At 66.7% G+C, this 56,773-nt stretch carries 55 protein-coding genes and 2 tRNA genes (1 of these 57 running past the window's edge); 18 read left to right on the top strand and 39 right to left on the bottom strand.

Translation table 11 applies throughout. From position 1 onward, the window contains the following. Both ACPXCG_RS10105 and thiL read right to left on the bottom strand, forming a co-directional pair. Positions 1-50 carry the 5' portion of a gamma carbonic anhydrase family protein gene (locus tag ACPXCG_RS10105; protein ID WP_425791601.1) on the bottom strand. 472 nt of this gene lie to the left of the window's left edge, so only the first 50 of its 522 coding nucleotides appear in the window; its start codon is at positions 48-50; its stop codon lies off the left edge, out of view. A gap of 48 nt (positions 51-98) precedes the next feature. Then, a complete protein-coding gene (gene thiL, locus ACPXCG_RS10100) occupies positions 99-1,124 on the bottom strand; it encodes a thiamine-phosphate kinase (RefSeq protein WP_425791599.1) in 1,026 nt (341 codons plus the stop codon). 173 nt (positions 1,125-1,297) lie between these two features. Between thiL and ACPXCG_RS10095 the strand changes: the two genes are divergently transcribed. After that, positions 1,298-1,543, top strand: a complete 246-nt coding sequence (locus ACPXCG_RS10095) for an Lrp/AsnC ligand binding domain-containing protein (RefSeq protein WP_425791597.1) — start codon at positions 1,298-1,300, stop codon at positions 1,541-1,543. Positions 1,544-1,603: 60 nt separating this feature from the next. Further along, on the top strand, positions 1,604-2,203 hold the full coding sequence (locus ACPXCG_RS10090; RefSeq protein ID WP_425792096.1) for a DUF3515 domain-containing protein: 600 nt from the start codon (positions 1,604-1,606) through the stop codon (positions 2,201-2,203). Between the two features lie 29 nt (positions 2,204-2,232). Here the strand turns inward: ACPXCG_RS10090 and ACPXCG_RS10085 are convergent, their stop codons facing one another. After that, a complete protein-coding gene (locus ACPXCG_RS10085; protein WP_425792095.1) occupies positions 2,233-3,237 on the bottom strand; it encodes an NAD(P)H-dependent glycerol-3-phosphate dehydrogenase in 1,005 nt (334 codons plus the stop codon). A gap of 124 nt (positions 3,238-3,361) precedes the next feature. On the opposite strand from ACPXCG_RS10085, the gene cofC reads away from it, so the two are divergent. The 3 genes from cofC to ACPXCG_RS10070 all read left to right on the top strand — a co-directional run bounded on the left by cofC (position 3,362) and on the right by ACPXCG_RS10070 (position 7,318). Further along, positions 3,362-4,102 carry a 2-phospho-L-lactate guanylyltransferase gene (gene cofC / locus ACPXCG_RS10080; RefSeq protein WP_425791595.1) on the top strand — a complete coding sequence of 247 codons (741 nt, stop codon included), beginning with the start codon at positions 3,362-3,364 and terminating at the stop codon, positions 4,100-4,102. 68 nt (positions 4,103-4,170) lie between these two features. Beyond that, a complete protein-coding gene (locus ACPXCG_RS10075) occupies positions 4,171-6,357 on the top strand; it encodes an RNA degradosome polyphosphate kinase (RefSeq protein WP_425791593.1) in 2,187 nt (728 codons plus the stop codon). Between the two features lie 37 nt (positions 6,358-6,394). Beyond that, on the top strand, positions 6,395-7,318 hold the full coding sequence (locus tag ACPXCG_RS10070; RefSeq protein WP_425791591.1) for an NUDIX hydrolase: 924 nt from the start codon (positions 6,395-6,397) through the stop codon (positions 7,316-7,318). A 68-nt stretch (positions 7,319-7,386) separates the two neighbouring features. Here the strand turns inward: ACPXCG_RS10070 and ACPXCG_RS10065 are convergent, their stop codons facing one another. The 3 genes from ACPXCG_RS10065 to leuC form a co-directional block, all read right to left on the bottom strand. Next, complete coding sequence (locus ACPXCG_RS10065) at positions 7,387-7,983, bottom strand: HU family DNA-binding protein (protein WP_425791590.1); 597 nt, start codon at positions 7,981-7,983, stop codon at positions 7,387-7,389. Positions 7,984-8,147: 164 nt separating this feature from the next. After that, positions 8,148-8,741, bottom strand: a complete 594-nt coding sequence (gene leuD / locus ACPXCG_RS10060; protein ID WP_267629433.1) for a 3-isopropylmalate dehydratase small subunit — start codon at positions 8,739-8,741, stop codon at positions 8,148-8,150. 33 nt (positions 8,742-8,774) lie between these two features. Continuing rightward, complete coding sequence (leuC, locus tag ACPXCG_RS10055) at positions 8,775-10,211, bottom strand: 3-isopropylmalate dehydratase large subunit (RefSeq protein WP_425791587.1); 1,437 nt, start codon at positions 10,209-10,211, stop codon at positions 8,775-8,777. 93 nt (positions 10,212-10,304) lie between these two features. On the opposite strand from leuC, the gene ACPXCG_RS10050 reads away from it, so the two are divergent. Both ACPXCG_RS10050 and ACPXCG_RS10045 read left to right on the top strand, forming a co-directional pair. Then, positions 10,305-11,039, top strand: a complete 735-nt coding sequence (locus ACPXCG_RS10050; RefSeq protein WP_425791585.1) for an IclR family transcriptional regulator — start codon at positions 10,305-10,307, stop codon at positions 11,037-11,039. 70 nt (positions 11,040-11,109) lie between these two features. Next, complete coding sequence (locus ACPXCG_RS10045; protein ID WP_425791583.1) at positions 11,110-11,607, top strand: PPOX class F420-dependent oxidoreductase; 498 nt, start codon at positions 11,110-11,112, stop codon at positions 11,605-11,607. Positions 11,608-11,971: 364 nt separating this feature from the next. On the opposite strand, the gene ACPXCG_RS10040 is transcribed toward ACPXCG_RS10045, so the two are convergent. The 5 genes from ACPXCG_RS10040 to ACPXCG_RS10020 form a co-directional block, all read right to left on the bottom strand. Then, positions 11,972-12,044, bottom strand: a tRNA-Glu gene (locus ACPXCG_RS10040). A gap of 82 nt (positions 12,045-12,126) precedes the next feature. Next, positions 12,127-12,198, bottom strand: a tRNA-Gln gene (locus ACPXCG_RS10035). A gap of 109 nt (positions 12,199-12,307) precedes the next feature. After that, entirely contained in the window at positions 12,308-13,783 is a 1,476-nt protein-coding gene (gltX, locus tag ACPXCG_RS10030) for a glutamate--tRNA ligase (RefSeq protein ID WP_425791581.1), read from the bottom strand. Positions 13,784-13,845: 62 nt separating this feature from the next. After that, on the bottom strand, positions 13,846-14,667 hold the full coding sequence (locus tag ACPXCG_RS10025; protein ID WP_425791579.1) for an alpha/beta fold hydrolase: 822 nt from the start codon (positions 14,665-14,667) through the stop codon (positions 13,846-13,848). Continuing rightward, a complete protein-coding gene (locus ACPXCG_RS10020; RefSeq protein WP_425791577.1) occupies positions 14,664-15,437 on the bottom strand; it encodes a fumarylacetoacetate hydrolase family protein in 774 nt (257 codons plus the stop codon). The genes ACPXCG_RS10025 and ACPXCG_RS10020 overlap by 4 nt, the downstream gene beginning before the upstream one ends. Before the next feature lie 215 nt (positions 15,438-15,652). Here ACPXCG_RS10020 and ACPXCG_RS10015 point away from each other — a divergent pair, with 215 nt between their 5' ends. Continuing rightward, positions 15,653-16,786 (top strand): MFS transporter, encoded by a 1,134-nt coding sequence (locus ACPXCG_RS10015; RefSeq protein ID WP_425791575.1) that lies wholly within the window; start codon positions 15,653-15,655, stop codon positions 16,784-16,786. Here ACPXCG_RS10015 and ACPXCG_RS10010 read toward each other — a convergent pair. The 4 genes from ACPXCG_RS10010 to serA form a co-directional block, all read right to left on the bottom strand. Beyond that, positions 16,734-17,768: a DUF1648 domain-containing protein gene (locus ACPXCG_RS10010; RefSeq protein ID WP_425791573.1), complete on the bottom strand. Its 1,035-nt coding sequence runs from the start codon at positions 17,766-17,768 to the stop codon at positions 16,734-16,736. The two genes, ACPXCG_RS10015 and ACPXCG_RS10010, sit on opposite strands and share 53 nt — an antisense overlap. Further along, positions 17,765-18,118, bottom strand: coding sequence for a GntR family transcriptional regulator (locus ACPXCG_RS10005; RefSeq protein ID WP_425791571.1), 354 nt, complete (start codon positions 18,116-18,118; stop codon positions 17,765-17,767). Before ACPXCG_RS10005 ends, ACPXCG_RS10010 begins: the two co-directional genes overlap by 4 nt. Before the next feature lie 104 nt (positions 18,119-18,222). Further along, positions 18,223-19,233: a 3-isopropylmalate dehydrogenase gene (locus ACPXCG_RS10000; protein ID WP_425791570.1), complete on the bottom strand. Its 1,011-nt coding sequence runs from the start codon at positions 19,231-19,233 to the stop codon at positions 18,223-18,225. Continuing rightward, positions 19,230-20,825 (bottom strand): phosphoglycerate dehydrogenase, encoded by a 1,596-nt coding sequence (gene serA, locus ACPXCG_RS09995; RefSeq protein ID WP_425791568.1) that lies wholly within the window; start codon positions 20,823-20,825, stop codon positions 19,230-19,232. The genes ACPXCG_RS10000 and serA overlap by 4 nt, the downstream gene beginning before the upstream one ends. Before the next feature lie 312 nt (positions 20,826-21,137). Between serA and ACPXCG_RS09990 the strand changes: the two genes are divergently transcribed. Beyond that, positions 21,138-21,803 (top strand): serine protease, encoded by a 666-nt coding sequence (locus ACPXCG_RS09990; protein ID WP_425791566.1) that lies wholly within the window; start codon positions 21,138-21,140, stop codon positions 21,801-21,803. A gap of 83 nt (positions 21,804-21,886) precedes the next feature. Here ACPXCG_RS09990 and ACPXCG_RS09985 read toward each other — a convergent pair whose 3' ends face one another. The 7 genes from ACPXCG_RS09985 to ACPXCG_RS09955 all read right to left on the bottom strand — a co-directional run bounded on the left by ACPXCG_RS09985 (position 21,887) and on the right by ACPXCG_RS09955 (position 28,378). Then, positions 21,887-22,288, bottom strand: coding sequence for a hypothetical protein (locus ACPXCG_RS09985; protein WP_425791564.1), 402 nt, complete (start codon positions 22,286-22,288; stop codon positions 21,887-21,889). Beyond that, positions 22,269-22,766: a hypothetical protein gene (locus tag ACPXCG_RS09980; protein WP_425791562.1), complete on the bottom strand. Its 498-nt coding sequence runs from the start codon at positions 22,764-22,766 to the stop codon at positions 22,269-22,271. Before ACPXCG_RS09980 ends, ACPXCG_RS09985 begins: the two co-directional genes overlap by 20 nt. 308 nt (positions 22,767-23,074) lie before the next feature. Further along, positions 23,075-24,367 (bottom strand): hypothetical protein, encoded by a 1,293-nt coding sequence (locus ACPXCG_RS09975; protein WP_425791560.1) that lies wholly within the window; start codon positions 24,365-24,367, stop codon positions 23,075-23,077. After that, positions 24,364-24,666, bottom strand: coding sequence for a hypothetical protein (locus tag ACPXCG_RS09970; RefSeq protein ID WP_425791558.1), 303 nt, complete (start codon positions 24,664-24,666; stop codon positions 24,364-24,366). Before ACPXCG_RS09970 ends, ACPXCG_RS09975 begins: the two co-directional genes overlap by 4 nt. Before the next feature lie 149 nt (positions 24,667-24,815). Then, entirely contained in the window at positions 24,816-25,829 is a 1,014-nt protein-coding gene (gene ilvC / locus ACPXCG_RS09965; protein WP_425791556.1) for a ketol-acid reductoisomerase, read from the bottom strand. Between the two features lie 90 nt (positions 25,830-25,919). After that, positions 25,920-26,423, bottom strand: a complete 504-nt coding sequence (gene ilvN / locus ACPXCG_RS09960) for an acetolactate synthase small subunit (RefSeq protein WP_425791554.1) — start codon at positions 26,421-26,423, stop codon at positions 25,920-25,922. After that, a complete protein-coding gene (locus ACPXCG_RS09955) occupies positions 26,420-28,378 on the bottom strand; it encodes an acetolactate synthase large subunit (RefSeq protein ID WP_425791552.1) in 1,959 nt (652 codons plus the stop codon). Before ACPXCG_RS09955 ends, ilvN begins: the two co-directional genes overlap by 4 nt. A 273-nt stretch (positions 28,379-28,651) precedes the next feature. Between ACPXCG_RS09955 and ACPXCG_RS09950 the strand changes: the two genes are divergently transcribed. Further along, positions 28,652-29,092, top strand: coding sequence for a PH domain-containing protein (locus ACPXCG_RS09950; protein ID WP_425791550.1), 441 nt, complete (start codon positions 28,652-28,654; stop codon positions 29,090-29,092). Positions 29,093-29,276: 184 nt separating this feature from the next. Then, positions 29,277-31,121, top strand: coding sequence for a dihydroxy-acid dehydratase (ilvD, locus tag ACPXCG_RS09945; RefSeq protein WP_425791548.1), 1,845 nt, complete (start codon positions 29,277-29,279; stop codon positions 31,119-31,121). Positions 31,122-31,165: 44 nt separating this feature from the next. Here the strand turns inward: ilvD and ACPXCG_RS09940 are convergent, their stop codons facing one another. After that, the gene (locus ACPXCG_RS09940) at positions 31,166-32,275 is read right to left on the bottom strand and encodes a DoxX family protein (RefSeq protein ID WP_425791546.1); all 1,110 of its coding nucleotides are present in this window, start codon (positions 32,273-32,275) and stop codon (positions 31,166-31,168) included. 106 nt (positions 32,276-32,381) lie between these two features. Here ACPXCG_RS09940 and ACPXCG_RS09935 point away from each other — a divergent pair, with 106 nt between their 5' ends. Continuing rightward, a complete protein-coding gene (locus ACPXCG_RS09935; RefSeq protein WP_425792094.1) occupies positions 32,382-33,536 on the top strand; it encodes a PQQ-dependent sugar dehydrogenase in 1,155 nt (384 codons plus the stop codon). Positions 33,537-33,606: 70 nt separating this feature from the next. Here ACPXCG_RS09935 and gatB read toward each other — a convergent pair whose 3' ends face one another. Next, on the bottom strand, positions 33,607-35,109 hold the full coding sequence (gene gatB / locus ACPXCG_RS09930; protein ID WP_425791544.1) for an Asp-tRNA(Asn)/Glu-tRNA(Gln) amidotransferase subunit GatB: 1,503 nt from the start codon (positions 35,107-35,109) through the stop codon (positions 33,607-33,609). Between the two features lie 143 nt (positions 35,110-35,252). Between gatB and ACPXCG_RS09925 the strand changes: the two genes are divergently transcribed. Continuing rightward, a complete protein-coding gene (locus ACPXCG_RS09925; RefSeq protein ID WP_425791542.1) occupies positions 35,253-35,510 on the top strand; it encodes a PspC domain-containing protein in 258 nt (85 codons plus the stop codon). Between the two features lie 4 nt (positions 35,511-35,514). Here ACPXCG_RS09925 and ACPXCG_RS09920 read toward each other — a convergent pair whose 3' ends face one another. The 3 genes from ACPXCG_RS09920 to ACPXCG_RS09910 all read right to left on the bottom strand — a co-directional run bounded on the left by ACPXCG_RS09920 (position 35,515) and on the right by ACPXCG_RS09910 (position 38,603). Then, complete coding sequence (locus ACPXCG_RS09920) at positions 35,515-36,549, bottom strand: 6-phosphofructokinase (protein ID WP_425791540.1); 1,035 nt, start codon at positions 36,547-36,549, stop codon at positions 35,515-35,517. A 118-nt stretch (positions 36,550-36,667) separates the two neighbouring features. Further along, positions 36,668-37,330, bottom strand: coding sequence for a response regulator (locus ACPXCG_RS09915; protein WP_425791538.1), 663 nt, complete (start codon positions 37,328-37,330; stop codon positions 36,668-36,670). Positions 37,331-37,340: 10 nt separating this feature from the next. Next, positions 37,341-38,603: a sensor histidine kinase gene (locus tag ACPXCG_RS09910; protein ID WP_425791536.1), complete on the bottom strand. Its 1,263-nt coding sequence runs from the start codon at positions 38,601-38,603 to the stop codon at positions 37,341-37,343. A gap of 181 nt (positions 38,604-38,784) precedes the next feature. Between ACPXCG_RS09910 and ACPXCG_RS09905 the strand changes: the two genes are divergently transcribed. Both ACPXCG_RS09905 and ACPXCG_RS09900 read left to right on the top strand, forming a co-directional pair. After that, entirely contained in the window at positions 38,785-39,450 is a 666-nt protein-coding gene (locus tag ACPXCG_RS09905) for a hypothetical protein (protein ID WP_425791535.1), read from the top strand. A gap of 167 nt (positions 39,451-39,617) precedes the next feature. Further along, the gene (locus ACPXCG_RS09900) at positions 39,618-40,685 is read left to right on the top strand and encodes an alpha/beta-hydrolase family protein (RefSeq protein WP_425791533.1); all 1,068 of its coding nucleotides are present in this window, start codon (positions 39,618-39,620) and stop codon (positions 40,683-40,685) included. A gap of 6 nt (positions 40,686-40,691) precedes the next feature. Here ACPXCG_RS09900 and gatA read toward each other — a convergent pair whose 3' ends face one another. Together gatA and gatC are read right to left on the bottom strand one after the other, a co-directional pair. Then, positions 40,692-42,182, bottom strand: coding sequence for an Asp-tRNA(Asn)/Glu-tRNA(Gln) amidotransferase subunit GatA (gene gatA, locus ACPXCG_RS09895; protein ID WP_425791531.1), 1,491 nt, complete (start codon positions 42,180-42,182; stop codon positions 40,692-40,694). After that, the gene (gene gatC / locus ACPXCG_RS09890; protein ID WP_425791529.1) at positions 42,179-42,493 is read right to left on the bottom strand and encodes an Asp-tRNA(Asn)/Glu-tRNA(Gln) amidotransferase subunit GatC; all 315 of its coding nucleotides are present in this window, start codon (positions 42,491-42,493) and stop codon (positions 42,179-42,181) included. The genes gatA and gatC overlap by 4 nt, the downstream gene beginning before the upstream one ends. Before the next feature lie 280 nt (positions 42,494-42,773). Between gatC and ACPXCG_RS09885 the strand changes: the two genes are divergently transcribed. Next, entirely contained in the window at positions 42,774-43,442 is a 669-nt protein-coding gene (locus ACPXCG_RS09885; RefSeq protein ID WP_425791527.1) for an amino acid-binding protein, read from the top strand. Between the two features lie 37 nt (positions 43,443-43,479). Here ACPXCG_RS09885 and ligA read toward each other — a convergent pair whose 3' ends face one another. Then, positions 43,480-45,555 carry an NAD-dependent DNA ligase LigA gene (gene ligA / locus ACPXCG_RS09880; protein WP_425791525.1) on the bottom strand — a complete coding sequence of 692 codons (2,076 nt, stop codon included), beginning with the start codon at positions 45,553-45,555 and terminating at the stop codon, positions 43,480-43,482. Positions 45,556-45,617: 62 nt separating this feature from the next. Between ligA and ACPXCG_RS09875 the strand changes: the two genes are divergently transcribed. Next, on the top strand, positions 45,618-46,007 hold the full coding sequence (locus tag ACPXCG_RS09875; RefSeq protein WP_425791523.1) for an MmcQ/YjbR family DNA-binding protein: 390 nt from the start codon (positions 45,618-45,620) through the stop codon (positions 46,005-46,007). A gap of 132 nt (positions 46,008-46,139) precedes the next feature. Beyond that, positions 46,140-47,429, top strand: coding sequence for an MFS transporter (locus ACPXCG_RS09870; protein WP_425791521.1), 1,290 nt, complete (start codon positions 46,140-46,142; stop codon positions 47,427-47,429). A 9-nt stretch (positions 47,430-47,438) separates the two neighbouring features. Here ACPXCG_RS09870 and ACPXCG_RS09865 read toward each other — a convergent pair whose 3' ends face one another. The 9 genes from ACPXCG_RS09865 to sfnG all read right to left on the bottom strand — a co-directional run bounded on the left by ACPXCG_RS09865 (position 47,439) and on the right by sfnG (position 56,546). Further along, the gene (locus ACPXCG_RS09865) at positions 47,439-48,461 is read right to left on the bottom strand and encodes a vitamin-B12 independent methionine synthase (RefSeq protein ID WP_425791519.1); all 1,023 of its coding nucleotides are present in this window, start codon (positions 48,459-48,461) and stop codon (positions 47,439-47,441) included. A 10-nt stretch (positions 48,462-48,471) separates the two neighbouring features. Then, positions 48,472-49,617 carry a tRNA 2-thiouridine(34) synthase MnmA gene (gene mnmA, locus ACPXCG_RS09860; protein WP_425791517.1) on the bottom strand — a complete coding sequence of 382 codons (1,146 nt, stop codon included), beginning with the start codon at positions 49,615-49,617 and terminating at the stop codon, positions 48,472-48,474. After that, positions 49,617-50,819 (bottom strand): cysteine desulfurase family protein, encoded by a 1,203-nt coding sequence (locus tag ACPXCG_RS09855; protein ID WP_425791515.1) that lies wholly within the window; start codon positions 50,817-50,819, stop codon positions 49,617-49,619. Before ACPXCG_RS09855 ends, mnmA begins: the two co-directional genes overlap by 1 nt. A gap of 143 nt (positions 50,820-50,962) precedes the next feature. After that, positions 50,963-51,448 carry a DUF4334 domain-containing protein gene (locus tag ACPXCG_RS09850; RefSeq protein WP_425791513.1) on the bottom strand — a complete coding sequence of 162 codons (486 nt, stop codon included), beginning with the start codon at positions 51,446-51,448 and terminating at the stop codon, positions 50,963-50,965. 106 nt (positions 51,449-51,554) lie between these two features. Beyond that, positions 51,555-52,436, bottom strand: a complete 882-nt coding sequence (locus ACPXCG_RS09845; RefSeq protein WP_425791511.1) for a lysophospholipid acyltransferase family protein — start codon at positions 52,434-52,436, stop codon at positions 51,555-51,557. Continuing rightward, on the bottom strand, positions 52,433-53,254 hold the full coding sequence (locus tag ACPXCG_RS09840; RefSeq protein ID WP_425791509.1) for a GNAT family N-acetyltransferase: 822 nt from the start codon (positions 53,252-53,254) through the stop codon (positions 52,433-52,435). Before ACPXCG_RS09840 ends, ACPXCG_RS09845 begins: the two co-directional genes overlap by 4 nt. Positions 53,255-53,421: 167 nt before the next feature. Then, a complete protein-coding gene (locus ACPXCG_RS09835; protein WP_425791507.1) occupies positions 53,422-54,378 on the bottom strand; it encodes an electron transfer flavoprotein subunit alpha/FixB family protein in 957 nt (318 codons plus the stop codon). A gap of 56 nt (positions 54,379-54,434) precedes the next feature. After that, positions 54,435-55,220 (bottom strand): electron transfer flavoprotein subunit beta/FixA family protein, encoded by a 786-nt coding sequence (locus ACPXCG_RS09830; RefSeq protein WP_425791505.1) that lies wholly within the window; start codon positions 55,218-55,220, stop codon positions 54,435-54,437. Positions 55,221-55,421: 201 nt separating this feature from the next. Further along, positions 55,422-56,546: a dimethylsulfone monooxygenase SfnG gene (gene sfnG / locus ACPXCG_RS09825; RefSeq protein WP_425791503.1), complete on the bottom strand. Its 1,125-nt coding sequence runs from the start codon at positions 56,544-56,546 to the stop codon at positions 55,422-55,424. Between the last annotated feature and the right edge of the window lie 227 nt (positions 56,547-56,773).

Here is a 56,773-nt window from a genome sequence, read left to right as displayed (position 1 = left end):
ACGTCATCACCGATGATGGGTTCGCGGTCGCCGAGAGCGTAGATAGCCATGCATCGAATCTAAACATCCGACCCGGCCGGGGCGTCGTCAGGCGTCCGTCAATCCCCGAACGACTGCCACCCGTGCAGTCCGCTCACCACGCGATCATCCACCCGCACCCCGCTTCCCTCGCCGACGTCGCCGATCCGGGTCCAGCCGGGCGGCAGCTCGCCCGGGGGGAAGGCGGCCAGCAGTTCGTGGTCCTCGCCGCCCGTCAGTTTCCACTCCTGCGGGTCCACGCCGAGCACGGTCGCCGCACCGTGCACCGCTGCGTCCGTGGGGATCCGGTCGGTCTGTACGGCCAGCGCGACCCCGGCCGCAGTCGCCATGGTGATCAGTTCCTCGATCAGGCCGTCGGAGATGTCGGTCATCGCATGTGCCCCGGCCCGGGCGGCCGCCGGCCCCTGCGTCAGATCGGGCGACGGCAGCCGGTGCGCGGCCAGCAGCGTCGGGAACTCGTCGAGATGACCGGCGTAGCCACGGGTGTCGGCGTCGATCAGCAGGGCCAGGCCGGCGGCACTGGCACCCAGCGCATGGCCGGTCACCGCGAGCACATCGCCGGCTCGGGCTCCACCGACGACGATCGGTACGGCGCCGTCGAGGGCGCCCACCGCGGTGACGCCGAGTACCACCTGATCGGCCGCCACCAGGTCGCCCCCGAGTACTCGTCCCCCGATGCGGTGAGCGGTCTCGACGATCCCCGCGTTGAGATCGAGAACGGTCCCGACCGTGGTGTCGGGAGGACAGCCGATGGACACGACGATCCCGGTGGTGCGGCCGCCCATGGCGGCGATGTCGGCGGCGCTCTGGATCACCGCTCGAGCGCCGATCGTGCGCGCATCCGACCAGTCGAACCGGAAATGTCGTCCCTGGACTGCGGTGTCGGTGCTGATCACTGTGGGACCGGCGGTGTCGATCACGGCGGCGTCGTCGCCGGAGCCGATGACGATGTCCTGGCCGGCCCGCGGGCGGACCGGGTCGTCGGCGAGAGCTGCGCGGGTGAGTTCGGTGATCAAACGCCGTTCCCCGACCTCACCGACGGTGCGGGACCTATCCACCGGGTCCTCGGCACTTCCGACGGTCACGACATCTCCTCGGTCTCTGAGTCGCGCTTGGACGGGGTTGTCAGCGACAATATGGCGACAGTGTATTGGCTCGCCGGTACGTCACTGCGCCGTGCGGTCGTTCGCGACTCACGACGTCGGGGGCCGGCTCGGGTCGAACAGCGCGACCCCGGCCGGGTCGCGTCGACGAGAGGATGGGCGTGGTTCAGGCATACATACTGATCCAGACCGAGGTCGGACGAGCCGCGCTTGCCGCGGCGACGATTGCGGAGATCTCCGGTGTCGCCTCGTCCGAGGAGGTCAGCGGACCGTACGACGTCATCGTCCGAGTCGACGCGGCCGACGCCACGCACCTCACCGACGACGTCGTCCCGCAGATCCAGAAGGTCGACGGCATCACCCGCACCCTGACCTGCCCGGTCGTCCAGAGCCCGCGCTGAGCCCGGGTTGCCGAACGCCGGCGCCTGCGAACGGGACCGACACGACCGCGCACTAGGGTGTTGGACGTGACCGAGGAGAGCGAACCCGACGGTGCACCCGACGGTGCACCCGACGAGGGGGAGGACACAGGGGCCGACGATGTCGACACTCGTCACGGCACCGGTCCTCGTCTGAGTCCGGCGTTGATCGCGACGCTGGTCGCCATCCCCGTCATGGTCCTCATCGGTTTCATCACGTTCGCCGCGCTGCGCCCCGACGACACCACGCCCATCGAGTCCTATGCGACCGGGGAATCGTCCTCGGCCGACTGCGGGAAGCTGATCGCGGCGCTACCGCAGACGTTCGACGGGTTCGGCGACAAACAGGTCGACGGCACCACCGTGAAATGGCGTGCCGACGGTGACGGGGATGCGGTGACCTTGCGGTGCGGTATATCCCGCCCGTCCGAGCTGTCCCCGACGAGCAACCTGCAGGTGATCAATCCGGTGCAGTGGTTCATCACCGACACCGTCGAGGGCTCGGGTCAGGCCTACGTCTGCGTCGATCATCGTCCCTACGTGGCGATGTGGATTCCGGCCAATGCCGGGAACGGTCCGATCACGGATGTCTCCGCAGTGATCGAACAAACCCTGCCGCGTGGCCCGCTCGACTTCGGCTGAGCCGGAACCAGATCGAACCCGATCGAAACTCAGTCGTAGATCTCCGGTTTGGTGCTGCGGCCGAGCAGCGAGCTGATCGCGTCGGCAACCGACAGCCCACCGTGACAGACCTGATGGACGGCATCGGTCAGCGGCATCTCGACGTCGAACTTGTCGGCGAGGGCGCGCACCGACGTACACGACTTGACGCCCTCGGCCACCTGGCCGTGGGTGGCCTCCTGCGCTTCGGCGAGTGACAGACCCTCACCGAGCCGGGCGCCGAAGGTCCGGTTGCGCGACAACGGGGATGAACACGTGGCGACCAGATCGCCGATCCCGGCCAGGCCGGCAAGCGTCTCGATCTGTGCACCCACGGCGACCCCCAGACGGATGGTCTCCGCGAGGCCGCGGGTGATGATCGTCGCCAGGGTGTTCTGTCCGAATCCCACTCCACTCGCCATCCCGCAGGCCAGCGCGATGACGTTCTTCACCGCCCCGCCGATCTCGCAGCCGACCACATCGGTGTTCGTGTAGGGCCGGAAGTACCCGGTGTTGAAGGAATGTTGCAGATCCCGTGCACGCTGTTCGTCGGTGCACGCGATCACCGTGGCCGCGGGCTGGCCCTCGGCCACCTCGCGGGCCAGATTGGGCCCCGACAACACCGCCACCTGCCCCGCCGGAACACCCGAGACCTCGGCGATCACCTCGCTCATCCGTAGCAGGGTGCTCGTCTCGACCCCCTTTGCGAGCGAGACGTAGGTGGTCTCCGGGGTCACCTGCGGCAGCCATTCCGTCAGGTTCGCGCGCAGCGACTGGGACGGCACCGCGCACACCACCACGTCGGCTCCCGCCAGGGCGTCGGGGATCGAACTCGTCGCGAACAGCTGGTCGGGCAACGTGATGCCCGGGAGGTAGTCGGCATTCGTGTGATCGGTGTTGATCCGATCGGCCAGTTCCGGGCGCCGAGCCCAGATGGTCGTGTCCGTACCCGCATCGACCAGCACCTTCGCCGTCGCCGTCCCCCACGACCCGGCACCCATCACCACCGCACGCACGACCACTCCTTTGCCGACCACCACTGCCGTCCCCAGCGTAGTGCGTGGGACGCCGTGCCCGACGACGAATCCTTTGTGGGGTGCACGTGACCGCCCCGGCCCGCGGGTCGGCATCATGGAGTCCATGGACACGCCATCGCATCCGGATCCGGGCGGTCGTGGCCTGGGTGATGTCGTCGCGGTGATGGCGGTCAAACGCCTCGAGCAGGCCAAGACACGTCTGGCCGCGAGCCGGGAGCCCGGCCACGGGCCGCTGCACCGTGCTCTCGTACTGGCGATGATGGTCGACACCGTCGAGGCCGTCGAGGCCGCGGGCATCGGGCGCGTCATCGTGATCAGCCCCGACGATGCCGTGTTGGCCGCGGCGGGCACCGCAGGCGCCGTCGGGGTTCGCGAACCGTCCGACTCCGCATCGAGCGGGGTGACACGGCTGAATCTCGCGTTCGCGCATGCCGCCGCGGTGGCGCGTGATCGATGGCCGACGGCCTGGCGGGTGATGTTCATCCAGGCCGACCTACCCGCGGCCGGTGCCCGGAGCCTCCGGGAGGTGATCGCCGGTGCCGCGGCACACCCGCACGCCGTGCTCACCGATCGCGACGGCAGTGGCACCACCATCCTCATGCGCGACACGTCAGTGGCCGGGCCACCCCGCTTCGGTCCGGATTCCGCTGCGGCACATCGGAAGGCAGGTGCGGTCGAGATCGACCCACACCATGAGCGCTGGCCCGACCTGCGTACCGACGTCGACACTGCCGAGGATCTGGAGGTCGCGCGATCACTCGGTCTGGGCCCGCACACCCTGGCGGCGCTGGAGGACCGGGAGTTCTCCACCGACGACACCGTTCCGGTGGGCAACGGCAACTGACCTGTGCGGCGGACCGTCGGCCACCGGCCAGACGTGTCAGGGCACGGCCGATGCGTCATGATTGAACGGTGAGCCCCGCCGACGACATCGCCACCCAACCGATCACGTCCATCCCCGGTGCGCCCCCGGCCGCGACGTTGCTTCCCGACGAGTCCGCGGACCTGCCCGAAGACCGCTATCTCAATCGCGAACTGAGCTGGCTCGACTTCAACTCGCGAGTGCTCGCGCTGGCCGAGGACGTCTCGATGCCATTGCTCGAACGCGCGAAGTTCCTCGCGATCTTCTCCTCCAATCTCGACGAATTCTTCATGGTGCGCGTCGCCGGACTCAAGCGTCGCGACGAGACCGGACTCTCCGTGCGTTCCGCCGACGGTCTGTCACCACGCGAACAGTTGCTGCGGATCGCCGGTCGCACACAGACCATCGCCGACCGGCATGCCCGGGTCTTCCTCGACTCGGTTCGTCCGAATCTGGCGGAAAACGACATCCACGTCGTCACCTGGGCGGAACTGAACGACGACGAGAAGGCTCGTCTGGTCGATCATTTCCACGAGGACGTGTTCCCGGTCCTCACCCCGCTGGCGGTCGACCCGGCGCATCCGTTCCCCTACATCAGCGGGTTGTCGCTCAATCTGGCGGTCACGGTGAAGGACCGAGCCGAGGGCGGCGAGCACTTCGCGCGTGTCAAGGTGCCCGACAACGTCAATCGCTTCGTCCGCGTCGATCGGCTGATGCGGCGGGGTTCCGGCTCATCGAAGGACTCCGACCAGCGGGCCATGTTCTTGCCGTTGGAGACGTTGATCGCGGCCAACCTCGAGCACCTCTTCCCCGGCATGGAAATCGTTGAACACCATGTCTTCCGGATCACCCGCAACGCCGACTTCGAGGTCGAAGAGGACCGCGACGAAGACCTGCTGCAGGCACTCGAACGCGAACTCGCACGCCGGCGCTTCGGTTCTCCCGTGCGACTCGAGGTGGCCGATGACATGAGCGAGCACATGCTCGAACTCCTGTTGCGCGAACTCGACGTGAATCCCGCAGATGTCATCCAGGCACCCGGTCTCCTCGACCTGTCCTGCCTGTTCGAGATCCACGGGCTCGATCGTCCGCATCTCAAGGACCGCCCCTTCGTCCCCGCCACCCATCCGGCCTTCGGCGAGCGCGAGACGCCCAAGAGCGTGTTCTCGACGTTGCGCGAGGGCGACGTGCTCGTGCACCACCCGTACGACTCCTTCTCCACGAGCGTCCAACGATTCATCGAACAGGCCGCCGCAGACCCACAGGTGCTCGCGATCAAGCAGACCCTGTATCGCACGTCTGGTGATTCACCGATCGTCAACGCGCTGATCGATGCCGCCGAGGCAGGCAAACAGGTCGTCGCACTGGTGGAGATCAAGGCGCGCTTCGACGAGCAGGCGAACATCAAGTGGGCCAGACAGCTCGAGCAGGCGGGTGTGCATGTGGTCTACGGCCTCGTCGGGTTGAAGACACATTGCAAGACGTGTCTCGTGGTGCGCCGCGAGGGATCGGTGATTCGTCGCTATTGCCACATCGGTACCGGCAATTACAACCCGAAGACCGCGCGACTGTACGAGGACGTGGGCTTGTTCACCGCGGCACCGGACATCGGCGCCGACCTGACCGACCTGTTCAACACCCTCACCGGTTACTCACGAAAGATGGAGTACCGCAACATCCTGGTGGCCCCGCACGGCATCCGGTCCGGGATCATCGCCCGGATCGACAGCGAGATCGAACGCCATCGGCAGGGTGACACCCGTGCGCTGATCCAGCTCAAGGCAAATGCGCTCGTCGACGAGCAGGTGATCGACGCCCTGTATCGGGCTTCGCAGAGCGGTGTCCCGGTCGAGATCGTGGTGCGCGGCATCTGTGCGCTCCGTCCCGGAATGGTCGGGATCAGCGACAACATAGTGGTGCGCTCGATTCTGGGGCAATTCCTGGAACATTCGCGAATCCTGTATTTCGGCGCCCAGAACGAATACTGGATCGGCAGTGCCGACATGATGCACCGCAATCTCGATCGTCGTGTCGAGGTGATGGTCCAGGTCCGCGACGAGCGCCTGACCTCCGAGCTCGGCGACATGTTCGCCTCCGCACTCGACCCGCGCACGCGGTGTTGGGTGCTGCAGTCCGACGGGAGTTGGGTCGCCTCACCGGCCGAAGGAGAAGAGGTGCGCGACCACCAGCGTCAGATGATCCGACGCAATCGTCGCCGGACGGACCCGAATCCGTAACCGTTCTCGCAACATCGAACCTCTAGGATTCGTGTCGATGTCGAAGACAACGAAGACGGTCTGGGCTGCCGGCGGCGTCCTGTGGCGCCCGACTCGAGACGGGCAGGTCGAGGTCGCACTGGTCCACCGACCCGACTATGACGACTGGACCCTGCCGAAGGGAAAGATCGACGCAGGCGAGACCTTGATCGCGACCGCTGCGCGCGAGATCCGCGAGGAGACAGGACAGCAGGCCCGGCTGGGGCGGCATCTGCGCGACGTCGGATACGTGCTGCCGAACGGCAACCGCAAGCGCGTCCGGTACTGGGCAGCACGGGCCCTCGGCGGCGAGTTCGAACCCAGTCACGAGGTCGACGACCTCCGCTGGCTCGACATGGCCACCGCCACCGAAAAATTGAGCTATCGACTGGATCGGGCGATTCTCACCGAATTCGACAGGCTCCCCGCCGACGTCCACACGCTGCTGCTCGTCCGTCACGCGCGGGCCGGGCGGAGGTCCCGCTACAAAGGCGACGACCGCCTGCGCCCATTGGATTCCACCGGCCGCCACGAGGCCCGCGAACTGGCCGGCCTGCTCGAGATCTTCGGTGCCGAGCGACTACATGCGGCCGATCGGGTCCGGTGCGAGCAGACCCTCGCACCACTGGCGCACAATCTCGGGGTCGTGACCGTCCCCGAACCTGCGCTGTCCGAAGAGGCCTACATCGCCGACCCGCAGCAGGCTCACCACCGCATCCGCGAGATCGCATGGGACACCTCGGCCATCCACACGGTCTGCAGTCAGGGCAAGGTCATCCCGCCGATGATGCGATGGTGGTCTGATCGGGATGGCATCACCCTGCCGCCCAAACGCAATCGCAAAGCCAGTGTCTGGGTGCTCTCGACCCGTCAGGGGCAGCTACTCGCCGCCGACCACATCGACAGTCCGCTGCCGCACACCGACATCGACGTCGAATCCTGACCCGGACACACATCAGCCCCCGACGGGGGAAGAACGTCGGAGGCTGATGTGGGGTGACTCGGGACGCCTCAGCGTCGCGTGGCCTTCTTGGCCGGAGCCTTCTTGGCTGCGGCCTTCTTCGCCGGAGCCTTCTTCGCCGGAGCCTTCTTGGCCGGAGCCTTCTTGGCTGCGGTCTTCTTGGCGGGCGCCGCCTTCTTGGCCGGAGCCTTCTTGGCTGCGGTCTTCTTGGCAGGCGCCGCCTTCTTCGCCGGAGCCGCCTTCTTGGCCGGAGCCTTCTTGGCCGCGGTCTTCTTGGCCGGGGTGGCCTTCTTTGCCGCGGTCTTCTTCGCCGGGGTAGCCGCGGCAACGCTGCCACGCTTCACCGCCGGGCCGGACGAGGCGAGCTTCTGCTTGCCCGCGACGACTGCCTTGAACTGCGCTCCCGGTCGGAACGCGGGAACCGAAGTGGCACGCACCTTCACGGTCTCCCCGGTGCGCGGGTTGCGGGCGACGCGTGGGGCGCGCCTCCGCTTCTCGAACACGCCGAAGCCGGTGATGGTGACACTCTCACCCTTGTTCACCGCGCGCACGATCGTGTCGACGACAAGCTCGACAGCGGCAGTCGCAGTCTTGCGATCCGCATCCAGCTTCTTGGTCAGCTCATCGATGAGCTCTGCCTTGTTCATTGAAAACCTCCGCAAGCTGATCTGACCCATCTGTAAAGTCAGCTATCTCCACACGGTAAACGTCCAATTCGAAAACGTCCATCTTCCACGCCAATTAACCAGGCATGTTGCGAAATCGAAAGCAGCAATCGCTTTCCGCGGAGGCGGTTTACAGGCCGCGAATTTCAGCTGTCGAGCGTGACCGGCTTGAAGCGAGGGCGCGACGTCTCGAACTCAGAAATCGCTTCTACCTGGCGTAATGTCAGTCCGATGTCGTCCAGGCCCTCCATGAGACGCCACCTCGTGTAGTCATCAATTGCCAACGGCACCACAAGGTCTGCTGCGGTGATCGTCCGATCGGCAAGACTGACCGTCAGTTCCAGGCCCGGCTGCTCCTCGAGTCGTTTCCACAGCAGTTCGACGTCCGACTGCTCCACCTGAGCGGCGACCAGGCCGGCCTTTCCGGCGTTGCCGCGGAAGATGTCTGCGAACCGCGACGAGATCACGACCCGAAAGCCGAAGTCCGACAGCGCCCAGACCGCATGCTCGCGAGACGATCCGGTACCGAAATCGGGACCGGCTACCAGAATCGAGCCGCGGCTCCACGGCTCGTTGTTGAGGATGAAGTCCGGGTCAGCGCGCCACCCGGCGAAGAGACCGTCCTCAAAACCTGTGCGGGTCACCCGCTTCAGGTAGACGGCCGGGATGATCTGGTCGGTGTCGACATTACTGCGGCGCAGCGGCACACCGATCCCGGTGTGAGTGATGATGGGGTCCATGGTCCAAATTCCGATCTGAGGAGTGGGCGACGGTCAGGCGAGATCCGCGGGAGCAGAGAGCGTGCCGCGAATGGCTGTGGCTGCGGCCACGGCCGGTGAGACCAGGTGAGTTCGACCACCCTTACCCTGCCGCCCTTCGAAGTTGCGATTCGATGTCGATGCGCATCGCTCCCCGGGAGAGAGCTGATCCGGGTTCATGCCCAGGCACATCGAGCATCCGGCCTGCCGCCAGTCGGCGCCGGCGGCGGTGAAGATCTCACCGAGACCTTCGTCTTCGGCCTGGGCGCGCACGCGCATCGATCCCGGGACGATGAGCATCCGCATACCGTCGGCGACCGTGCGACCCTTGAGGACATCGGCCACCGCACGCAGATCCTCGATGCGGCCGTTGGTGCACGACCCGACGAACACGGTGTCGACCTTCACGTCCCGCAAGGGCATTCCCGGCGTCAGATCCATGTACTCGAGCGCGCGACGTGCCGCGCTCGCGGCGTTCTCGTCGGCGATTTCGGCCGGGTCCGGCACACGCGCGGCCAGCGGAAGACCCTGCCCGGGGTTGGTCCCCCAGGTGACGAACGGCGTCAATTGCGTGGCATCGATGTGGACTTCGGCGTCGAATTCGGCGCCGGTGTCGGTGCGCAGACTGTCCCAGTACGCGACTGCGTCATCCCATTCGGAACCGGTCGGCGCGTTGGGCCTGCCCTTCAAGAAGTCGTAGGTCACCTGGTCCGGCGCGATCATGCCGGCACGTGCACCCGCCTCGATCGACATGTTGCAGATCGTCATTCGCGATTCCATCGAGAGCTTCTCGATCGCCGATCCCCGGTACTCGAGGACGTAGCCCTGGCCACCACCGGTGCCGATCTCCGCGATGACGGCGAGGATCAGGTCCTTGCTCGTCACCCCTGGTGGCAATTCGCCGTCGACGGTGATCGCCATCGTGCGGAAGGGGCGCAGCGAAAGTGTCTGGGTGGCCAGCACGTGCTCGACCTCGGAGGTACCGATTCCCATTGCCAGCGCGCCGAATGCGCCGTGGGTCGAGGTATGGCTGTCTCCGCACACCACGGTCATCCCGGGCTGCGTCAGGCCGAGCTGCGGGCCCACGACGTGCACGATGCCCTGTTCCGCGTCGCCCATCGGATGCAGACGGATGCCGAACTCTTCACAGTTGCGGCGCAACGTCTCCACCTGGGTGCGCGAGACCTCGTCGGCGATCGGCTTGAAGATGTCGACCGTCGGGACATTGTGGTCTTCGGTGGCGATGGTCAGGTCGGGCCGACGGACCGGACGGTCCGCGAGACGGAGGCCCTCGAACGCCTGCGGACTGGTCACCTCGTGGACGAGGTGGAGGTCGATGTAGATGAGGTCGGGATTGCGATTCCCGGACGCGTCTTCTTCGCCGCGCACGACGACGTGGTCGTCCCACACTTTCTCGGCGAGAGTGCGCGGTGTGTTTGTGCTGTCACTCATGGCTGTACTCGCATCTGTTCGGATCGTCACGACACGCCCACCCGATTCCCGCGTCGGCGTGCATCTCACTATTTGGAACGCTAGTATCGTCCTATGGGAAAGGATAACGCATCGGCGCCCAGCAGTGGAATCGGTGTCCTCGACAAATCGGTGACAGTTCTGCGGGCCATCGCCGAGGCCCCGCGCAACCTGACCGAATTGTGTGATCGCACCGGCCTTCCGCGGGCCACGGCGCACCGGCTCGCGGTCGGGCTCGAGACACACCGTCTGCTCGCGCGTAATGGCGCCGGACGCTGGTATCCCGGTCCCGCACTGAGCGAACTCGCGGCGTCGGCGCACGATCCGGTTCACGAGGCCGCGTTGATGGTACTGCCGCGCCTGCGTGAGATCACCGGCGAATCGGTGCAGCTCTACCGCCGCGAGGGCGCCGAACGTGTCTGTATCGCCGCGATGGAACCACTGACCGGGCTCCGCGACACCGTTCCGGTCGGCACCCGGTTCCCGATGAGTGCCGGGTCGGCCGCCAAGGTTCTGCTCGCCTGGACCGAACCTGGTACCCAACGGGCATTGCTGCACGACAGCGTCTTCGGAGAACGCGCATTGCACGAGATCCGGCGCCGCGGGTGGGCCCAGAGTGCCGGGGAACGGGCGGCCGGAGTGGCGAGTGTCTCGGCGCCCGTCCGCGACGCGACCGGCGAGGTGGTCGCCGCGATCTCGGTGTCGGGGCCGATCGACCGGATGGGCCGTCGTCCCGGGGCCCGATGGGCCGCCGATCTTCTCGCGGCGGCAGACGCGATCCACAAACGGCTCCAGCCCACCCGCGTCTGAACCGGGGAGCGTGGGCGTCCGACCGCCGATCGCCTGCACGCCGTCGCCACCGGTCGGTTAGCGTCAGACCATGGGAGTCAATCAGCGCAATCAGATCGTCATGTCCGAGACCGAGATCAGCGAATTCGTCGCGAACGGCCGAACCGCGACGCTCGCGACCAGCGGCGCGGACGGGAGCATTCATCTCGTCGCCATGTGGTACGGCGTGGTCGACGGCGAAATCTGGTTCGAGACCAAGGCCAAGTCCCAGAAGGCGGTCAATCTTCGACGCAACAATCGATGTTCGGTCCTGATCGAGGATGGCGATACCTATGACACGTTGCGTGGCGTCTCCTTCGAAGGGGCCGCGGAGATCCTCGATGATCCGGATTCCTGCCTGAAGGTCGGTATCAGCGTGTGGGAGCGCTACACGGCCCCGTACACCGAGGAGTCACGGCCGTTCGTCGAGCAGATGATGAACAAGCGAGTCGCCGTCCGCATCGTGCCGGGCCGCGTCCGATCCTGGGACCACCGCAAGCTGGGACTGCCGGAGATGCCCGTGGCCGGGAGTACGGCGCCCGGAGCGTGACGAGCGGCATCCGTCCACGCGGTGGCGACGCATGCGTAGCCGCATGCGACGGACCCGCGCGCGCCGTCTCCGTTGACCCAGGAGTCTGTGGCCGGCGAGTACCTCTGGTGATCTTCGGTTCCGGCCGGATTCACCAGGAGGGCGAGATGCCCAACCATCATCCGTCTCGATCATGGCGCGGGTGCGCCCTGTGCAAACCGCAGAAGCGTCGTGGTCAAGGCCGACCCGAGCGTGATCCCTGGGCCGTCCGCCGGCGGCTCGGTGTCAGTCGGCGCTATGGGCGAGGCGATCTCGGCAATTGAGCTCGACGCAAAGAGACCCCCTCTCCTGCTTCGTTGCAGGTGAGGGGGTCTCTTTGTTCTTGTAGCCCCGACGGGATTCGAACCCGCGCTACCGCCTTGAGAGGGCGGCGTCCTAGGCCGCTAGACGACGGGGCCATGAACTGAGTGTTCAGTTGTACGTGCTCAGTGTGAATCTACGGGATACGGCCTCGATTCGAGGCGGCCACCCGAGGACTCGCTGGGGTACCAGGACTCGAACCTAGAATGGCGGTACCAGAAACCGCTGTGTTGCCAATTACACCATACCCCAAGGTTTCCCCTTCCCGGCTGGCCGGACTCACTCTCCGGCCGGTCTGAAAAGGACCGAGGAGAAGAGTACCGAGGGGCACCCTCCGATCACAAATCGCCAGGTCAGAGCCTTAGCTCTGCACAGCTTCGCGGGCGGCGGCGAGACGCGCGAGGCTCTTGTCGCGGCCAAGGAGCTCCATCGATTCAAAGAGCGGCGGGCTCACCTGGGAGCCGGTCACCGCAACACGGACGGGACCGAACGCCTTGCGCGGTTTGAGGCCGAGCGTGTCGACCAGAGCCACCTTCAGCGCCTCCTCGATCGCCGACCCGGTCCATGCCAGGAGTCCGTCCATCGCGGCGATCGCGGCGTCGAGCACCTCACCGGCATCGGCACCGAGGTTCTTGGCCGCCGACTTCTCGTCGATGACGAAGTCGTCGTCGGACACATACAGGAACGACATGAGCGGCCAGGCATCCCCGAGTACCTGAATGCGGGTCTGCACCAACTCGGCGAGAGCGGTGAACGACGTGTCGTCGATCGGCTCGCCGAGCTTCCCGTGCACGATCAGGTAATCCTTGAGGCGCGTCGCGAAATCGCCGAGATCGAGGCCACGGATGTGTTCGGCATTGATCGCGTCGGCCTTCTTCTGATCGAACCGGGCGGGGTTCGAATTGACCTGACGCACATCGAAAGCCGCGATCATCTCGTCGAGCGAGAAGACGTCCGTCTCATGCGAATAGCCCCAGCCGAGGAGCGCGAGGTAGTTCAGCAGCCCCTCGGGGATGAATCCGCGGTCACGATGGTGGAACAGGTTCGACTCCGGATCACGCTTGGACAGCTTCTTGTTGCCCTCCCCCATCACGAACGGCAGATGCCCGAACTCGGGAACGCGGTCGGCGATCCCGATCCGGGTCAACGCCTCGTAGAGCGCGATCTGCCGGGGCGTCGAGGAGAGCAGATCCTCGCCACGCAACACGTGGGTGATATTCATCATCGCGTCGTCGACCGGATTGACCAGCGTGTAGAGCGGATCGCCGGTCGCACGGGTCAGGGCGAAGTCGGGGACGGTGCCGGCCTTGATCGTCGTGGTGCCGCGAACCAGGTCGTCCCAGACCAGGTCGTGATCCGGCATCCGCAGGCGGACAACGGGTTTGCGCCCCTCTTCGGCCAAGGCCGCGCGCTGCTCGTCGCTCAGATCGCGGTCGAAGTTGTCGTAACCCAGTTTGGGATCGCGGCCTGCCGCACGGTGCCGCGCCTCGACCTCCTCGGGTGTCGAGTAGGCCTCATAGGCCTCCCCCGCGGCCAGCAGCTGTGCGACGACGTCGAGGTGGGTCGCGCGTCGCTCCGACTGTCGGTACGGGCCATAGGGCCCGCCCACTTCGGGGCCCTCGTCCCACTCGAGCCCGAGCCATCGCAGGGCATCGAGGATCGCGGCATAGGACTCCTCGCTGTCCCTCGCGGCGTCGGTGTCCTCGATCCGGAACACGAAGGTGCCGCCATCATGACGGGCCTGGGCGAAGTTGAACAAGGCCGTCCGGACCAGACCGACGTGTGGGGTTCCGGTCGGGGACGGGCAGAAACGGACGCGCACATCGGAGCCACTCATGGAGGTCAGCGTATCGAATCGAGTACTGCCGTCGGTTCCCCGTCCGATCTATGACCGGCCGCTCAGGCCTGCGCGGCCAGGAAGTCCACGAGAAGCCGGTTCACCTCGGCCGGCTGTTCGAGGTAGCCGAAGTGTCCCGCCTTGGCCACCTCTTCATACCGCGCACCGGGAATCGCCTCGGCGACCTCACGCGCGAGTTTCGGCGGCAGCGTGCGGTCGTCGGCGAATCCGATGACCATCGACGGGCGGGTGATACCCCGATAGGCACCCAGACGGTCGACCTCACGGTCGTGCAGGGCGAGCTGCGCACGCACTCCCGGCGTGATCGTCTGCGGCGAGAAGCCGATGACGTCGAGCCAGTCCTTCGCCGTCCGATCGTCGTCGAGCGTGTGCGGTGACAGATTCAGATGGGCCGTGATCGCGGCCTCATAGTCCGGCGGCAGAGTGATCTTGTTGTCGTACAGGGCACGCTCCCCCGCCGAGATCGCCTGCTGCAACGGGGTGTTTCGGCCATATGTGGCGATCATCACCGCCGCCTTCACGACATCCGGCCGCGTGAGCGCGAGTTCCTGGGTGATCCTGGCTCCCAGCGAGGTCCCGACGACGAATGCCGGACCAGCCGCGAGGTGTTCGATGAGCGCGGCAGTGTCGGCAACCATGTCGTCGTGCGAGAAACCGTCCGCACACTCCGACGAGGGTGCGATTCCTCGATTGTCGAAGGTCACCACCCGGTAGCCGGCCTTGGTCAGCGCCGGTTGCTGATGGGCCTGCCACACCCGCCCCGGACTACCGGTGCCCATCACGAGCACCACGAGCGGACCTGAACCGAAGTCCTCGTAGGCGATCTCTATCCCGTTGACCTGCGCGACCTTCGGGCCCCTCACGGCTTGTCCACCACCGGATTGGCGAGGGTCCCGATTCCTTCCACGGTCACCGAGACCCGTTGTCCGGCCGTCATCGGGCCAACACCCTCGGGCGTTCCGGTCAGGATGACGTCGCCGGGCAGCAGCGTCATGACGCGCGAGATCCACTCCACGATCGCACCGACGTCGTACAGCATCATCGAGGTCCTCGACCGCTGGGTCACCTCGCCGTCGAGTTCGGTGACCAATTCGGCGTCGGTGGGATCGAACTCGGTCTCGATCCAGGGGCCGAGCGGGCAGAACGTGTCGTAGCCCTTGCCACGGGTCCACTGTCCATCGGCCTTCTGCTGATCGCGGGCCGTCACATCGTTGGCGACCGTGTAACCGAGGATGACGTCCTTGGCCTTGGCAGCGGTCACGTCCTTGCACGGCTGGCCGATCACGACCGCGAGTTCACCCTCGAAATCGACGCGCTCCGAACTCGGCGGGCGCACGATCGGGACCTCCGGACCGACGATCGAAGTGTTGGGCTTCAGGAAGATGACCGGATCCGCCGGCGCCTCACCGCCCATCTCGGCGACATGGGCGGCGTAGTTCTTCCCGATGCAGATGACCTTCGACGCGAGAATGGGCGCGAGCAATCGCACATCGGCAAGTGCCCACGACCGCCCGGTGAACGTCGGGGTACCGAACGGATGCTCCGCTATCTCGCGCGCCCGCTGCCCACCGTCGACGTCCTCGATGGAGACAAACGCGACCCCGTCTGGGCTGGCAACTCGTCCTAAACGCATGGCACGACATTATCGCACCGGCTTTCCCACAACTCGGGACACCGGTTTGACGTGAAGTTCGGGCGTTCTAGAATATGGACCTTACGTACCACTATCTGAGATGAGGTGATCGTGTGGGCGGCGTCGGGACAACCCGGTCGACGGTCGGATCGGCGGCGGTGACGATGTCACCACGGCGCCGATGGGCCATGCTGTGTTGCGCATTGGTGGCTGCCATGACCACGACCTGCGCGGTCAGCGGTGTGGCCTATCTCATCCCGGCGCTCCATACCGACCACGGGCTGTCCCTCACGCAGGCATCGGTTCTGGCCACCATTCCCACCGTGGGCCTGATGCTGCTGATCATCCCGTGGGGCGTGCTGCTCGATCGGTTCGGCGAGCGTCGGGTGCTGATCATCTCTCTGGTCATCACACTGGCGGGCACAGCGGGCACGGCGGTGGTCTCGGCCCTCGACGCGCCCTACTGGGTACTGGCGACCGGGCTGTTCATCGGCGGTCTGGGCGCGGGCGCCGCCAACGGCGCGAGCGGCCGGATCGTCGTCGGCTGGTTCCCGGCCCACCAGCGCGGAACCGCAATGGGCGTCCGCCAGATGGCCCAACCTCTGGGCATCGGCGTGTGCGCGCTCACCATGCCGTTCACCGCCCAGTCCTACGGTGTCACAGCCGCACTCCTGATCCCGGTCGCCGTGACCGCCATCGGTCTGGTCGCGTGCGTCGTCGGGATCGTCGACCCACCGTTGGCCGGGGCCCAGCCTTCGGGAGCCCCGGCCAGAACCGACAACCCATACCGCGCAGGAAGTTTCCTGGCTCGCGTACACGGAGTCAGTGTGCTGCTGGTGATCCCGCAGTCGATGATGTGGACCTTCGTGCCCACCTGGCTGATCGTTGCGCATCACTGGTCGCCCGGCGCCGCCGGCGCACTCGTGACCGCCACGCAGGTGGTGGGGGCATTCGGCCGGATCGCCGCGGGCCGGGTCTCGGACAGGTGGGGCTCGCGGATGCGTCCCATCCGGGTGATCGCGGTCGCCGCGGCGTTGTCGATGGCGGTACTGGCGTTGACCGACTGGCTGCACAGTCCGGTCGCGCCGGTCGTGATGGCGATCGCGACCATCGCGTCGGTCGCCGACAACGGCTTGGCGTTCACCGCGATCGCCGAGTTCGCGGGTCCGGGCTGGAGTGGCCGCGGCCTGGCCGTACAGAACACGGCTCAGTACCTGGCGACGGCCGCCACCACACCCGTGCTGGGTGCGCTGATCGGTGCCGCCGGGTTCCCCCTCGCGTTCGCCCTCACCGCCCTCACTCCGTTGGTCGCCGTTCCACTGGTTCCTCGCGATCCAGGAGTCGATTGACCACACCCGCCGCGGTCGACGCGTCATCGACCACCACGATGTCGCGCCGCCCGTCCTGGCGCACCACCAGGAGGGCGGAGCCGGATCTCAACACGAATCCCCTGGCTCCCTTGAGGTCTCCGTGAACCGCGATGCGGTGGCCGAAGCCGCCGAAATCACGGAGAGCACGCACACCGACCACCTCGGCGTGGTCGATCTCCGACATCGCGACCTGCGTGCGCGGCCTGCCCAATCGGCCGCGCACCGTCACCCCGGCCCGATCCACGGTGACCCGGATGCCCCACATCGCGATGGCCGACACCACGACGAGCAACAGGACCGCCGCGACGAGCCACGAGCGCAACACCAGGGCCAAGCTCGCAAGGATCACCACGGCCCCACCGAGGATCAGGGAGGCCGCGAGCGACGATGACACGACCCGCGTCCAGACGATCCGCTCCTCCGCCCCGATCGCGACGCGCGGGCAGTCCCCGATGTCGGCGGTGGGTGGCGTCACGGTCCACGAGGGCACCAGCGCGGCGAGGCCGAGACCACCCATGAGGCCGATCGCCAACGACAACGCGATCTGCCACTGCGGTGTCGGTACCGTACCGGCATCGGCCACGCCCCGTTGACAAGCCGTGGTCGACACGATCACGGCGACGATCGAAATGACCACGCCGGCAACAATTCCGATGCCTGTTCGGATGATCGCGGGATCGGTGGCCCTGACGCTCAGGGCCACGCCGATCGCTGCGCCGATGATCCCCACCGCAATCAGCGTGACGATCACGAACGTCAGACCCGAGAAGTCGTCGGCGCCGTGTGACGACCAATGCGTGGCAACCGGATCGGGCAGGGTCGTCCGCCACGACGCGACCAGGGCGGCGCCGACCGCCGCCGCCAGCACCGACGGCAGAATCGCCAGCACGCGCACCACCCGGCGATCCCGGACGGTCATGCCGCCCCCTCCCACGCTCCGGCCACCCGTCGAATCCCTCACGTCTGCCACCTCTCCCGGATCTCGACCACCAGCACGTCAGGCCTGATGTCCAACCGCCGCGCCACGTCCACGAGCCGATCCATCGCCTCGACGAACTCCGAGCGATCAGGAGCCGCAGCCGTGACGACGGCGCCCCGCCCACGCCGGAGTTCGACGACCCCTTCGTCGCGCAGCAGCTGATACGCGCGCAGCACTGTGTGCAGATTGATGTCGAGGCTCTGGGACAGTTCGCGGGCGGGCGGCAGCCGTTCACCGGCTTCCACCTCGCCGCGGACGATGGCCCCGCGGACCGACGAAGCCACCTGTTCGTAGATCGGCGCGCGCGAGGCCTGGTCGACACGGATCAACACATAAAGATCATATAGTTCTATCTCAACTAGAACAATGGATGTAACGAAAACGAACGACCCCCACCCGGATACGTCCAGATGGGGGTCGTCGCCTGCCTTGAGCCCTAGAGGCGCTCGCGGATGCGGCGGCCGATCTCCGCGGTCTTCAGGTCTTCGGACCCGCGCTCGGCCAGGTCGTCGATGACGGCCTTCTCCACCCGCTCCGCGGCATCCGTCTCGCCCAGGTGGGCGAGCAACAACGCTGCGGACAGGATCGCGGCGGTCGGATCCGCCTTGCCCTGTCCTGCAATGTCCGGAGCACTGCCGTGGACGGGCTCGAACATCGAGGGATTCGCCCCCGTCGCATCGATGTTGCCGGATGCGGCCAATCCGATACCACCGGTCACGGCGGCCGCGATGTCGGTGATGATGTCGCCGAAGAGATTGTCGGTGACGATGACGTCGAACCTGCCGGGATCGGTGACCAGATAGATGGTTGCCGCATCCACGTGGCAGTAGTCGGTGTCGACATCCGGATATTCGGCGCCGACCTCGGCGACGGTCCGACTCCACATCGAACCCGCGAAGGTCAGGACGTTCGTCTTGTGCACCAGCGTCAGCTTCTTCCGACGTGCCCGGGCACGCTCGAAGGCGTTGCGCACCACGCGCTCCACGCCGAAGCGAGTGTTCACGCTCACCTCGGTCGCCACCTCGTGCGGAGTCCCGACGCGGATGGCGCCACCGTTTCCGGTGTAAGGACCCTCGGTCCCCTCACGGACGACCACGAAATCGATGTCGGGGTCACCGGCCAGCGGCGAGGTGACACCAGGCAGACGCCGCGAGGGGCGAAGGTTGACGTGATGATCGAGCGCGAAGCGCATGTTCAGCAACAATCCCCGCTCGAGCACCCCCGACGGCACCGACGGGTCCCCGATCGCGCCCAGCAAGATCGCATCGTGCCTGCGCAGCGATTCCAGATCGTCCTCGGTCAGGAGTTCGCCGTTCCGGTGGTAGCGGCGCGCACCGAGGTCGAAGTCGGTGGTCGAGACGTCGGGGACAACGGATTCGAGTACGCCGACGGCTTCCCCGATGACCTCGGGACCGATGCCGTCGCCGGCGATGACGGCGAGTTTCATGACAGATCCACCTGTTCGATGAGAGTTGCGCCCACGGCTTCACCGATGGAGGCGATGAGGTCGTCCTCGAGCGAACCGCTGACGCGCAGCATCACGGTCGCGCCGCCGCCCTCGGCATCCTGGGACAGACCTGCGGCTCGGATGTCGATGCCCGCGTTGCCGAGCAGTGTGCCGATCTTGCCCAGCGAACCGGGCTCGTCGGCATAACTGACGACGAGATTCTGTCCCTCGGCACGGAGATCGAAGTTACGGCCGTTGATGTTGACGATCTTCTCGACGAGGCGGGGCTCGGTCAGGCTGCCGGAGACGTTGTGCACCGACCCGTCGGCGAAGACGGCCTTCACGTCGACCACGCTGCGATGGTTGGGACTCTCCGAAGCCGTGGTCACCTCACTGGTCACGCCACGATCGGCGGCGACGGTCGGCGCGTTCACAAAGGTCACCGGTTCATCGAGCACGGCCGAGAACAACCCGCGGAGTGCGGACAGCCCGAGAACGTCGACATTGTTGGCCGCCAGTTCACCGCGGACCTCGACCACGATCGAGGTCGGCGGCTCCTTGCTGATGGCGCCCACGAGCACGCCTGCCTTGCGCGCGACCTCGAGCCACGGCGCGACCTCCTCGTCGACCACACCGCCGGTGATGTTGACGGCATCGGGCACGAAGTGACCGGCGAGAGCGAGACGGACGCTCTTCGCGACGTCGGTGCCGGCCCGGTCTTGCGCCTCACTGGTCGAGGCCCCGAGATGCGGGGTCACCACGACCTGTGGAAGTTCGAACAGCGGCGAGTCGGTGCACGGCTCGGTGGCATAGACATCGAGGCCGGCGCCCCGCACGTGACCGGACGTGATCGCATCGGCGAGGGCCTGCTCGTCGATCAGGCCACCGCGGGCCGCGTTCACGATGACGACACCCTTCTTGGTGCGTGCGAGCTGCTCCGTACCGATGAGGCCGAGGGTCTCCGGCGTCTTCGGCAGATGCACGGTGATGAAATCGGCGCGTTCGAGCAGCTCGTCGAGACTCACCAGCTCGATACCCAACTGGGCCGCGCGCGCCGGTGACACATAGGGGTCGTAGGCAATGATCGACGTCTCGAAAGCGGCCATCCGGGCAGCGACGAGCTGGCCGATGCGGCCGAGTCCCACCACGCCGACGGTCTTGTCGAAGATCTCCACACCGTTGAACGACGAACGCTTCCAGGCATGCTCACGCAGCGTGGCGTCGGCCGCCGGGATCTGGCGCGCCGCAGACATCAACAGGGCCACCGCATGCTCGGCGGCGGTGTGGATGTTGGAGGTCGGTGCGTTGACCACCATCACGCCGCGCTGCGTGGCCGCGGGCACGTCGACGTTGTCGAGGCCGACGCCGGCTCTGGCGATGATCTTCAAGCGGGGTGCGACGTCGAGTACCTCGGCGTCGACAGTGGTGGCCGAGCGCACCAGGATGGCGTCGGCGTCTACGGCGGCTTCGAGGAGCTTCGGCCGATCGGGGCCGTCGACCCAGCGCACCTCGACGTCGTCTCCCAGCGCCTCAACAGTCGAGGGTGCCAGTTTGTCGGCGATCAGAACGACCGGACGGCCAGCTGAGGTCACAATATTCTCCATGATCGAGGGGCGAAGTGAATGGTGCGGAGACCACCGCGACCCGCTCCGGTGACCGCGACGACTTCCGCGAACAGCTTAGTGGTCGGCCCATCGCCCATTCGCAGCCGGTCTCGACCGCCCGCACTCGGCGCCGCAATTTGCGGGTAGATTGTGATCGGCATTACGGATAGGTTGCAAACCGACCCCGGGTCTATTCCGCGGAGGGCTCAGCGCGGGTGCGGCCCGGTACGGTGTGCTTGGCCCCGAGTGACGTCTCTCGGGGCCGATGGATTTCTTGTGTCTCGAACGAGCGGAGTGTGGATGATGAGGAAGCTGACAGCACTGTTGGCGGTTCTGGCTGCAACGGTGCTGGCCGGCTGGGGGGCCGGCATCGCCCACGCCGCACCGGCAAAGGTCTATCTCGGTGGAGGCTCCGGGATCCTGGTGCTCAAGGGAGGTAGTTCTGCCGCAGCCTGCACCCTGACCACGATCGGTAAGTCGAACACCGGCAAGCTGATCGGTATCACCGCAGGCCACTGCGGCAAGCCAGGCCAGAAGGTGTATTCGGAAACCTTCCAGGACCGGGGACAGGCAGGAACCATCACCTATTCCGCCAGTGACCTCGACATCGCCGTGATCGAGTTCAACCCGGCGAAGGTCGTCCCCCTGCGCACCGTTCGCGGTGTGACCATCCGGTCGGTCGACACGCGACCACTCGCTTTTCCGACGATCGCCTGCAAGGAGGGCCGGACCACCGGCAACACCTGCGGCATCGGCTGGTTCTCCGACGGCGACGCGCACTTCAGTCAGATGTGCGTGATCGAAGGCGACTCCGGTAGCCCCGTGGTGGTCGGTGACCGACTTGTCGGGATGGTGAACGCCTATTACTTCGTGGGCTGCATCGGCCCCGAAACCGGCACCAACATCGGCCCGGTGCTCAAGCGGATCGGATCGCTCCCGCAGTACCGGGGATTCCGGCCGATCTGATAGCTGTCCGACGTATGAAGGAGGCCCCGGGACTTCGGTCCCGGGGCCTCCTTCGTGTACCGCAGTCAACAAGTAGCTATGAATCAGTCGGTTTCGTATCGAGTCCCCGGATGCAGCCGCAACCACGCGGAGAGTTCGGCCAGGAACTGTGTCCGAGTCCAATCCTCGACACGGCTGAGCTCGTTCGACGTGAGGCCGTCGATTGCGCGGCCACGGGCGTCCCACTCGTCGATTGCCAGCGCGCGCCGCCTTTCGTACTCGGCAAGCCGAACGCGCCGGTCGACGCAGAACAGTTCGTAGTCGTCAGACCGCCACCGCTCCGGAATGGGCAGCACAGCATTCCTCAGGTGAGCATTGCCCAGGTCCGCAAGCGCATCGCGAATCTGCTCGATGACGCTGGGGTCCATCGCCATCGCCCGCAGTATCTCAACGTACTCAGCAGGAATGCTGCCCGGTTCCGCGCCTTCAGACATCGCGATGCGCACTCGGCACCAGCGAGCCGTCACGCAACCGCCTGATCACCGCCGTGCCTCCGAGTTCTGCCCTCAACTCGGGGTGCCGATGGTAGAAATCGATGAGCCAGAAGGTGGCGGGGCCACCGAGGCACGACTCGTCTACACGGATCTGTTCGTACCGTTCGCCGGGCCGAACCGAGATCCATGCCCCGTTACGCTTGTCGCCCTTCGTGAGAACCGGCCTGACTTCGGTGACGATCCCCCATTCGAGGTCGGTGGCAGTCCGGTGTGAGGGCACACTGATCCCTCGCTCCGACACGACCATCCAAGCGGAATCACCGCTGGCCACCCGCACCGTGTGGCCGATATAGAGGATTCCCACCACGAATGCCACAGGCGGATAAAGGTTCTCGGCCGACTCACTTGCGAGCGAAATGTGCACCGCATCACGCCACGCTCCCACTGCGAAGAGCAACGCACCGCTGCCAAACGTTGCAGTGGAAACCATGTCGAATCCGCGCATCAGAGGGTCACGCCGAATGGTCAGCACACCGTCCCGGAGGAACGCACCAACCGCCGCAGTTGTCATCGTGCGTAGGTGCGCAGATCGAAGAATTTCGCAGACGTCCAGACCCAGTCCACACGCAATCAGTGCGGCGCAGAGAAAGCCCAGTCGCTGACCACCCACCAACCCCACGACACCGATGCCGGCGAACGACGTACCGAGAACGGTGTAGAGCAGTGCACCCGACCAATCGCCGCGTGGTCGCGATGACCACTCTTTCGGTACCGGCAGGAGAAACTGCCGACTCGATGTCACTTGCACACCGCCCGACCGATGAAACTGCCAGCCATCCCGAAGGCAAGACTGCTCCCTGCAGTGATGCCGAAAGTCTTCAATGCACCGGCACCCTCCGGGGCAGCGACCATCATCGCCAAGTCACCGGCAAGACTCACACTGCCCGCTGTGGTCGCCACGCATTTGTCGTAACCATTCTTTGCGTCCGCCACGCTGATCGCGGTTCCGAGAATCGTCAACGCCGGTCCAGCCGCCTTGGTTCCGATGACGAGCTTCTCGGCCTGAGGCGCCGTGAGATACGGAAACCCTTTGGCAACATGGGGTTCCAGCGCGGCCATCCCACCGCCGGCCAAGGCCTGGGCCACGTCCTTGGTCCCCGGGACCTGGACCTGCACGCCATCCACGTCGGCAACTGCCTTGCCGTCCTTGGTCTCTCGCACAACAATCGGCGACTTCCCGTCACGCGTCAGCGTGGTCACGATCGACCCATCGGGGTTGTTCACCTTCGTCGAGACGAGCTTCCCCTTCTCGTTGTACAGGTCGAAGGTGTCCCCGACCCCACCACGATGAGCATCTGTGTAGACCTGCCTGCTGCCATCGAGCATCCGCAGAGTCGTCACCGTCTTCCCGTCCTCGGAAGTCGTGCCCTTGTCGACGACTGTCCCAATCATGTGCTCGGCCAGCTTCTTCTGCTGGTTCTCCCGGCCTCTGGTCGGATCCTCGCCGCGCGTTTCGTCAGAATACGGATCCGTTGTGGCGTCTTTCGGCGCATTCCTGTCGCACCACAACTCTGGCAGTCCGGGAGTCACCGACATGGTTTCCGACCGGATGAAGTTCCCGAGATCGTAGTCGGCATGTCCGAGACTCATCAGATGCGGATTCAACTGATCCTGGAATCCGGTCGCGGCGAGCACCAAGAGCTTCGCCATCGCCGGCGACATGACCTTCTCGCGAACGAGCACCGTCCAGTCGTCCGTCACGTAGAGATCGCCAGATTCGATGATCCGCACCAAATCACTGATCGCTCGATGTTCAGCTGCCAGAGTCGCTCCGAACTTGTGGACGCCGACCTCGACATTCATCCCCAGATTGCCGAAGGTCGAGGTCTGGCCACGAACGCGACCAGCCATGTCGCCGGCAGCGCGGTATGCGAGACCATCCCAGTTCTCGTTGTTGTTGAGACCGGAGATCTCCCATACCACCTCCCTGCCGGCCTGATCGACGGTTTCGGAGGACGACTTGGCCACGTCCACGGCCGGCCCGAGTGAGTCTGGTCGCCACGTCTCGAATACCGGGCGGCTGGGGATCATCGAGCGGATGCAATTCGGTTGAACGCCGCCGCCAACTCATCATCGGTCGCCTCGAACTCGCCGGCAGCGTTGTGAACCGCGCCAGACATCGCCGAGTACGCTTCTGCCGTCCGCTTCAGCGGATCGTGCATCGCGTCAGCCAAGGTCGTCAACGCATATGCGGCGGACGAGCCTGCCATACACGCAGCGATCCCGAGTAGGTCTGCGGGCAGCGACGAATCGCGGATGACGGCCGCCGTTTCCTCCACCGTCCCCGAGAACTCGCGCAAGATTCCCGGATTCACCGTCGTTCCAGACATGTCTCCCCCTGTGCACAGTCCGAATCGAAGTCATGATAGCGGACGATCCATCGCCATCGAGGCATCCATGCTGGAGTCCACAGAAAGCTGTGGCCGTTGCCGCCGGGTTCCGGCGACAACGGCCACAGATCGTTCAGTGAGAGAGGCGCTTACGCGGTCTCGGTGATCGGGCGGTCGACCCAGCTCATGAGATCGCGCAGCTTCTTGCCGGTGACCTCGATCGGGTGCTCGGCGTTCTTCTTGCGCAGGCCCTCGAGCTCGGAGTTGCCGTTCTCCACATTGGCGACCAGACGCTTGGTGAAGGTGCCGTCCTGGATGTCCTTGAGGATGCCGCGCATCCGCTCCTTGGTGTCGGCGTCGATGACGCGCGGTCCCGAGAGGTAGCCACCGAACTCGGCGGTGTCGGAGACGGAGTAGTTCATCCGGGCGATGCCGCCCTCGTACATGAGGTCGACGATCAGCTTGAGCTCGTGCAGCACCTCGAAGTAGGCCATCTCCGGCGCGTAGCCGGCCTCGACCATGACCTCGAAACCGGTCTTGACCAATTCCTCGGTACCGCCGCACAGCACGGCCTGCTCACCGAACAGGTCGGTCTCGGTCTCTTCCTTGAAGGTGGTCTTGATGACCCCGGCGCGGCCACCGCCGATGGCGCTGGCGTAGCTCAATGCGAGGGCCTGGCCCTCGCCCTTCGGATCCTGATCGACGGCGATCAGACAGGGCACGCCCTTGCCGTCGACGAACTGACGGCGCACGAGGTGACCCGGGCCCTTCGGCGCGACCATGCCGACGGTGATGTTGGCGGCCGGCTCGATCAGATCGAAGTGGATGTTGAGGCCGTGCCCGAAGAAGATCGCGTCGCCGTCCTTCAGGTGCGGCTCGATCTCGTCTTTGAAGATCTTGGCCTGCGAGGTGTCCGGCGCCAGGATCATGATGACGTCGGCCCATTCGGCGGCCTCGGCGGCGCTGAGGACCTTCAGGCCCTGCTCGGCGGCCTTCTCGCGGGACTTGCTGCCCTCACGCAGACCGACCGCGACATCGACCCCGGAGTCACGCAGCGACAGCGAATGCGCATGTCCCTGGCTGCCGTAGCCGATCACCGCAACCTTGCGGCCCTGGATGATCGACAGATCGGCGTCGTCGTCATAGAACAGTTCGATCGCCACAGTTGGATTCCCTTCGATTTCTGTTGTCCCTCAAAGTCTTGTGTAGTCCTCGAGGGCCTGTGTACTTCTCTGTGCGGCTCGCGCCGTGTGTCAGCGGTTGGCCGACATGCTCTTGGGGCCACGCCCCAGGGTGACCGCGCCGGATTGGGCGATCTCGCGGATTCCATACGGATCGAGCATCCGCAGCAACGCCTCGAGTTTCTCGCTGGTACCGGTCGCCTCGATCGTCAAGGATTCGGTGGAGACGTCGATGACCTTCGCGCGGAACAGGTCGACCACCTCGATGACCTCGCTGCGCACCGACGAATCTGACCGGACCTTGATCATCATCAGTTCGCGGGACACCGAACTCGAGGGGTCCTGCTCCACGATCTTGATCACGTTGATCAGCTTGTTGAGCTGTTTGGTGACCTGCTCGAGCGGGAAATCGTCCACGGTGACCATGATGGTCATCCGTGAAATACCTTTCAGCTCGGTCGGTCCCACGGCCAACGACTCGATGTTGAACCCACGCCGGGAGAACAGACCCGAGACGCGGGCGAGAACGCCCGGCCGGTCCTCGACCAGAACACTGAGGGTGTGAGTGGTGCTCACTTGTCTTCCTTCCCTGCAGATGCGGACTGATTCGCCTGATCCGGACGCGTCATCGTCTCGTGGATGTCGACCGGATCCGATGCGGATTCGTCTTCGTCGAACAGCGGCCGGATGTCGCGGGCCGCCATGATCTGGTCGTTACCGGTGCCGGCGGCCACCATCGGCCAGACCTGGGCGTCGGCGCCGACGATGAAGTCGACCACCACCGGACGGTCGTTGATCTCGCGGGCCTTGGCGATGACCTCGTCGACATCCTCTTCACGTTCGACCCGGAATGCCGCGCAACCCAACGCTTCCGCGAGCTTCACGAAGTCCGGGATCATCCGCGAGTGGGTCGCGAGGTCGGTGTTCGAGTAGCGCTCCTCGTAGAAGAGGGTCTGCCACTGCCGCACCATGCCGAGGTTGCCGTTGTTGATCAGGGCGACCTTGATCGGGATGCCCTCGATGGCGCAGGTGGCCAACTCCTGGTTGGTCATCTGGAAGCAGCCGTCGCCATCGATCGCCCAGACCTCGGTGTCCGGCGCGGCCATCTTGGCACCCATGGCGGCCGGCACTGCGTAGCCCATCGTGCCCAGACCGCCTGAGTTCAGCCAGGTTCGGGGCTTCTCGTAGGAGATGAACTGCGCAGCCCACATCTGGTGCTGGCCGACGCCTGCACAGTAGACGGCGTCGGGCCCGGCGGCCTTGCCGATGGCCGAGATGACGAACTCGGGCGACATCGATCCGTCGGCCTGTCGGTCATAACTCAGCGGATAGGTACGGCGCACCCCGTCGAGGTACGTCCACCATTCCGAGATGTCCGGCGCGGCGGCGGTGGTGGCCCGCTCATTGCGGATCGTCTCGATCAGATCGACGATGACCGCCTTGCAGTCCCCGACGATCGGCACGTCGGCGTGCCGGTTCTTGCCGATCTCGGCCGGGTCGATGTCCGCATGGACGACCTTGGCGTTCTGTGCGAATGACGACAGCTGGCCGGTGACGCGATCGTCGAAACGTGCGCCGAGCGTGATCAGCAAGTCACTCCGTTGCAGTGCGGCCACCGCGGCGACCGTGCCGTGCATACCCGGCATGCCCAGGTGCTGCTGATGACTGTCCGGGAACGCCCCGCGCGCCATCAGTGTGGTCACCACCGGGATGCCGGTCAGTTCCGCGAGTTCGCGCAACTCCTCCGACGCGTTCGCCTTGATGACGCCGCCGCCCACATAGAGGACGGGCGCCTTGGCCGCCTCGATCAGCCGGGCCGCCTCACGCACCTGCTTGCCGTGCGGCTTGGTGACCGGACGGTATCCGGGCAGGTCGATCTGCGGCGGCCACGAGAATGTGGTCTGCGCCTGCAGGATGTCCTTGGGGATGTCGACGAGCACCGCGCCCGGACGGCCACTCTCCGCGATGTGGAACGCCTCGGCGATCACGCGCGGGATGTCGGCCGGGTTGCTCACCAGGAAGTTGTGCTTGGTGACCGGCATCGTGATGCCGGAGATGTCGGCCTCCTGGAAGCCGTCGGTACCGATGAGCGCACGCCCGACCTGTCCGGTGATCGCGACAACCGGCACCGAGTCCATCTGTGCGTCGGCCAGCGGCGTCACCAGATTGGTGGCACCCGGACCCGACGTCGCCATGCAGACACCGGCGCGGCCGGTGATCTGCGCGTAACCGGTTGCCGCGTGTCCCGCACCCTGCTCGTGCCGGACCAGGACATGACGAACCTTCTGCGAATCCAGCAGCGGGTCGTAGACCGGCAGGACCGCGCCACCGGGAATGCCGAAGACCACCTCGACACCGAGTTCCTCGAGCGACCGGACCACGGACTTGGCACCGCTGACGCGCTCGGGTGCCACGGTGTGCTGGCCTACCGCCCGCAGGTTTCCGGCCGCGGGTGATTGCTGACGCGGCGCCGTCTCACGGGAGGCATCGGCTCCGGTCGCGGCGTTGGTTCGTGCTGTTGGTGCGCTCACTGCACGTTCCCCATCTACTGGTGTTCTGGTTGTTGACAAGAAAAAACCCCCGACAGCTGGGCTGTTCGAGGGTGGCGCGTCGATGCTTGAGGGTCTACGAAGTGACCGGTCAGGCGACGACGCGCCGGCCGATTACTACGAGAATATTGTGCTGCATCACGCCTTCACGGTAGGACCGGCGCATGTCAAGAGTCAAACCACGGGAAAACGCGTCTCACATTTTGGGAAATCCCTGGTGGGTCGGCGCTGCCGACGAGATGAGACAATGGGAATGTGTCTACCCCATCCGCCGCATCCTCCGACTTCACACCCCCTGAGTTGGAACTGCCCCAGACGTTCCGAATCCAACGGATCGCATATTTCGCCGTCCCCATGATGTTCATTGTCACCGTCATCCTGGCCGGGGCATCACTGGTGTGGCTCGGCTGGACCCTGGTCCTGCCGGTACTCCTCGGCTGGTGGATCGTGCGGATTCGCACGGTGGTGACCGAAGACGGACTGAAAGCGGTGCACACCTTCTCCACGCGTGAGATCGCCTGGAACGAGCTCGACGGTCTGCAGTTCCCGCGGTGGAGTTCGGTGCGCGCGGTACTCGTGAACGGCGCGCGGGTGCGATTGCCCGCCATCACCTTCGCCGACCTCCCCCGGTTGTCGGCAGCGAGCCGGGGACGCATTCCCGACCCCTATGCGGCGGCAACGGCCGACCAGGGCTGACCACCACGAACCCTTCGGTGGCCTCTGATTCGGGCGGAGTAGCCTCGAAACCCGGTGATGCGCACGCATTCGGCTGCCGATGACCTCCACCGCGAAGATCGGGTACGTCGTCCGGCGTCGAGATCACCACCCACTCCACGTCCGCCCGAGCCCAGGCGGGACGACGAACACCGAGGATTTTTGCATGCCAGCTCTGAGGTCCCGAACCACCACCGTCGGCCGCGAAGCAGCCGGTGCGCGCGCGCTCTGGCGGGCCACCGGAATGACCGATGACGATTTCGGCAAGCCGATCGTGGCGATCGCCAACTCTTACACGCAGTTCGTGCCCGGTCACGTGCATCTCAAGGATGTGGGCGAGATCGTCGCCGACGCGGTCCGTGCGGCCGGTGGCGTCCCTCGCGAGTTCCACACCATCGCGGTCGACGACGGCATCGCGATGGGCCACGGGGGCATGCTCTATTCACTCCCGAGCCGCGAGATCATCGCCGACTCCGTGGAATACATGGTCAACGCCCACACCGCCGACGCCCTTGTCTGTATCTCCAACTGCGACAAGATCACTCCCGGCATGCTCAACGCCGCGATGCGCCTGAACATCCCCACGGTGTTCGTCTCAGGTGGCCCGATGGAGGCCGGCAAGGCAGTCGTCGTCGACGGTGTCGCGCAGGCGCCGACCGACCTGATCACCGCGATCTCGGCGTCGGCGAACAGCGATGTCGACGATGACGGGCTGAGCGAGGTCGAACGATCCGCGTGCCCGACCTGTGGGTCGTGCTCGGGTATGTTCACCGCCAATTCGATGAACTGCCTCACCGAGGCGCTCGGACTCGCGTTACCCGGCAACGGTTCGACTCTGGCAACCCACGAGGCGCGCCACGCACTGTTCGAGCGCGCCGGCCGCGTCGTGGTCGACGCGGCCACCCGCTGGTACCGCGACGACGACGAGTCCGTCCTCCCCCGCAACGTCGCTACCCCCACGGCGTTCCGCAACGCGATGGCTCTCGACGTCGCGATGGGCGGGTCGACCAACACCGTGCTGCACATCCTGGCCGCGGCACAGGAAGGCGAGGTCGCCGACTTCGACCTCTCGGTCATCGACGAGATCAGTCGCAACGTGCCGTGCCTGTCCAAGGTCGCACCGAACTCCGACTACCACATGGAAGACGTGCACCGGGCCGGTGGCATCCCGGCGATCCTGGGTGAACTGCGCCGGGCCGGACTTCTCGACGACACCGCCTCCACCGTGCACAGCCCGACCGTCGCCCAGTCCCTCGACGACTGGGACATCCGCGGCGGCAAGGCCATCGACGAGGCCCGGGAGCTGTTCCACGCGGCGCCGGGCGGCGTCCGGACCACCACGCCGTTCTCCACCGCGAACCGGTGGAGCTCGCTCGACACCGACGCCGAGGGCGGCTGCATCCGCGACCTCGCGCACGCGTACACCGTCGAGGGCGGGTTGTGCGTGCTGCGCGGCAACCTCGCCGAGGACGGCGCCATCCTCAAGACAGCGGGTATCGACGAGGATCTCTGGCATTTCGAAGGACCCGCCCGCGTCGTCGAGAGCCAGGAGGAAGCCGTCCAGGTGATCCTGTCCAAGACGATTCAGGCCGGTGAGGTCCTCGTGGTCCGCTACGAAGGACCGGCAGGCGGGCCAGGCATGCAGGAGATGCTGCACCCGACCGCCTTCATGAAGGGCACCGGCATGGGGAAGAAGTGCGGACTGATCACCGACGGCCGGTTCTCCGGCGGATCGTCGGGACTGTCGATCGGTCACATCTCGCCCGAAGCAGCGGCCGGTGGCGTCATCGGCCTCATCGAGAACGGTGATCCGATCCTCATCGATGTCAAGACCCGCCGTCTCGAAGTTCTCGTCGACGACGAGGTGCTGGCCGAGCGTCGCGCCAAGATGGAGGCGTCGGAGCGGCCGTGGCAGCCGAAGGACCGTCAGCGAACGGTCACCACCGCATTGCGCGCCTACGCGAAGTTGGCCACCTCGGCCGACCGAGGCGCTGTGCGCGTGGTCGACTGACCGACGGGATCCGCGGCAGACCCGACCGGCATCACCCGGTCGGGTTACCCGGTCGGGTTACCCGGCGACTCGAACGGATTGGTGCCGTTGAACACCATCCAGACGGCGACGGCGGCACCGATCCCGACGACGAGCAACGCCAGCGAACCCCAGGCCGGTCGTCGCGCCCAGCCACGGGGTGCATCGAGGGAGATCCGGCCCGGACCGGCCAGGATGATCGCCACCGCGCAGGCGCAGACGAGCAGCTCGTACTCGATGCCCGCGCCGTTCGGGTCGGCCGCGAAGAACCAGACCCCACCCGCCAGGGTCGCCTTGTAGGCCGCGGCGACCAGCATCACGCCCAGGACCGCGGACGCGGCGATCGGTGTGAACAATCCCACGACCAGCATGAGACCGCCGAGCGTCTCCGAGACCGCACCCACGATGGCCAGCGGTCGTGCGGCGTCAGGCGTGAATCCGATGGCCGGGTTGGGCGAATTGAGGAGCATGTCCTCGAACCCCGACAGCCGCGGCCCGTTCCACCAGCCGAACAGCTTCTGCGACCCGTGTGCGAGCGCGATCACTCCGACCGCCAGACGCAACACGAGCAGTCCGATGTCGAGAGTGCCGCGGCGTGCCCGGCGCTGCGCGTCGGAGAGATCTTCCTCCGCCGACCGGAGACGTTCATCGGCGACCGCCGGCGCCGCCTCGTACGGTTCCGCGATGTCGGGCCCGGGCGCCGCGGGCACTTCGGCCTCGGTCGGAGCGACCCGGGTGGCCGGAAACGCCGTGAAGTCATCGGTGCGGACGTCCTCGACCGGTTCCGGAGCGGTGCGCGGTTGCGGCGCCGCGAACCGCTGGGTTTCCGCATCGGCGGGATCGTCCGGCCGACGGATCGCCTCGGTCGGCGCCGCCTCGGGGGCGGCCTCGGTCTGCGCGGCCGGCCGGGCGGGCATCGCCTGGGTGTCGAGTTCGTCGGGATCGATGTCATCGAGGTCATCGACTCTCGAGACGCCGGTCCGTTCGGGGAGCGCATGCCGGGCGTAGAACTCGTCCCGGTCACCCGCCGGCACCTGGCGACGACGCATCGAGGCGCCCTCACCCAGGTCTATCTCGCCCGTCGGTTCGTCGTACGGACTGGAACCGCTGCCTGCAGCCATGTCACGTTCGGTCACATGTCCGACTCTATGCGCTGTCGGGCGCACCTCGTTCCAGCAGCACGCGGTGAGTCGAAATCGATCGCCTACTCTGGGTCGTATGCGCAAGGGGTGGCCGACGGGAATGCCTGGCCGGAAACGGTTCGCATCGGGGGGCCGGACATATCGCGTCCGGGTCGGCGCCATCGTCGCGATCCTCGCGGTGTTGGCGACGATCAGCGGATGCGCGGACTTCTCCGCTCAGGACCGAGAGAAGGACGCAGGCACGTTCAGTGCCAACAACGAGTCACAGCAGAAGAAGCAGACGCCTCCCCCGACACCCGCCGAGCCTCCCATCCCGCCGCCACCGGGCCCCTGCGTGGATCCGGACCCCGCCGTGATCGCGACGTGCCTGGCATCGACCGCAGGCGTGATGCCAGGCGACGACAAGGGCGATGTCACGGTGGTCGCCGAGCGGTCGACCGGCAAGATCATCACCACCAAACGCTATGGACCGCAACGTGTCCTGGCAACAGTGCCGGTCGATTCGTCCGGCGACGGCGGACTGATCGACTTCGCGTTCTCACCTACCTACGCGCAGGACCGACTGATCTACGCGCTGATCACCACCGCATCCGACAATCGCGTCGTGCGGATCGCGCCCGGCGACGTGCCGAAACCGATTCTGACGGGTATCCCCAAGGGCGCCAACGGAAACATGGGCGCGATGTACTTCCGCAACCCTTCCGAGCTGATCGTGGCAACCGGCAATGCCGGTGACCCGTCCGCCGCGGCGAGCCCGTCGTCGCTGGCCGGAAAGATATTGTCGGTGACCGCGCTCGGATCAGGTGCCAACCCACGTCCGCGCACGCTGGCCTCGGGACTCGGCTCAAACGTGTCGCTGTGCCCGAGCACGACGTCGGGGTCGCTGTACTTCGCCGATCAGACGACCGCCGAGGATCGCGTGCAGGTGCTCGAATCGTCGGGCCCGAAGGTGCTGTGGACCTGGCCGGACCGCCCACAGATCGCCGGATGCGCCGTGACGTCGGGTGCGATCTTCGTCTCCACCACGCGAACGCAGCACATCGAGGCGATCAACGAACCGACGCGGCAGAAGCCTGCCATCACGCCACCGGTGGTGGTCCTGGAGAAGCGCTACGGGGCGTTGGGCCGAATGGTGGCACTGCAGAACGGCATCCTCCAGTTCGCGACGGTCAACAAGCAGTCCGGAAAACCGGTGAGCACCGACGACCGAGTGGTGAAGTGGCTGCCGCCGTCGTCGACCGAGGATCGCACCTGACCGACGAGCGGAACAACCCGATTTTGTAGTCCGAACACCGCGCGAAACGCGTGTTCAGACTACAAAATCGTCAGGAGCAGGCGGCGATCACGAGCTCTTTCACCCTCGCCGGATCCGCCTGACCGCGGGTGGCCTTCATGACGTCGCCGACGATCTTGCCGGCCGCCTGGACCTTTCCGCCCCGGATCTTGTCGGCGATGTCGGGATTCGCGGCCAGCGCCTCGTCGACCGCCTTCTGCAGCGCCGAATCGTCGCGCACCACCTCGAGCCCGCGATCGGCGACGATCTGCTCTGGCTCGCCGTCACCGTCGAGCACCGCCACCACGACCTGCTGGGCGAGCTTGTTGGTGAGCTTGCCCGCGTCGACCAGCCCGATCACGGTCGCGACCTGAGCCGGGGAGATCGACAGCTCCGCGAGCTCGACGGACCGGGTGTTGGCCTGCTGCGCAAGGAAGGAGACCCACCAACCGCGGGCGGCCTCCGGACTTGCGCCCGCTTCGACGGTCTCGATGATCAGGTCCACTGCACCGACGTTGACGAGATCACGCATCACCTCGTCGGAGACCCCCCAGTCTTCCTGAATTCGCGCCCGCCGCACCCAGGGCATCTCCGGCAACGTGGTCCCGAGTTCCTTGATCCACGACGGATCCGGTTGCACCGGCGGCAGATCGGGCTCCGGGAAATAGCGGTAGTCCTCGGCGGTCTCCTTGCGACGGCCCGCCGCAGTGGTGCCGTCCTCCTCGTGGAAATGCCTTGTCTCCTGGATGATCTCACCACCGGCTTCGAGAATGGCCGCCTGGCGGCGCATCTCGTGACGCACGGCGATCTCGACGCTCTTGAGCGAATTGACGTTCTTCGTCTCCGTGCGGGTACCGAACTGCGCGGCATCCTTACGCATCAGGGACACGTTGGCATCGCAGCGCATCGATCCCTGGTCCATCCGGACATCGGAGACCCCGAGCGCCTTCAGCAGGTCACGCAGTGCCGTCACGTACGCACGGGCCACCTCCGGGGCGCGCTCCCCCGCACCGACGATGGGCTTGGTCACGATCTCCACCAGCGGGACCCCGGCACGGTTGTAATCCAACAACGAGTGACTGGCTCCCTGGATGCGGCCGGACCCGCCGACGTGCAACGACTTGCCGGTGTCCTCCTCCATGTGCGCGCGTTCGATCTCCACACGCCAGGGCGTTCCGTCCGGGAGCAATACCTCCAGATATCCCTCGTAGGCGATCGGCTCGTCGTACTGGGAGATCTGGTAGTTCTTCGGCTGATCCGGATAGAAGTAGTTCTTCCGCGCGAACACACTCGACGGCCGGATCGAGCAGTTCAGTGCGAGGCCGATCCGGATCGCCGACTCGATGGCCTTGAGGTTGGCCACCGGCAGTGCCCCCGGCAGGCCGATGCACACCGGGCACACCTGGGTGTTCGGGTCGGCGCCGAACGCGGTCGGGCAGCCGCAGAACATCTTGGTCACGGTCCCGAGTTCCACGTGGACCTCGAGGCCCATGACCGGATCGAAATCCGCGATGACCTGGTCGTAGTCGAGCAGTTCAGTGGCAGCGGCAGTCATGGCGTCCATCTTATTGCTCCGCCGATCCCGCGACCGCCTGGGTCGGTGAACTGCACGTGAGAACCGGGGTCGAGGTCAGGGTCATCCCCGATGCCGGCAGGACTTCCCCTGGGTAGCGTCGGGAGTGTCAGAAAGGAACCCCGATGACCACACCAGAACCCGCCACCACCCGTTTGATGCGTTCCCGAGACGACGCCTGGCTCGGCGGAGTATGCGGGGGCATCGCCACGCGTTTCGGTTGGGACGCCACGCTCACCCGCGTCCTCTTCGTCGCCTCGATCCTGCTTCCCGGACCGCAGGTGCTGCTGTACCTGGTGCTCTGGCTCGTCATCCCGCGTGAGCCCGTCGCGCAGCCACCGGTGATGGCTTCGCCCATCACCTACCCGCCGTCGACTCTGTAGACCATCACCCGAAGATGACGCGGATCTCCTGATACTGGTCGGACGGCACCGACTTCTCGTTGGCGAGGGCATCGGCGAAGTCGACGTGCACGATGTCTGTGCCACGCAACGCGACCATCTTGCCCCAGCCCTTGTCGGCGCAGAGATCGGTGACCGCCATGCCGAGTCGGGTGGCCAGCACGCGGTCGAACGCGGTGGGGACGCCGCCTCGCTGGATGTGACCGAGCACCGTCGAGCGGGTCTCGATGCCGGTGCGTTCCTGGATGAGTGGGGCGAGCACCTCGCCGATGCCGCCGAGCCGAGGCCGATTGAAGCCGTCGAGGCCTTTGTCGGAGTACGCCTGATCCATGTCGGGCAGCTTGAAACCCTCCGCGACCACGACCATCGGTGCACGGCCGCGATTCTTGACACTGGTCGCCCACGCGCAGATCTGATTGAGACTTTCCGGCTGCTCCGGGATGAGGATCGCGTGCGCACCACCGGCGATACCCGAGTAGAGGGCGATCCACCCCGCGTGGCGACCCATGACCTCCAGGACCATGCAGCGTTTGTGCGAGTTGCCGGTCGTCCGGAGCCGATCGATCGCCTCGGTGGCGATCTCCACCGCGGTGTTGAAGCCGAAGGTGTAGTCGGTGGCGTCGAGGTCGTTGTCGATCGTCTTCGGTACGCCGACGATGTTGACGCCGTCTTCGTAGAGTCTCTTCGACGCCGACGCGGTGCCCTCGCCGCCGATCGCGATGACGCCGTCGATGCCGAGGTTCTTCAGCACCTTCTTGATGGCCTCGGGGCCCCCGTCGGGCTCCTGGTACGGGCCGAAGCGACTGGTGCCCAAGATCGTTCCGCCCTCGTGCGATAGACCTCGAACCCGGGTGCGGTCCAATTCGATGATGTCGCCGTAGACGAGGCCATACCACCCATCTTTGAAGCCGACGAACTCATGGCCGTAGACGGTTTCACCCTTGAGTACCGCACCGCGGATCACCGCGTTCAGTCCAGGGCAATCGCCGCCGCTGGTGAGAATGCCGAACCTCTTGGCCATACCCTGGGACCTCCATGCCGACCGACGTCATACGTACGCCACTCAATCTAGTGGGCGGGACGATCATCTGCCGGACGTCGCACATCCCGGTTGGCGCGCCCGACCGAGGGAGGCGACGCTACTTGAGCCCGTTCTCGTAGGCGAAGACCACGGCCTGCGCCCGGTCGCGCAATCCCAGCTTGCCGAGCACGCTGCTGACATGCGTCTTCACGGTCTGCTCGGAGACGAACAGGTCGCCGGCGATCTCCCCGTTCGACTTGCCGTCCGATACCAGCTCGAGCACCTCCCGCTCACGGGGCGTGAGATGTTCGACAGCGGTGTTCCGCGGCGCCCGCGCGCGGCGCGAGGTCACCTCGGCGATGAGTCGCCGGGTGATCGAGGGTGCCAGCAGGGCCTCGCCCGCAGCGACCACCCGCACTGCTCGGACCAGTTCGTCGGCCGGCGCATCCTTGAGCATGAATCCCGACGCGCCGATGCGCAGGGCTTCGAAGACATAGTCGTCGATGTCGAATGTGGTCAGCATGAGCACCCGGGTGGGGGTTCCGTCGGTGGGACGTGATGCGGATCGCAGGATCTCCTCGGCGGCCCGCAGTCCGTCCTTGCGCGGCATCCGCACGTCCATCAGAACCACATCCGGCCGCACCCGACCGCAGAGCTCGACTGCCTCGACCCCGTCCGCGGCGTCGCCCAGAACCGAGATGTCGGATTGCGCTGCGAGCAGGGCCGAGAACCCCTGACGCACCATCGCCTGATCGTCGACGACCACCACGGTGAGACCCACGAAACAGAGCCTATTCGCCCGCGCGCAACGTCGACGCGGCGACACCGACGGTCTGACCGCCCTGATCGGGGATGAGGGCCCGGACCACGAAGCCCCCGTCGTCGGAGGGCTCGGTGGTCAGCACTCCCCCCACCGCAGAGGCCCGCTCGATCATGCCGGGGATCCCGGTGCCGGGACCCGCGATCCGAACCGGCTCGGATGTCGGGGCCGAATTGCGGATCTCGATCTCGGCGGTCCCGTCACCCGCAGGCGCGATCCGCACCTCGATCCGGGCGCCCGGCGCATGTCGGGTGGCGTTGGCGAGACTCTCCTGCACGATCCGATACATGACCAGGCTCGAGGCCTCGCCGATGCCGTCGTGCTCGACCGAGTCGGACAGATCGACGACGGCCCCGGCCATGCGTGTCTGCATCACCAGGCCGTTGAGGTCACCGAGACCGGGGTTGGGGGCCGACAACACCTCCCCGTCGGTCCGCAGCACACCCAGTAGCTGACGGACCTCGTCGAGTGAGGCACGGGCGGACACCGCGATCGCCTCGAATTCCGCCGCTGCTTCGTCGCTGACGTCGAGTCGGTATCGCGCGGTCTGCGCCATCACGACGACGACCGACATCCGGTGTGCCACAACATCATGGAGGTCCCGGGCGATCCGGGTCCGCTCCTGCAGGATCGCCTTCTGGGATTCCACCAGCTGGGTCTGCTCCGTGCTCTGCGCGAGCTGGCGGCGCGAACGCGAGAGGAAACGCACCAGGGCGACCACCACCGCGAGGAAGGTCAGCCCGACAACCCACCCACCGCGCGCATCGGGCGGCGCGGCGATCGCGAACACGATCGCCGTGCAGACCCATACGACGGGAACCCACCGCAACGCACAGCGCACGTAGGCGAAGAACGTCAGGACCAGCAGCGCGATCAGATGGGTCACCTGGATCGACCACGGCCAGCCGCTGACGGTGGGCACCACGATCCCGATCATCTGTGCCGACACGACCGAGATCGCCCAGCCGATCAGTGGCGCCGACCACGCGAGCGCGACCGGGAAAGCCGCGAACGCCGCGACCACCGGCAGTGCGTAGGCAGGCATCGAATGGGTCAGCGGCAGCGTCGGCCACGAGACCGAGTAGAGGGCGACGGCCGCCGTCAGGAAGAACCAGTTGGCGCGCGACGAAAAGTATCGTCGGACGGCCGGGTTCTGGGCGGCGGGCAGACCCTGGATCTCGCGTACCGCCGCCGTCCCGGCCGTGCCGATCAACGACCGCGTTCGTCGGAACATTCTCATCACCTCGACTGTCCACGGTATGCGGGCACGACCTCGCACGTCCTCATACTCGAGAGGGATTCCGTTCTCCCCCGTCCGGAGCAGAGACATCCGCCCACGCCAGACCATGCGACGGTGACTTATTCACCGTTAAGGCCGATGTGGCATAGTGCCGTGGATTCGTAACTTCGACGCCATGAGAAAACACAGAAACGACCGGCCCCGAGGGCGCCGGAGCTTGGTCATCCTCATTCTCATCGCCGCCGCCACAACCATTCTCGGTCTCGGCTTCGGTGCGTCCGACGCACGGTCGTCGTCCGGGGCGGACGCACCGGGCACCGCGCGAACGGCCATGCTGCCGACGGCCGGTGATCTGGCCACACCGGCCGGCCGGATGGTGCGGGACCTCACATCTGGGCATCCCGATCGCGTCGCCGGCGAGCTACCACCGGACTTCACCACGGATCTCGGCTACCGGCCGCGGGTCGTCGCCGGCTATCCGGTCAATCCCAGCGGTGGCTGCTCCTCACCGGTGACGCTGCCCCGGCGGTTCGAGGTCTTGTGCCGATCCCACGACTTCGGTTACGACGTACTGCGTTACGCCGCGGAGACCGGACATCCACTGGGCGGATGGGCACGCCTGCGCCTTGACCGCCAACTCGTCGACCGGATGCACGCGTCGTGTACTTATCCGCTGTGTGACGCCGCCGCCACCGCGACGGAAGTGGCCCTCCGCCTCAACACCTGGCGGCAGTACGACGGTCCCCCCACCGCCGTCGAGTCCGCGACGCAGATCGTGTCGTCCGGCGTCGGACGCGGGTGGGCAGACCTCCTCGACCGACGAGCCGATACGCCGCAATGACGGCCGCCGCACCCCCGTTCGGGCCGGTGCGGTACCCACGACGAACCCCCTTCTCCCCTCCCCACCCCGCCGTCTCGATCGCGGCGGCCCTGGGAGCGGTGACGGCGCTCTGGCCGTGTGGGCTCCCCCGATCCGGGATCATCTCGGGCGCCCTCACGGCACTGTGCGTGGGAATCGCAACGACCGCAGCACTTGTCGTCACTCGACGACGCACCGCGAACCCGGCCCCGGCGGTGGCAGTCGTCGCCGGGGCCGCCGGTGCGCTGGTCTCGATGGCGCTGATCAGCCTGTCGTGGCAGAACTCACTCCGAACTGATCTCGACGCACCGCACGCCGGTGTGAGCTGGCTCGCCGCCTCGATACTCCCAGCGGCACTGCTGTTCACGGCGATCGTCTCACTGCCACGGACCACCGCGATGATCGGTGCGACGGTGGTGGCGGTGGCCGCGGGATATCTTCCGGCAGCTCAGGCCGACGATGCGCCGTCCCCGCCCCGCACACCGGCCGGTGTCATCTACGGCCTCGACACCGGCGCATCCCTCACGAGTCGCAGCCGGGACCTCGCGACCCGCTGGGTGGACGCGGGGGGACTCGACCTCCGGGCCGTGGTGATCGCCGTGCCGACGGGCTCCGGGTGGATCGATTCCACCGCCGTCGCCGGCTACCAGGACCGATTTGCCGGAGATGTCGCGATACTCACGATTCAGTATGCCCAGATGCCGTCGTGGCGGGCGTTCGTCGGCGACCGCTCGGCAGCGGGACGCAGCGCGATCGCGCTGCTCCACGAGGTCATCGACCACACCATGACCCGCCCACCGGACCGACGACCACAGATCCGCCTCTACGGACAGAGCCTCGGAGCGATCGGCGCGGAGGAGGCCAGGGTCTGGGCGGGCGATCACCGCCCCGGCGCGGTCGCCGAGACGTTGCTGGCCGGGGTTCCCGGAGATGCGGTCGGCGACGGCCCGGGATCGGGCGCACGACGGGTCGTCCTCGCCAACGCATCCGACCCGATCCCGCGGTGGTCGCCGTCGCTGATCTGGCGACCGGCGCAGCAACCACGGGGCACAGTTGTCGTCGGCCGAACCGTCCGTCACCCACCGTGGTTGCCGGTGGTCGGGTTCCTGCAGACGAGCACCGATCTGCTCGGCTCGCTCGACGGCGCTCCGGGCGTCGGTCACCGATACGGTCAGAAGCAGTCGTCGAGCATGTCGTCGACGACCGGCGGCGGGTGACCCGGGTCAGCCGACGGGGCCGCGTGCGGCCTCGTAGGCAGCACCCACCCGGTACAGGCGATCGTCGGCGAGCGCGGGAGCCATGATCTGCAGGCCGACCGGCATCCCGTCGTCGGCGGAGATCCCCGACGGCACCGACATCGCGCCGATCCCCGCCAGGTTCACCGGCAGCGTGCAGAGATCGAACAGGTACATGGCCAGCGGATCGTCGACCTTCTCGCCCAGGTCGAATGCGGTCGTCGGGGTGGTCGGCGACACCAGGACGTCGACCTTCTCGAAGGCGTTGCCGAAGTCCCGGGCGATCAGGGTCCGCACCTTCTGCGCCTGTCCGTAATAGGCGTCGTAGTAGCCCGATGACAGCGCGTAGGTGCCGATCATGATGCGGCGCTTGACCTCCGGCCCGAAGCCCTGGTCGCGGGTCAACGCCATGACCTCTTCCGCGCTGTGCTTGCCGTCGTCGCCGACCCGGAGCCCGTACCGCATCGCGTCGAAACGCGCGAGGTTCGACGACACCTCTGACGGCAGGATCAGGTAGTACGCGCCGAGCGCATAGGTGAAATGCGGGCACGACACCTCGACGACCTCGGCGCCACGGTCGGTGAGCACTTGAAGGGCTGCGCGGAACGAATCCAGCACCCCCGCTTGATAGCCCTCGCCCTGGAGTTCGGTCACCACACCGATCCGGACACCCGAGAGATCTTGCTGCGCACCGAACTCGGCTGCGGCAACCACATCGGGGACCGGCGCGTCGATCGAGGTGGAGTCACGTTTGTCGTGTCCGGCGATCACCGCGTGGAGCAGCGCCGTGTCCAGCACGGTGCGCCCACACGGCCCACCCTGATCGAGCGACGACGCGCACGCGACCAGGCCGTAGCGCGACACCGTGCCGTAGGACGGCTTCACACCCACCGTCGCGGTGACGGCGGCCGGTTGGCGGATCGATCCACCGGTGTCGGTGCCGATGGCCAACGGGGCCTGATAGGACGCGAGCGCTGCCGCGCTGCCGCCGCCGGATCCGCCCGGGATCTTGTCGGTGTTCCACGGGTTGCGGGTCACCTGATACGCGGAGTTCTCGGTCGAGCTGCCCATCGCGAACTCGTCCATGTTGGTCTTGCCGAGGATCGGGATACCGGCGGCACGCAGCCGCTCGGTCACGGCCGCGTCGTACGGCGGCACCCACCCTTCCAGGATCCGCGAGCCACAGGTGGTGGGCGCGTCGACGGTGGTGAACACATCCTTCAAGGCGATCGGGACGCCGGCGAGCGGCGACGGCGCCTCACCCGCCGCGATGGCGTCGTCGGCGGCCTTGGCCGCCACCAGCGCCTCGGCACCGCTGATGTGTAGAAAGGCACCGAGCTGGTCGTCGATCTCGGCTATCCGGTCCAGGTGGGCCTGGGTGACCTCGACCGACGACACCTCGCGGGTGCCGATCTTCTCGGCGAGCTCGGCGGCCGAGAGGCCGGTGATCTCCCCTGCAGCCCGTGGTGCGTCGGTCACTGTTCCTCCCCCAGGATCTGCGGGACCGCGAACCGGTCCTGCTCGACGGCCGGCGCGCCGGACAGTGCCTGCTCAGTGGTCAGGCAGGGCTCCTCGACGTCGGGACGGAGCACATTCGCGAGCGCCGCCGGATGCGCGGTGCCCGGCACGTCGTCGGCGGCCACCTCGGACACCTGTGCGACATGCGCCAGGATCGAATCGAGCTGCGTCGCGTACTGGTCGAGTTCGTCGTCGGTCAGCGCGAGCCGGGACAGCCGAGCCAGATGCGCGACCTCCTCCCGGGAGATCGCCGACCCTGATCCGCTGGACATGCCAGGTCCTTTCGCCGTGTCGTGCGTGGTCTGCCCACCAGCCTATGGGAGTGCACCGGGACGGCGTCGTGGCGGTGGTCGGTCCAGGCCACGAAGTCGTGTTCTCGACCGGACTGGATCCGTTGTGCGACCGACGTGGTGACCTGGGTGGAGCCGTCGCCTGCCCGCTCGGTCGGGGTGTCGGCCGCCATCGGTTCATCGTGACGACCCGCCCCGCGGTACGCACATCGCCGCCGCACCCGGAAGCCTCACCGCACGCGGTTGGATCGGTGGTGCGACAATGGCGGGCGTGTCTTACCTGCTGCGGGTGTACCTCCAGGATCGGCCGGGCAGTCTCGGATTGCTGGCCGTCCAGCTGGGTTCGGTGGGCGCCGACATCCTCTCGCTCGAGGTGGTGGAACGCGGCGACGGTTATGCCGTCGACGACCTCGTGGTCGAGGTGTCCCCGGGTTCGCTGCCCGACGCCCTGATCACGGCGGCCGAGAAGGTCAAGGGCGTCCGAGTCGACTCGATCCGACCCTATTCGGGGGTGCTCGACACCCATCGGGAACTCGAACTCGTCGACCAGGTCGCGACGGTGGGTCGCGACCGTCTGCAGGTTCTCGTCGACAATGCCCCCCGCGTGTTGCGCGTCTCCTGGGCCATGGTCGTGACCGATGCCAGCGGCGGTGTCCTGCAATTGTTCGGCAGTTCCGGTGCTCCGGAAACGCCGCTGACGCATGTCGACTGGTTGCCGCTGCGCGTCGCCGCGCAACTCGACGGCGAAGGCGACTGGGTACCCGATGCGTGGAAGGACATGGACACCCGGATGGCCGCGGCCCCACTCGGCAACGGGGACAAGGCGATTCTCCTCGGCCGCATCGGTGGGCCCGATTTCCGACCGTCGGAGGTGGCACGTCTCGGTTACCTGGCGGGCATCGTCAGTACGGTTCTGCGCGCGGAGAGCTGACGCACGACGGCAGCGTGCCCATTCGGCCCACCCCGACTCAGCCCGGCTCGTGATCCCCCGTCTCGAGAAGACGTTTGAAGGCATCCTCGTCGAGGACCGGAACCCCGAGCTGTTCGGCCTTGGCGGCCTTGCTGCCGGGCGAATCACCCACCACGACGAAGTCGGTCTTCTTGGACACCGACCCCGATGCCTTGCCGCCGCGCACCAGAATCGCCTCTTTGGCACCGTCGCGCGAGAAGTCCTCGAGGGAACCGGTCACGACGACGGTCTTGCCCTCCAGCGTCCGGGCGATCGACTCGTCCCGCTCGTCCTCCATGGAAACGCCTGCGGCGCGCCATTTCTCGACGACATCGCGGTGCCAGTCGACGGCGAACCAGTCCCGGATGCTCTGCGCGAGGGTGGCCCCGAGCCCCTCGACGTCGGCCAGATCCTCGGCGCTTGCATCCTCGATCGCCTGAAGTGATCCGAACTCGGTGGCCAGCGCACGTGCCGCGGTCGGCCCGACGTGCCGGATGGACAACCCCACCAGGACCCGCCAGAGCGGGACCTTCTTGGCGTTCTCGAGATTTGCGATCAGCCGCTTGCCGTTGGCGGACAGGGCTCCCGCCTTGGTGGTGAAGAGATCGGTCTGCACGAGATCGTCGGCGGTCAGCCCGAACAGGTCGCCCTCGTTGGTGATCACCCCCGACGTCAACAGCGCGGTCGCGGCCTCGTAGCCGAGGGCCTCGATGTCGAAGGAGCCGCGGCCGGCCAGGTGGAACAGCCTCTCGCGCAACTGCGCCGGGCAGGATTGGGTGTTGGGACAACGGATATCGGCGTCGCTGTCCTTCTCGGGCCGGAGTTCGGTCCCACACTCGGGGCAGTGCGTCGGCATGACGAACTCGCGTTCACTCCCGTCACGGACGTCGACGACCGGACCGAGGACCTCGGGGATCACGTCGCCGGCCTTGCGGATGGTGACGGTGTCGCCGATCAGGACACCCTTGCGCTTGACCTCGGACTCGTTGTGCAGCGTCGCGCGGGCCACTGTCGATCCGGCGACCAGGATCGGTTCCATGAACGCGAACGGTGTCACGCGTCCGGTACGCCCCACCCCGACCTTGATGTCGAGGAGCTTGGTGGTCGCCTCCTCGGGCGGGTACTTGTAGGCGATGGCCCATCGCGGGGCGCGGGACGTCGCACCCAGCCTGCGCTGGAGGGTGACGTCGTCGACCTTCACGACGATCCCGTCGATCTCGTGCTCGACGTCGTGTCGGTGTTCACCCCAGTAGGCGATCTTGTCGACGATCTGCGCGGCACCGTCGAGTTTGGTGGTGTGGGCGGAGACCGGCAGGCCCCACGCGCCGATCGCCAGGTAGGCATCGTGCAGCGACGCCGGTCGCCAGCCCTCGGTGTGCCCGATGCCGTGGCAGATCATCCGGAGCCGACGGCGGGACGTCACCTGGGGATTCTTCTGGCGTAGCGATCCCGCAGCAGAGTTGCGCGGATTCGCGAACGGCGCCTTGCCCTCGGCGACCAGGGACGCATTGAGTGCCGCGAAGTCCTCCCCGCGGAAGAACACCTCCCCACGGACCTCGAGGACGTGCGGGATGGGGAAGTCGTCGGATGCGGTCAGCCGGTTCGGGATGTCCTCGATGGTCCGCGCATTCAGGGTGACGTCCTCCCCCGTCCGGCCGTCGCCGCGGGTGACCGCGCGGGTCAGCGAGCCGTCGGTGTAGACGAGGGCCAGCGCGACACCGTCGATCTTGAGTTCACAGAGGAAGTCGACGCCGCCGCCCGTCTCGGCGTGTACCCGGTCCACCCAGGCTCGCATCTCGTCGGAGTCGAAGACGTTGTCGAGCGACAACATCCGCTCGAGATGGTCGACGGGCGTGAACGCCGTCGAGAACCCACCGCCGACGAGCTTGGTCGGCGAGTCGGGGGACGCCAGTTCCGGATGCGCGTCCTCGAGTTCCTGCAGTTTGCGGAGCAGATGGTCGAACTCGCCGTCCGAGACGATCGGCGCGTCCTTGACGTAATACCGGAACTGGTGGTCGCGGATCTCGTCGGCGAGCGCGGTCCACTCCTCGCGCAGGTCGCCGCTCTGATCGGTGGTGCCGACTTCATCTGCCACGACCTGAGCCTATCGGAGCAGACCGACACCTCCGGCCTGCCGACCCGCCCTATCCTGGGTTCATGCCGCACCCGATCATGTTCGACGACGCCGACCCCGTCCTCGCTCGCGTGCGGCAGGTCGCGTTGGCGTTACCCGACACCACCGAGGTGGTCGCCCACGGCCGCCCGACATTCCGGTGCGGGAAGATGTTCGGCAACTACGGCGGCAGCGTCCAGGGCAGCAAGGTGCGACACGATCGGTCCATCCTGTTCATTCCCGACGAGTCGGAACGTCCCGCTCTGCGCGACGACGCACGGTTCTTTCTGCCCGCCTACCTCGGCGCGTACGGGTGGCTGGGCCTGGTGCTCGACGAGTCGTCGGACTGGGTGGAGGTCGGCGAACTCCTCGACGCCAGCTATCGACAGATCGCACCCCGGCGATCCATCGCCAAGTTGTCGACGCCCGACTGACCTCGACGTTCGAGACCGACACCAATCCTGCTGCGCCCCTTGAAGGTACGACAAATCCGACAAAGCGGCGAGTTGCCCACCGAGCGGTGACCGAGGTCTAGGCTGGGATCGCAGTCGACCCGGGAGGTTCGGATGTCCACGGCCGCAGCGTCACCGCGCGAACGGCTCACCCCAGACCAGCGCAACTCGTTTGCCGCCGCCTATCTCGGATGGGCGATGGATGCGTTCGACTATTTCCTGGTGGTGTTGATCTACGCCGACATCGCCAAGGATTTCGACGTGCCACTGGATCAGATGGCCCTGATCACCACGATGACCCTCATCATGCGGCCGGTCGGCGCGTTCATCTTCGGCCTGTGGGCGGATCGCAAGGGCCGCAAGATCCCGCTGATGGCGAACGTCGTGTTCTACAGCTTCGTCGGATTCCTGTGCGCCTTCGCGCCCAACTTCTGGATCCTGATGATCCTGCGCATGCTCTACGGCATCGGCATGGGCGGCGAGTGGGGCCTGGGTGCCGCACTGGCCATGGAGAAGATCCCCGTCTCACGCCGCGGTTTCTTCTCGGGCTTTCTGCAGAGCGGGTACTCGATGGGCTACCTGTGCGCCTCACTGGCGTTCCTGCTGCTCAACACCTGGTGGGGACTCAGTTGGCGCTGGATGTTCGCACTGTCGGTCATCCCGGCGCTGATCAGTCTGCTCATCCGGGCCAAGGTCGAGGAGTCCGAGGCGTGGCGGGCCACCCGGGAGCGGGTGAAGCAGACCCAGACCTCGGTCCGCGACCTCCTGGCCAATCCGGTCATCTGGCGGCGATTCATCTTCTTGGTGCTGCTGATGACGGCGTTCAACTGGATGAGCCACGGCACCCAGGACATCTATCCGACCTTCCTGAAGGCGACCGAGCACGGCGGCGCGGATCTGGCCGCGAGCACCGCGACCTGGATCGCGGTGATCTACAACGTCGGTGCGATCATCGGCGGCCTCATTGCGGGCGCGCTGTCCGAACGCTACGGCCGCAAGGTGCTGATCGTCGCGTGTGCACTTCTCGCACTGCCGATCGTGCCCCTGTTCGCCTACTCCACCACTGCCGGCAGCCTGGCCCTCGGGTCGTTCCTGATGCAGGTGATGGTCCAGGGCGCCTGGGGTGTGATCCCTGCCCACCTGACCGAACTGTCACCCGACGAGATCCGTGGGTTCTACCCCGGTGTGACGTATCAGTTGGGCAACTGCCTGGCCGCGTTCAATCTCCCCATTCAGGAGCGCCTCGCCGAGGGACACGGTTATCCGTTCGCGTTGTCGGTGACGATCGTGCCGGTCCTGATCGTCGTGATCGTCCTGACGACGCTCGGGAAGGAGCGCAAGGGCGTGGTGTTCGGGACCACGCAGACGAGTGCGCAGTCCACCGCCGACGCGGAACCCGGCTGAGCCCCCTGGTCAGAGAGCTGTCGGATCGGCGGCCAACAGTTCGCCTGCCGCCGCGCAGAGACCGAGGGCGGTCTTCGCCCACGCGGGGGTGGCGCCGGCCAGCCCGCAGGTCGGACTGACCATGACGTTCTGCGACAACACTTTCCGATTCAGGCCGATCCTGTCGGTGAGCGCCGCGAGGCGCGTGGCGACGATCTCCGCGCGGAGATCCTGATCGCCACGCACGGCCGGGACGACACCCGCCACCAGCAGATCACCACGGTCGATCACCGAGCCGATGCCGTCGAGGTCCGCGGTGGTGGGCGAGGTGACGTCGAGCGACCATCCGACGCCCCGGAGCCGTTCGACCAGATCCCAGCGCGGTGCCGCACAGCTGTGGATGATCGTCGGACGGCCGATCTGCTCGACGACCCCATGCAGGGACTCGGCGACATCGGCCACCGGCACCGCGGGAATGGTGTCGAAACGCGTCAGGGGCGTCACCGCGCCATCGATGACCTGGCCGATCATCGGTTCGTCCAGTTGCACGATCACCTCGGCACCGAGCCGTCGGGTCACCTCACCGACGAGTTCACGGAGCCCCTCCGCAGTGGAGGCCACCACGTCGTGCCACGCCCCGCGGTCACGCAACACCTTGTGACCGGCGCGGAGTTCCACCGACGCCGACAGCGTGAACGGGCCACATGCCTGGATCTTGAACGGTCGACCCGTCCCACGGAAACCCGCTGTGTCCCAGAGCTCCTCGACGGCGTCGAGGTCGGCGCGCAGGAAGTCCCGGGAGTTTCGGGAGATCGCCGACCCGCGAGCGGCGAGCCGGTAACCCCACGTTCCCGCATCCATCGGCAGGTCGACAAGGACCGCCGCCATCCGACCCACCATGTCCGCGCCGGCGCCGCGCTCCGGTAATTCGGCGAGGTGGGCGAGGTCCAGTTCGCCGTTGATCACTGCGGCCGTTTCACGCGGATCGGTCCCCGGCATCGAACCGATACCGGTGCCGACACCGCCGCGAACGACGTGGTTCGGCTGGCTCACGCGGTGGTACTCACGCGTTGCGTCCGGACGCGACCGTGTCCGGGCGTACGCCCGACGCCGGATCGGAATCGGTCGCCAGGATGCGCCCGGAGCCCAGCACCAGGTCCCCCTGTTGGGAGTCGGGCAGATAGAGGACCGCGGCCTGCCCCTTGGCGACACCGGTCAGCGGTGTGCGCAGGGCGATCTCGATCACCGGTCGACCGTCGCGGACGGCGGGTGTCGCGACGACCGGGGCCAGGCCACCGTGCGCACGGACCTGGACCATCGCCTCGAAAGGCCCGTCCGGTGCGGTCCCGGCGGTCCAGACGGGACGATGCGCGGTGATCGACCAGACATCGAGACGTGAGGCCGAGCCGACGGTGACCGTCCCCGAGTCCGGATCGATCTCCGTCACGTACCGGGGCCTGCCGTCGGCGGCCGGGGCCTCGATCCCCAGCCCCTTGCGCTGCCCGATGGTGAAACCGTGGACGCCGTCGTGGTCGGCGAGCCGGTCGCCGGTGTCGGCGTCGACCACCGCGCCCGGCCGGATACCGATGTTCGCGCCGAGAAACGCTTGGGTGTCGCCGGTCGGGATGAAGCAGATGTCGTGCGAGTCGGGCTTCTCGGCGACCGCCAGTCCGCGCCGTGCGGCCTCGGCGCGGATCTCCCCCTTGGGGGTGTCGCCCACCGGGAACATCGCCCGGGACAGCTGGGCGGCGGTCAGCACGGCGAGCACATACGACTGGTCCTTGTCCTCGTCGACGGCACGGCGCAGCTCACCGTCGTCGAGGCGCGCGTAGTGACCGGTCGCGAGGGCGTCGAACCCGAGCGCCGCCGCCTTCTGTGCGAGTGCGGCGAACTTGATCTTCTCGTTGCAGGTCAGACACGGATTCGGGGTCTCTCCCGCGGCGTAGGCGTCGACGAACTCGTCGATCACGTCGTCCTTGAAGCGATCGGCGAAGTCCCAGACGTAGAAGGGAATCCCGAGCACGTCCGCGACTCGTCGGGCATCCGACGCGTCCTCTCGCGAGCAACAACCGCGCGAGCCGGTGCGCAGGGCCCCGGGGGCGGTCGAAAGCGCCAGGTGCACCCCGACGACGTCGTGTCCGGCGTCCACCGCACGGGCGGCGGCCACCGACGAGTCGACGCCGCCGCTCATCGCTGCCAGTACTCGCATCAGCGTCCCTTTCCTGTCGGTGACGAGACCAGTCCCGCGGCGCGTGCGCGATCGACGACCTGGCCGATCACCTCGGCCACCGCGTCGACATCTGCCGCCGTCGAACTCGGCGCGAGGGAGAAGCGCAATGATCCGCGTGCCGTCGAGACGTCGAGTCCCATGGCAAGCAGGACGTGACTCGCCTGAGCCACCCCCGCGGTGCAGGCGGATCCCGTGGAGCACTCGACGCCGTTGGCGTCGAGCAGCATCAGCAGGGAATCGCCTTCGCATCCTCCGAAGGAGACGTGCACATTTCCGGGCAGTCGCCGCTCGTCGCGGGGCCCGTTGACGGTTGTGTCGGCTACGTTGAGGAGCGTGTCGAACAGCCGGTTGCGGAGTGCGACTACGTGCTCGGTGGCGGCCGGCATGTGCTCGACCGACAGCCGCAGCGCGGTCGCCATCCCGACGGCCCCGGCCACGTCCTGGGTGCCCGACCGCACGTCGCGCTCATGCCCGCCGCCATGCAGCAGGGGTACACATTCGACGTCGCGGCGCAAGAGCAGCGCGCCGACCCCCTGCGGCCCACCGAATTTGTGCGCGGCCAGACTCAGCGCCGACAGTCCGCTCGTCCCGAAATCGACCGGGATGTGGCCGACGGCCTGAATGGCGTCCGAATGCACGGGGATGCCGAACTCGGCACCGACCGCTGCGATCTCGGCGATCGGCTGGATCGTCCCGACCTCGTTGTTGGCCCACATCACCGAGATCAACGCTGTCTCGTCGGCGTGCGCAGCCAATTCGGCGCGCAACCACGACGGGGACACGAAGCCCTCGGCGTCGACCGGAGCGATCACGAGCTCGGCGCCGGCCGCATCGGCGAGCCAGGTCGCCGGATCGAGAACGGCATGATGCTCGACGGCGGACACGATGACCCTGCGTCGGTCAGGGCTCTCCCGGCGGCGGGCGGCATAGATGCCCTTCAGCGCGAGGTTGTCGGACTCGGTGCCACCGCCGGTGAAGATCACCTCGGAGGGCCGTGCACCCACCGACGAGGCGATGGACTCCCTCGCCTCCTCGAGCCTGCGACGAGCCCAGCGACCCGAACCGTGCAACGACGACGCGTTGCCCGGCTGGGCGAAGACAGCCGTCATCGCCTCGACGGCGTCGGGAAGCATCGCTGTCGACGCAGCGTGGTCGAGGTAGACCGGGGCTCGAGAAGGCATGGACATGACGTTGCAAGGATAAACGCGCGAACACCGCCGACCAATTCCCGCGCATCGGACACCGGTGATCACACCGCGGTGACCGGCGGCTCCGGTCGGTCAGGCGCCGGCGCCGGGACGGCCGCGGCGTCGATCCGCACCCCTCAGACGCGCTCGAGCAGAAAGTACAGGTGACGGCCGTCGACGACCGCGGCCTTGCCGTTCATGATGCCCATGACGGTGTTCACGTCCACCTTCTTGAAATGGTCGATGACGGCCTGCCCGTCGTAGACCATCGACGCCGTGACCTCGCCACGGAACTCGATGGCCCACAGGCTGGCCTCACCCTTGGCGAATTCGATGTTCGAGAAAAGTTTGCCGTTCTCGTCTCGGCACATCAGCGGCTGGACGTCGGAACGCGACGTGAAGGTCTTGCCGAACCAGCGGGCCTTGTCCAGGAGGCCGTTGGCCGGGTGCCCGGTGGTGAACTCGTCGCCCCTCCACGCGCCGAACATCTCTTCGGGGCGAACGGTCTCCAGGGCCGCCCACACCGAATCGAGCTCGGCGTCGTCGACCAGCCCGGTCGCAGACCTGAGTTGGGTGAATCGTGCTCGGGCCTCGGCTCGGGACAGGGCCGGTGCGGAAGTCATGGCTCGAACGCCTCCTGGTGTTGATCACGACACCGGGCGGGCGCCCGGCTCAGGGATACAACATATATGAGATATGTACCACGGGCATCGGGCGGTGGACGGTCGGTCAGGCCGTGACCAGACGCTCGCAACGCGCGGCCAGGGTCCGACGATCGGTGTCTGGCAGCTGCGACTCGTGCACACGGATGTCGACGGTCAGGCCGCGGGCCCGCAGGACGCGGGCCCGCAGGGTGTCCAGCGGGCTGTCGTCGCCGATGAAACTGGGGGCCGAGGTGGGTGATCCGTCCATCGCGGTGAACCTCAGTCGGATCGGGGTCACCGGGACACCGGCATCGATCGCGGCCTGGAAGAACGCCGGACGGAACCGCCCGGCCTCCCGCCCACACCACGTGGTGCCCTCCGGGAACACCGCGACCGAACGGTCGCGGTGGAGTTCGTCGACCGCGCTGCGAATTGTCGCGGGGAGCTCACGCAGTGATGCCCGCTCGACCGGGATGATGCCGAGACGCCGGGCCAGACCCGAGACCACCGGCATCGTCGTCACGTCGGACTTGGCGACGAAGTGCGACGGGCTGACCACCGCGACGGCCAGGATGTCCAGGTAGGAGACGTGATTGGCGACGACCAGCCCCCTCGACGTACCGGCGAACGGACGCCGGTCATCGATGCGAACAGCGACGCCGAGGGCGGCCAGGAGATGCCTCGCCGCCCAGCTGAGGAACCGCCGGCGCAGCAGCCGCGGGGCTAGCGCAACCATCGGTCCGAAGACGACGAGGAAACACACGACCACCACCAGGCGGACCATCCGGACCATCACCACCACGAGGTTCACCACCACCGGCGTCTGCTCGCGACAGTGATCGCCGCACCGACTGGCCGGATACCAGGCGTGACGTAGGTCCGGTAGAGCCGCCGCAGGCGCAGCGATCGCGGGTGCCGCGGCGGGCCGTGCCGCGGCCAGCCCGGGCGCCGCCACCGCGGCGGTCATTTGCGTGCTCCCACCGCGAGCCGGTCGACGCACGACTGCATCCGTTCGAGATACCGGTTGTTGCCGTGCAGCCGGTCGAGCACGGTGACGAAATCCCCCACGTCGAAGGCGGCGTCGAGGGCCGGTTCACCGCACACGCGAGCACCGAGCCGCAGATAGCCACGCATCAAGGCGGGCACCGCAACCACATCCGGTGGTCCGATGTCGTCGAGACGGCGCCCACCGATGTTCGCGGGTAGATGCGGATACACCTGCCAAGGCGCCTGATACCGATCCCGCAGGACGTCGCGAACTCCGCGCAGCGCGCTTCCGCGCGGGCCCGGCCCATTCAGCGGCACCGACACACACCCCATCAGATACCGATGGCAGGTTTCATCGAGGTGGTGCAGCAGGGCCGCCCACATCAGCGCGGTCGTCGTGCCCTGACGGTGGCCCGGGGCCACCACGGCACGGCCCATCTCCACGGTGTCCGATGCGATGCCCGCGAGTTCGTGGACGTCGAACTCGGTGCCGGTGTACCAACCGCCGGCCGCAGCGGCGCGCGCCGGTGACAACAGCCGGGCCGACCCGATGAGTCCGTCGTCGGCGTGGCGGACCACCAAGTGCTCGCAGAACTCGTCGAATCGATCGCCGTCGCGCCCGGTGACCGGGTCACCGATCACGTCGGCGAAACCGGGCTCCGCGCCGAACACCCGGTAGCGCAACTCCTGGATCTCCACGATGTCGGCGGGATCCTCGGTGAGGCCCACGACCACCGGGCCGGCCATCAGGAGCGGACGGGTGACGCCGGTGCGGGACGGGCTGGGCGCGAGTGTCATGCCCCGATGACATCCACCACGGACGACGGGGCGCCAACGGCGGCATGTCATGTCGGTGCTGGGCCGGTGAACGTCGGCGACACCGGATGAACACGGCCCGAAACGGCGATGGCCCCCCGGCGTGTCGAGATGACACGGCCCGGGGGGCCATCGCGGAAGTGATCAGGTCACTTGCGCTTCTTGACCTCTTCGGTCAGCTGCGGGGCGACGTTGAACAGGTCGCCCACGATGCCGTAATCGGCGATCTCGAAGATCGGCGCCTCTTCGTCCTTGTTGACGGCGATGATCGTCTTCGAGGTCTGCATGCCTGCACGGTGCTGGATCGCACCGGAGATGCCGAGTGCGATGTAGAGCTGCGGCGACACGGTCTTGCCCGTCTGGCCGACCTGGAACTGGCCCGGGTAGTAACCCGAGTCCACCGCGGCGCGCGAGGCACCGACGGCGGCACCGAGCGAGTCGGCGAGTTCCTCGACCACGGAGAACTTGTCCGCGCTGCCGACGCCACGTCCACCGGACACGACGATCGACGCCTCGGTCAGTTCCGGCCGGTCACCGCCGACGTTCGGCTCGACCTTGGTGATCTTCACGACGCCCTCGGCCTGGGCCGGGACCTCGACGTCGACGCGCTCGCCTGCACCGGCCTGCGGTGCTGCCTCGACACCACCCGGACGAACCGAGAAGACCGGGGTGTCACCCTTGGCCTTGGCGTCAACGGTGAACGCACCACCGAAGATGGAGTGGATACCCACGCCACCCTCTTGCACGTCGATCACGTCGGCGAGTACGCCCGAGCCCAGGCGCACGCCCAGACGACCGGCGATCTCCTTGCCGTCGGCGGTGGCCGCGACCAGGATGCCCGCCGGGGAGGCCTGCTCGGCGACCGATGCCAGGACATCGACCTGCGGGGTGACCAGGTAGCTCGCCGCGTCGTCGGACTCGGCGACGTAGATCTTCTCCGCGCCGGCCTCCTTGAGACCGTCGATGATGCCGTCCGCCGAACCCGCGGCGCCCACGACCACCGCGGACGGGGTGCCGAGCGCGCGTGCGGCGGTGATCAGCTCGCTGGTGACCTTCTTGAGGGCGCCTTCGGCGTCCTGCTCCACGAGCACTAGTACTTCAGCCATGTTCTTATCTCCTGAATGTCTCTTTTATCGCCAGTTGCTCTGAGTGACCGTCCGGACTAGATGATCTTCTGCGAGACCAGGTATTCGGCGACCTTGGTGCCGCCGTCACCTTCGTCGGCGACGCGCTCACCGGCGGTCTTCGGCGGCTTCGGATTCGATGCGGTCACCTCGGTGCCGGCGTGCTCGAGACCCACATCGGTGGCCTCGACGTCGATCTCCGCGAGGGTGACGACCTGAACTTCCTTCTTCTTGGCAGCCATGATGCCCTTGAAGGACGGGAAGCGCGGCTCGTTGATCTTCTCGTTGACACTCACGATGGCCGGCAACTGCGCCTCGATGTGGAAGATGCCGTCGTCGGTCTCGCGCTCACCGGTGAGCGTCTCGCCCTCCAGGGTCAGCTTGCGCAGATGGGTGAGGTGCGGCAGCTCCAGGTACTCCGCGATCATCGCGGGGATCGCCCCGACCCGTCCGTCGGTGGCCTCGTTGCCCGCGATGACCAGCTCGACACCCTCGACGGTACCGAGGGCACGCGCCAGCACGTACGCGGTCTGCACCGCATCCGAGCCGTGCAACTGATCGTCCTTGATGTGGATGGCTTTGTCGGCGCCCATCGACAGCGCCTTACGGATCGCCTCGGTCGCGCGCTCGGGACCCGCGGTCAGCACGGTCACCTCGCCACCGTCGGCTTCCTTGATCTTCAGGGCCTCTTCGACCGCGCGCTCGTTGATCTCGTCGAGAACGGCGTCAGCGGCTTCGCGATCCAGGGTGAAGTCACCGTCGGTAAGCTTGCGCTCGGACCATGTGTCGGGAACCTGCTTGATCAGAACGACAATGTTTGTCATGGGTCTGCGTCGACCTCCTGCGTCGGTTTCTCCCACCTTACTGCCGAGTAAGTTGGGTTCGGTCTCCCCCACTTTAGCGTTAGCTCGGGAAGCACAAAACATCGACTACCTCACATAACGCACCGACTGGGACAACCGACGAATCGTGGCCCACCGCGGTGAACGCGATGGGCCACGACAGCCGAGGGGTCGGTGGACCGGTCAGACGCCGACCAGCGAGTGCTCGGTCGAGCGTTCGGCCGCCTCGATTTCGCGGACGAGGGGCAGCACCCTCTCGCCGAAGTATTCGATCTCCTCCTGGAAGTGCAGGAACCCGCCCAGAATGAGGTCGACGCCACGCTTGCGGTAGGCCACGATGCGCTCGGCGATCTGCTCCGGTGTACCGATCAGCCCGGTGCGGAATCCGTCGTTGTACTGCACGAGGTCCTCGAAGCTGGAGTCCGCCCACATCCCGGTCTTGCTCGACGTCGAATTACCTGCCTGCTGCACCGCGTCACGGAATCCCTCCACCGCGGGCCGGTTGGCCTTCTCGACGATCTCCCGCAACGTGTCGCGGGCCTCCTTCTCGGTGTCCCGCGCAATGATGAAGCCGTTCAGCCCGAACTTCACCTCACGGCCGACCTCGCGTGCGGACGCCTGTACGTCGATCAGCTGTTCGGTCACCCCGTCGAAGTCCTTACCGTTGGAGAAGTACCAGTCGGAATGACGCCCCCCATTGCGCCGGGCCGCCAGCGAGTTGCCGCCCTGGAACAATTCCGGGTTCGGGCGCGCCGCTGTGTTCAGCGGCTTGGGCTTGAGCGTGAAGTCATGGATGCGATAGAAATCGCCCCGGAAATCCACGTCGTCCTCGGTCCAGATCTTGCGCAGGACCTGGAGGAACTCCGCGCTGCGCCGATACCGTTCGTCGTGCTCGAGCCAGGGTTCGCCCAGGTGGGTGAACTCGTCCTTGAACCAGCCACTCACCACGTTGACCGCGAAACGACCACCCGAGAGGTGATCAGCAGTGGCACCGAACTTCGCGAGCACCGCCGGCTGCCAGAGACCGGGATGGACCGCAGCGATCACCTTCAGGCGCTGGGTCACCAGAAGCAGTGCAAGGCTGAAACTCGTTGATTCATGCTGGAATTCGGCGCCATAGCTGGCCTCGTACCGGACCTGGGACAACGCATACTCGAAGCCGTTCTCCTCGGCCGTCTGCGCCAGCCGGACGTTGTAGTCGTGGTGCCAGCTCGTCCGCTGCTCGATGTCGCTGGTGACGAGTCCGCCGCTCACGTTGGGGACCCAGTAGGCGAACTTGATCTCGTCGGAAACCGATTCGGTGGTCATGGCAGTGGTCAATCCTCCCGAATGCGGGCACGGCAATGCCCACACATGTTGTGTGTCAAGCGAAATGGAGTTCGCGATGTCGTTCGCGGAGACATCGGGCCGGCATCCGTCGCCTTGTCCGACAATGTCAGCACCCGCCGGTCGAGCGGGTCAACGATAGGTTCAGGATGAACCAAAGGAGCGCCGGAGGGCGTTGGCCAGGTCGTCCGGGGAGAACACTCTCCGGT

It is taken from the genome of Gordonia sp. DT218 (assembly GCF_049847105.1).
Taxonomy (GTDB): Bacteria; Actinomycetota; Actinomycetes; order Mycobacteriales; family Mycobacteriaceae; genus Gordonia.
Note: the sequence above shows the minus strand (reverse complement) of the source record. Positions and strands in the feature narration are given on the sequence as shown.

Excerpts from the sequence above, each read along its gene's own strand:
- ACPXCG_RS10095 (WP_425791597.1), top strand. The coding sequence starts at position 1,298 with ATGGGCGTGGTTCAGGCATACATACTGATCCAGACCGAGGTCGGACGA.
- cofC (WP_425791595.1), top strand. The coding sequence starts at position 3,362 with ATGGACACGCCATCGCATCCGGATCCGGGCGGTCGTGGCCTGGGTGAT.
- ACPXCG_RS10070 (WP_425791591.1), top strand. The coding sequence starts at position 6,395 with ATGTCGAAGACAACGAAGACGGTCTGGGCTGCCGGCGGCGTCCTGTGG.
- ACPXCG_RS10065 (WP_425791590.1), bottom strand. The coding sequence starts at position 7,983 with ATGAACAAGGCAGAGCTCATCGATGAGCTGACCAAGAAGCTGGATGCG.
- leuD (WP_267629433.1), bottom strand. The coding sequence starts at position 8,741 with ATGGACCCCATCATCACTCACACCGGGATCGGTGTGCCGCTGCGCCGC.
- leuC (WP_425791587.1), bottom strand. The coding sequence starts at position 10,211 with ATGAGTGACAGCACAAACACACCGCGCACTCTCGCCGAGAAAGTGTGG.
- ACPXCG_RS10050 (WP_425791585.1), top strand. The coding sequence starts at position 10,305 with ATGGGAAAGGATAACGCATCGGCGCCCAGCAGTGGAATCGGTGTCCTC.
- ACPXCG_RS10045 (WP_425791583.1), top strand. The coding sequence starts at position 11,110 with ATGGGAGTCAATCAGCGCAATCAGATCGTCATGTCCGAGACCGAGATC.
- gltX (WP_425791581.1), bottom strand. The coding sequence starts at position 13,783 with ATGAGTGGCTCCGATGTGCGCGTCCGTTTCTGCCCGTCCCCGACCGGA.
- ACPXCG_RS10020 (WP_425791577.1), bottom strand. The coding sequence starts at position 15,437 with ATGCGTTTAGGACGAGTTGCCAGCCCAGACGGGGTCGCGTTTGTCTCC.
- ACPXCG_RS10015 (WP_425791575.1), top strand. The coding sequence starts at position 15,653 with ATGACCACGACCTGCGCGGTCAGCGGTGTGGCCTATCTCATCCCGGCG.
- ACPXCG_RS10000 (WP_425791570.1), bottom strand. The coding sequence starts at position 19,233 with ATGAAACTCGCCGTCATCGCCGGCGACGGCATCGGTCCCGAGGTCATC.
- ACPXCG_RS09990 (WP_425791566.1), top strand. The coding sequence starts at position 21,138 with ATGATGAGGAAGCTGACAGCACTGTTGGCGGTTCTGGCTGCAACGGTG.
- ACPXCG_RS09980 (WP_425791562.1), bottom strand. The coding sequence starts at position 22,766 with ATGGTTTCCACTGCAACGTTTGGCAGCGGTGCGTTGCTCTTCGCAGTG.
- ACPXCG_RS09975 (WP_425791560.1), bottom strand. The coding sequence starts at position 24,367 with ATGATCCCCAGCCGCCCGGTATTCGAGACGTGGCGACCAGACTCACTC.
- ACPXCG_RS09970 (WP_425791558.1), bottom strand. The coding sequence starts at position 24,666 with ATGTCTGGAACGACGGTGAATCCGGGAATCTTGCGCGAGTTCTCGGGG.
- ilvD (WP_425791548.1), top strand. The coding sequence starts at position 29,277 with ATGCCAGCTCTGAGGTCCCGAACCACCACCGTCGGCCGCGAAGCAGCC.
- ACPXCG_RS09935 (WP_425792094.1), top strand. The coding sequence starts at position 32,382 with ATGCCTGGCCGGAAACGGTTCGCATCGGGGGGCCGGACATATCGCGTC.
- gatB (WP_425791544.1), bottom strand. The coding sequence starts at position 35,109 with ATGACTGCCGCTGCCACTGAACTGCTCGACTACGACCAGGTCATCGCG.
- ACPXCG_RS09925 (WP_425791542.1), top strand. The coding sequence starts at position 35,253 with ATGACCACACCAGAACCCGCCACCACCCGTTTGATGCGTTCCCGAGAC.
- ACPXCG_RS09920 (WP_425791540.1), bottom strand. The coding sequence starts at position 36,549 with ATGGCCAAGAGGTTCGGCATTCTCACCAGCGGCGGCGATTGCCCTGGA.
- ACPXCG_RS09910 (WP_425791536.1), bottom strand. The coding sequence starts at position 38,603 with ATGTTCCGACGAACGCGGTCGTTGATCGGCACGGCCGGGACGGCGGCG.
- ACPXCG_RS09905 (WP_425791535.1), top strand. The coding sequence starts at position 38,785 with ATGAGAAAACACAGAAACGACCGGCCCCGAGGGCGCCGGAGCTTGGTC.
- gatC (WP_425791529.1), bottom strand. The coding sequence starts at position 42,493 with ATGTCCAGCGGATCAGGGTCGGCGATCTCCCGGGAGGAGGTCGCGCAT.
- ACPXCG_RS09885 (WP_425791527.1), top strand. The coding sequence starts at position 42,774 with ATGGCGGGCGTGTCTTACCTGCTGCGGGTGTACCTCCAGGATCGGCCG.
- ACPXCG_RS09875 (WP_425791523.1), top strand. The coding sequence starts at position 45,618 with ATGCCGCACCCGATCATGTTCGACGACGCCGACCCCGTCCTCGCTCGC.
- ACPXCG_RS09870 (WP_425791521.1), top strand. The coding sequence starts at position 46,140 with ATGTCCACGGCCGCAGCGTCACCGCGCGAACGGCTCACCCCAGACCAG.
- mnmA (WP_425791517.1), bottom strand. The coding sequence starts at position 49,617 with ATGCGAGTACTGGCAGCGATGAGCGGCGGCGTCGACTCGTCGGTGGCC.
- ACPXCG_RS09855 (WP_425791515.1), bottom strand. The coding sequence starts at position 50,819 with ATGCCTTCTCGAGCCCCGGTCTACCTCGACCACGCTGCGTCGACAGCG.
- ACPXCG_RS09850 (WP_425791513.1), bottom strand. The coding sequence starts at position 51,448 with ATGACTTCCGCACCGGCCCTGTCCCGAGCCGAGGCCCGAGCACGATTC.
- ACPXCG_RS09845 (WP_425791511.1), bottom strand. The coding sequence starts at position 52,436 with ATGACCGCCGCGGTGGCGGCGCCCGGGCTGGCCGCGGCACGGCCCGCC.
- ACPXCG_RS09840 (WP_425791509.1), bottom strand. The coding sequence starts at position 53,254 with ATGACACTCGCGCCCAGCCCGTCCCGCACCGGCGTCACCCGTCCGCTC.
- ACPXCG_RS09835 (WP_425791507.1), bottom strand. The coding sequence starts at position 54,378 with ATGGCTGAAGTACTAGTGCTCGTGGAGCAGGACGCCGAAGGCGCCCTC.
- ACPXCG_RS09830 (WP_425791505.1), bottom strand. The coding sequence starts at position 55,220 with ATGACAAACATTGTCGTTCTGATCAAGCAGGTTCCCGACACATGGTCC.
- sfnG (WP_425791503.1), bottom strand. The coding sequence starts at position 56,546 with ATGACCACCGAATCGGTTTCCGACGAGATCAAGTTCGCCTACTGGGTC.